This window comes from Acidovorax sp. FG42 (genome assembly GCF_057809195.1).
The window spans coordinates 1-57,013 of record NZ_JBMDJM010000006.1 but is presented as its reverse complement, the minus strand read 5'-3'; the positions used below and the strand labels follow the sequence as shown (position 1 = coordinate 57,013).

Genomic DNA, 57,013 nt, shown 5'->3' with positions numbered 1-57,013 from the left:
GCCAGGCGCGGTGTGAGGACGCCTTTTTTGTTTTTCACGCCACCAGGGATGCCCCATGACCGATCTGTTGAAAACCAGCCTCAACCGCCGCACCGTGCTGCAGGCCGCCACCGTGGGCGCTGTGGGTGTGAGCCCCGCGCTGCGCGCGCTTGTCCACGCAGCGGGCTCCGACGCCCCCGAGAAGAAGGAAGTCAAGATCGGCTTCATCCCGCTGACCGACTGCGCCAGCGTGGTCATGGCTTCGGTGCTGGGCTTCGACAAGAAATACGGCGTGACCATCGTCCCTAACAAGGAAGCCAGTTGGGCCGGCGTGCGCGACAAGCTGGTGAACGGCGAACTGGACTTTGCCCATGTGCTGTACGGCCTGGTCTACGGCGTGCATCTGGGCACCGCCGGCCCCAAGAAGGACATGGCCGTACTGATGAGCCTGAACAACAACGGACAGGCCATCACCTTGTCCAAGGCGCTGGCAGACAAGGGCGCGGTGGATGGCCCATCCCTGGCCAAGCTCATGGCCAGCGAGAAGCGCGAATACACGTTTGCGGGCACCTTCCCCACCGGCACCCACGCGATGTGGATGCACTACTGGCTGGCCGCGGCGGGCATCAACCCGCTGTCGGGCGCCAAGCTCATCACCGTGCCGCCGCCGCAGATGGTGGCCAACATGCGCGTGGGCAACATGGACGGCTTTTGTGTGGGCGAGCCCTGGAACCACCGCGCCATCATGGATGGCATCGGCATCACCGCCAACACCACGCAGGACATCTGGAAGGACCACCCCGAAAAAGTGCTGGGCACCACGGCCGAGTTCGTCAAGAAGTACCCCAACACCACGCGCGCCGTGATGATGGCCGTGCTCGAAGCCAGCCAGTGGATCGATGCCAGCCTCTCCAACAAGATGAAGATGGCCGAAACCGTGGCTGGCAAGGCATATGTGAACACCGGCGTGGACGCCATCAACCAGCGCATCCTGGGCCGCTACCAGAACGGGCTGGGCAAGACCTGGGACGACCCCAACCACATGAAGTTCTTCAACGACGGTGCGGTGAACTTCCCCTACCTGTCGGACGGCATGTGGTTCCTCACGCAGCACAAACGCTGGGGCCTGCTCAAGAGCCACCCCGACTACCTGGCCGTGGCCAAGGAAGTCAACCAGGTCGAGCTGTACAAGTCGGTGGCCAGTGCCATGAAGATCAGCGTGCCCAAGGACGTGCTGCGCACCAGCAAGCTCATCGACGGCGTGGTGTGGGATGGCAAGGACCCCGCCAAGTACGCCGACGGTTTCAAGATCAAGGCCTGACGGCAACCCTGCCCCAGCGCCCGTCCGGCCACCCCGCAAGCAAGCCCTGCACAGGAGAACACCATGGTCAGTGCCGTCTTTCATTCCCCGTTGGATGCAGCCCCCGTGGCCGCACAGAATGCTATGAATACTGTAGCTGCAAGCGCATCATCCACTAGCGCAAGAAGCCAAAAGGCTGCGATATCTGCCCCCAAGGCACCTGCAACGCCCTCCAGCGCGGCCACTGGCCGCGACTGGTCCGCCCTCTCGCGCAGCTTCTGGCTGGCCGTGCTGCCGCCGCTGTGTGGCCTGGGCCTGCTCATCGGCCTGTGGGCGGTGGTCTCCACCACCACGGGCGGCAGCATCCCCAGCCCCAAGGACACCTGGCAGCAGGCGCTGGAGGTGTTCAGCAACCCCTTCTACCGCAACGGCCCCAACGACCAGGGCGTGGGCTGGAACGTGCTGATGAGCCTGCAGCGCGTGGCCATCGGCTTTGGCATGGCGGCACTGGTGGGCATTCCGGCGGGCTTCGTGATCGGGCGCTTCAGCTTTCTGTCGCGCATGTTCAACCCGCTGATCAGCCTGCTGCGCCCTGTGTCGCCCCTGGCCTGGCTGCCGATTGGCCTCTTGGTCTTCAAGGGCGCCAACCCGGCCGCCATCTGGACCATCTTCATCTGCTCCATCTGGCCCATGATCATCAACACCGCCGTGGGCGTGCAGCGCGTGCCGCAGGACTACATGAACGTGGCGCGCGTGCTAAACCTGAGCGAATGGAAGATCGCCACCAAGATCCTCTTCCCCGCCGTGCTGCCCTACATGCTGACCGGCGTGCGCCTGGCCGTGGGCACCGCGTGGCTCGTCATCGTGGCGGCCGAGATGCTGACCGGCGGCGTGGGCATCGGCTTTTGGGTGTGGGACGAGTGGAACAACCTCAACGTCAAGAACATCATCATCGCGATCTTTGTGATCGGCATCGTCGGGCTGCTGCTGGAGTACGCACTCATCAAGCTGGCCACCGCATTTACGTTCGAAGAGGTCAAAACTTGACCCACCCCTGAGCCGCGCCTGCGGCACGTCACCCCCTAAAGGGGGCACCACCCGTGGCCCGGCAAAGCCGGTTCCACGGTGGTCCTCGAAAAAACCAGGAGTTCCCAATGCATGCCTCTCTCACCACCAAGTTCATCGAGATCCACGGCGTCGAGCAGACCTTCAAGACGGCCAAGGGCCTGTTCCCGGCGCTGCGCGACATTCACCTGACGATTGCCAAAGGCGAGTTCGTCGCGCTCATCGGCCACTCCGGCTGCGGCAAGTCCACCCTGCTCAACCTCATCGCGGGCCTGACCACGCCCACCAATGGCGCGCTGCTGTGCGCCAACAAGGAGATCAAGGGCCCGGGGCCTGAGCGCGCCGTGGTGTTCCAGAACCACTCGCTGCTGCCCTGGCTCACCTGCTTTGACAATATCTACCTCGCGGTGGAACGCGTGTTTGGCGCCAAGGAAACCAAGGCCCAGCTCAAGGCCCGCACCGATGCCGCGCTGGCTCTGGTGGGCCTGACGCACGCGGGGCAGAAGCGCCCCGGCGAAATCTCGGGCGGCATGAAGCAGCGCGTGGGCATTGCCCGGGCGCTGTCCATGGAGCCTCAGGTGCTGCTGATGGACGAGCCCTTCGGCGCGCTCGACGCCCTCACCCGCGCCAAGCTGCAGGACGAACTGCTGGAGATCGTGGCCCGCACCCAAAGCACCGTGGTCATGGTGACCCACGACGTGGACGAGGCCGTGCTGCTGTCCGACAAGATCGTGATGATGACCAACGGCCCGGCCGCCACGATTGGCGAGGTGCTGACCGTGGACTTGCCCCGCCCCCGCAAGCGCGTGGAACTGGCCGAGGACCCGCAGTACGTGCACTACCGCAAGGCGGTGATCGACTTTCTCTATACGCGGCAGGGCCACGTCGAAAAAGCTGCCTGAGCGGCCAGCTCAGACACCGCGCAGACCACCAAAAGGAAAGGGCACTGACCAGATCGGTCAGAGCCCTTTTTGTTTAGGTACCCATGCCAGGACCATAGCCCCCCCAAGGGGCGCCCCATCGCGCCGGGTGCGTCCCCCTTCCCGAACGGCACAACCCTTCAGAGAAGGGGCAGAAGGCGCATAGCGCCTCGGGGAGCTGCCCTCAATGGCTCCCGGTGATGTAGTTCTCCAACTGCTCAATGATGAATTTCTGCTCGGAGATGATGTCCTTGACCAGGTCGCCAATGGAAATCATGCCCACCAGCTTGCCGTTGTCCACCACGGGCAGGTGGCGCAGGCGGTTGTTGCTCATGAGCTGCATGCACTGCTCGCTGGTCTGGTCCGGGCGCACAAACATCACAGCGGTTGTCATCACATCCTTGACCTGGGTGACGGCCGACGTGCGCCCCATGAGGGCAATTTTGCGGGCGTAGTCCCGCTCGGTGAAGATGCCGACGATGGACGCGCCCTCGGTCACGATGAGCGCGCCAATGCCCTTGTCGGCCATGAGCTGGAGGGCATCCAGCACGGAGGCAGCAGGGCTGATGGTGTGGACGGTGGCGTCGGGTTTGGACTGAAGAATCTTGGCGACTGCGGTCATGGAAACCTCCCTCGTGAAAACGGAAACAGGCACAGAGAGATTTCAGCCCATAAGCCCCGTGGGCGCAACCCACGCAAGCCCCATGTGCGGCGCTTTTTGAGCGTGCTGTTGCGCGGCGAACGCAACGGATGTTTCCGCGCCGTTGCATAGCGCACGCCGCGAAACAAACTGAAAAGAAGCGAAACCGCGGCGAGACGACGCCCCCGGGCTGCCCCGGCACGATGGAGCCCATGTTCACCGCACCGACCACACACCTCTTTCCGGCATCTGCCGCGTGCCAGCGCCCAGCGGTTTCCATGGCAAACCGCCACGGTTCCGAAGGCCGGCAAACACGGCAGACAGCCCGAAAGATTGTTTCCAATACTGGAACAGTTAGTTCGCGACTCAGTGGTTTTTCTCTGAACAGCACCGGCGTACAGTTCATCCCATCGATGAGCCGAACCCGCAAGGCGACTCACCGAACCCGGTGCGAAGCGAGTCGTTTCTGATCTTCACCCGGTTTTTTGAGACGCTTTTTTAACTTCAAGGATTTCCATCATGAACAACACCGCACGTTTCCTGTCTATCGCCGCTGTGGCTGCTTTCGCCTCTTTTGGCGCCCAGGCTGACGAAGCCGATGCTTCGCAATTCGCCACCCAATTCCAGACCAGCCGCACCCGCGCTGAAGTGATCGCTGAAGCCACCACCGCCGTGCAAATGCGCAGCCAAGAGCCCGCTGGCTCCCGCGTGGTGACCTACAAGTCCACGGCTGACCGCGCTGCCGTGCGTGCTGAAGCTGCTGCACAAGCCATGCGCACTGGCCGCGTGGGCCCCGCTGAAGGCGGCTGATTCAACCCGTTGAATCCACCACGTCACCCCCCGCGTATTCCAGACACATCGTCCCCAATTTTTTGAATTTCACAGGAGTTTCACCATGAACAACACTGCCCGTTTCCTCTCCATCGCTGCTGTGGCTGCTTTCGCCTCTTTTGGTGCCCAGGCTGACGAAGCCGATGCTTCGCAATTCGCCACCAAGTTCGAAACCAACCGCACCCGCGCTGAAGTGCAAGCCGAAGCCGCTACCGTGGCTCAAACACGCAGCATCGAACCCGCTGGTTCGCGTGTGGTGACCTACAAGTCCACCGCTGACCGTGCTGCTGTGCGTGCCCAGGCTGCTGAAGCCGTGCGCACCGGCCAGATCTCTTCCGGCGAAATCGGCTCCCTGTAATTGGATCGGCCTGCACTCCGGTGCAGGTGGAAGATTGCAAATGCCAAAAGGCCGAGGCCCCAACAGGGGCCTCGGCCTTTTTCATGGCGCTTCGCTACACGGATGGGTCGAAGCCCGCCATCGACAGCTCAAAGGCTGCCAATGGCGTCCACCCCGACTTACTTGCCAGCGCGCGCCTGGGCCACGGCTCCCTGCACTTCCTTCCACAAACCCTCACCCACGTTGGCGGCAATGCTGGCGTTCACAGCACTGAGCTTTTCGCGCATGCGGTTGGCTTCGGCGGCGGGCAGTTCGTTGACCTGCATGCCCTTGCCCTTGAGGTCGGCCAGCGCCTTGTCGGCCTCGGCACGCGTGTCCTGGCGCTCGAAGTCGCGGCTCTTCTTGGCGGCATCGAGCAGCACCTTCTGCTCGGCTTTCGACAGGCCGTCCCAGTACTTCTTGCTGACCAGCACGATCCAGGGGCTGTAGACGTGGTTGGTCACCGTGAGGTACTTCTGCACCTCATAGAACTTGCTCGACAGGATGGTGTTGTAGGGGTTCTCCTGGCCGTCCACCGTCTTGGTTTCCAGCGCGGTGAAGAGTTCGGAGAACGGCAGCGGCACGGCATTGGCGCCCAGGGTCTTGAAGCTGTCGAGGAACACGTTGTTCTGCATCACGCGCAGCTTGATGCCGTCCATGTCTTCCAGCTTGTTGACCGGGCGCTTGCTGTTGGTGAGGTTGCGGAAGCCGTTCTCCCAGTACACAAGACCCACCAGACCCTTTTCCTGCAGCTTGTCCATCACCTTCTGGCCCACGGGGCCGTCCAGCACCACATCGGCTTCCTTGGCGTTATTGAACAGGAACGGCGTGTCCCAGATCGCCATCTCTTTGGTGATGCCCACCAGCGTGGCCGTGGAGCCCACCATCATCTCCTGCGCGCCGCCGATCAGAGCCTGCTGCATCTGCACGTCCGAGCCCAGCGCGGCGGCCCCGATGGCGCGAATCTTCATCTTGCCGCCCGAAGCCTTTTCCACTTCCTGGGCAAACAGCTTGGTGGCCCGGCCCTGGTTGGAGTCCTCATTCAGACCGTAGCCAAAACGGATGATGCGCGGCTTGAAGTCTTGGGCTGCGGCCTGGAACGAGCAGGTGATGGCAGCGACCGACAGAGCGGCCAGCAGGGTGCGACGGAAAGTTTTCATGGTTGTCTCCATTGGCAAGAAAAACGGGGAAGAGGAACAAGCAAACAGCTAACGGCTAGCGCAGCCAGACGACGGGCGCAGTCACGATCTGCGGGAAGACCACCAGCAACGCCAGGATCAGCACGTAGGTGATGAGAAACGGGTTCACGCCCTTGATGACGCTGTGCATCGAGATGCGCCCTACCCCGGCGACCACGTTGAGCACGGTGCCGACCGGCGGGGTGATGAGGCCGATGGCGCCGTTGAGCACGAACATCAGACCGAAATACACCGGATCGATCCCCGCCTTGACGGCGATGGGCAGCATCACGGGCGCAAAGATCAGGATGGTGGGCGTAAGGTCCAGCGCCGTGCCGATGAGCACCAGCACGATCATCATCACGGCCATCAGCAGGCGTGGGTTCTCCACCAGCGGGCCCAGCCAGTTGGTGAGCACGTTGGGCAAATCGGCCAGCGTGATCATGTAGCTGGCCACCTGGGCGCCAGCACACAAAAACATCACGATAGAAGTCGTCTTGGCTGCGCGCACCAGCACGCCATAGATGTCGGCCAGCTTCATCTCGCGGTGCACGAACAGCGCCACCACCAGGGCGTAGAACGCGGCCACCACGGCGGCTTCCGTGGGGGTGAACACCCCCGTCTTCATGCCGCCGATGATGATGAGCGGCATCAGCATGGCCCAGAAAGCGCGCACCGTGGAGCGCAGGCGGTCCTTGATGGGCAGGGGCTCGCCCTGGGGCAGGTCCATGCCGCGCAGCACCCAGCGCCAGGCAAAGATGAGGCCCACACCCATCATCAGCCCCGGCACGATGCCCGACACAAACAGCGCCGAGATCGAGGTGTTGGTCGTCACGCCATAGATCACGAACGGCATGGACGGCGGGATGATGGGCGCGATGATGCCGCCCGAGGCGATCAGCCCGGCAGACGTGTTCATGGGGTAGCCCTGCTGCCGCATCATGGGCAAGAGGATGGTGGCCAGGGCTGCCGTGTCGGCCAGGGCCGAGCCGCTCATGCTGGCCATGAGCACCGCAGCGCCAATGGCCACATAGCCCAACCCGCCCCGGATGTGCCCCACCCAGGCCTGCGCCATGTCGATGATGCGGCGGCTGATGCCGCCCGAGTTCATCAGCTCACCGGCCAGGATAAAGAAGGGCACGGCCAGCAGCGGAAAGCTGTCCACCCCCGCCACCAGGTTCTGGGCCAGCAACTGCGCGTCCCAGAAGTCCAGCACCCAGGCCATGCCAGCGCCCGTGAGCACCAGGGCGAGGCCCATGTTCATGCCGGTGCCCATCAGCACCAGCATGCCCAGCGAAAAGACCACAAAGGCCAAGGCTTCAGGCGTCAGTCCGAACATCACTCCACCTCCGCGCCATGGCCCAGGTCCAAGGGCTTGCGTTGAATCAATTCCATGGTCGCCATTACCCCGATGGCCACCGCACACAAAAAGGCCGGCAGTGGCAGCAAGGCCACCGGGTAGGCCATGACCACCGAGCGGCTGCCCATGCCCACCACCACCTGTTGCCAGGCCCCCCAGGCCAGCATGGCGCAGGCGGCCATCACCAGCAGCCGGATCACGGCCGTGAGCACACCAAAGGCCACCGGGCGTTGGGCCAGCAGGCCCGCCAGGCTGGTGAAGGCCATGTGCTCCCCTGCGGGGTAGGCCGCTGCGGCACCGATGAACACCATCCAGACGAACAGCAAACGCGACAGCTCTTCGCTGGCCGCCACGCCACTGCCAAAGCCGTAGCGCAGCACCACGTTGATGAACACGGCCACGGCCATCACGCCCAGGCAGCTGGCCATGAGCACCTGGGAGACCCGGGCAAAGCGGCTCTGCGGCACGGCTTGATGTGCGGGGGAACTCATGCGGTCTCCTTCGTGGCCAGCCAGGCCGAGGCTTGCTGTTGCAGCGTGGGCAGGTCCAGCAATGCATCCAGGCGCAGCACGCCCGCCTCGCCCACGGGGGATTCCAGCGTGGCGAACTGACTGTCCACCAAGGCGCTGGAGAAAAAGTGGGTGCCCGCACGGGCGGCCACGCGTTGGCCTGCGCTCGCGCGGTCGATCTCCAGAAAGACGAAACGCAGCCCGGGGCAGGCGTTCCGCAACCGGTCCCGGTAGACCTTCTTGAGCGCCGAGCAGGTCAGCACCGCGCCCTGGGGCTGGGCTTGCAGCAGTTGCCCCAAGGTGGTCAGCCAGCCTTCCCGGTCTGCATCGGTCAGTGCAATGCCCTGGCGCATCTTTTCGCGGCTGGCAGGACTGTGGTGGTCGTCCCCTTCGATCAGGGCCAGGCCCTCGGCCTGTGCCAGGGCAGAACCCAGGCTGGACTTGCCGCAGCCCGCCACGCCCATGACGACCACAAAAGCGGGTGACACTTGAAAACTCATATTGGTAGCGCTATCCAAACAATCCATAAAAAAGGCACCCGGTCTGGATGCCGCACAAACTGTGGCAACCTGAGCAACTTGATCCAAAATGGCTGGCGTTGCCTTGCCCCAGAGTTTGGACAGCGCTATCCTAACCAGATCCATTCCCAGCCCCATGAGGGTTAACCCTTGAACAAACCCGAGACAAAACCCGACGCCAAACGCCGTTCCAGCGGCCGCATCACACTGAGCGACGTGGCCAAGGCCGCCGAGGTCAGCCCCATCACCGCGTCCCGCGCCTTGCGGGGTGAACGTGGCGTGGCGCAAGAACTGGTGCAGCGCGTGAAGGCCGCGGCAGAGCAACTGGGCTATGTGCCCGACCCCGCCGCCCGCGCACTGGCATCACAGCGCAGCGTGCAGGTGCCGGTGCTGGTGCCGCTGCTGTCCAACGCGCTGTTTGTGGACGTGCTGGAAGCCGTGCACCGCACCCTGTTCCCGCACGGCTACCAGGCGCTGATCGGCGTGACGCACTACGACCCGCAAGAGGAAGAGCAACTGCTGCGCACCTACCTCGCGCACCGCCCGGCGGGCCTGCTGGTCACCGGCTTTGACCGCACCGAGGCCTCGCGCCACCTGATTGCTGCAAGCGGCGTGCCTTGCGTGCACCTGATGGAGATGACCTCGGCGCCCGGCGTGTTCTGCGTAGGCTTTTCGCAGCAGGACGCGGGCCACAGCATGACGGCCCACCTGCTGGCACGGGGCTACCAAAAGATCGCCTTTGTGGCCGCCCAGCTGGACCCGCGCACCATGCAGCGCGCCGAGGGCTACCGCCGCTGTCTGCGCGACGCAGGCCTGTACGACCCCAAGCTGGAACTGCTGAGCCCGCAGCCTTCTTCGATGCGGCTCGGTGGCGAACTGCTGGAAGAACTGCTGCGCACCCGCCCAGGTGTCGATGCCGTGTTCTTCTGCAATGACGACTTGGCCCAGGGTGGCCTGCTGGCCGCGCAGCGCCTGGGTCTTTCGGTGCCCGGTCAGGTGGCGATTGCGGGCTTCAACGACCTGGCAGGCAGCGACCAGATGCTGCCGCCGCTGACCACGGTGCGCACACCCCGCACCGCCGTGGGCGAGGCCAGCGCACGCATGCTGCTGGCGCTGATGCGCGGCGAGGTGCCCGAGCACAACTCTGTGAATCTGGGGTTTGAACTGACAGTGCGCGAGAGCACCTGATGCCTCCTGGTCCGCTGAGCGCCCGCCCCCGGCAACACGCTGACTGAGGCTTGGCGACATCCGTTGCAGGGGGGCACTGAGGCAACGTGCCGGCTCGGGGGCGGCACCGTGCGGCGCGGCTCCGCAAAAACTCAGGCCGCCGCCAGCGCCCGGCTGCTCGACGAGGCCTTCATCTCCTTGCGCAGCGCCACCGCATCGCGCGACTGGGTGGGAGCCGACGCGTCGATGCGGAACACCTGCACCGTCTCGGTCATGGTCTGCGCCTGGCCATTGAGCTGCATGGCCGATGCCGCGTTCTCTTCCACCAGCGCGGCGTTTTGCTGCGTGATGGTATCGAGCTGCGCCACGGCCGAGTTGACCTGCGAGATGCCGCTGAGCTGCTCATTCGACGCGCTGTGGATCTCGCCGATCAGCGTGTTGACCCGGCGCACCAGCTCCAGCGACTCGGCCATGGTCTTTTGCGCTGCATCGGTCTTTTCATGGCCTTCAGTGACCTTGGTGGCCGAGTCATCGATGAGCTGGCGGATCTCCTTGGCGGCCGAGAGCGTGCGGTGCGACAGGCTGCGCACCTCCGAGGCCACCACCGCAAAGCCACGCCCCTGGTCGCCAGCGCGGGCCGCCTCCACAGCTGCGTTCAGCGCGAGGATGTTGGTCTGGAAGGCAATGGAGTCGATCAGCTGCGTGATCTCGCTGATGCGGCCGGACGCGGCCTGGATCTGCTTCATGGTGTCGGCCACACCGTCCACCGCACTGCTGCTGCGCTCGGCGACCTGGGTGGCCTGCGTGGCCAGCACCGAGGCCTGGCGCGCGGATTCTGCGGTCTGCTTGACGGTGCCGGTGATCTCTTCCATCGATGCGGCCGTCTGCTGCAGGTTGCTGGCCTGCGCCTCGGTGCGCGACGACAGGTCCTGGTTGCCCTGGGCGATCTCCCGGGTGGAGACCTGCATATGCTCGCTCTCCTGCCGCGCGTCGCGCACGATGGACAGCAGGTTCACGTTGAGCTGCGCCAGCGCCTTTTGCAGCTGGCCCACGGTGTCACTGCGCGTGGCCGATATCTTCTGGGTAAGGTCACCCGCTGCCATGCGGTTGGCCCACAACAGCATTTGCGACAACGGTGCCACCGTGACCTGGTGCAGGTAGACCGCCATGCCCAGCGCCAACACCACCACCCCGAGCCACGCCGCCCCCGAGGCCAGCGACAGCGTGTGCCCGCCCAGCAAGGCGGCGCACCACGAGGCCACCACCAGCAGCAGGGTGCACGCCATCATCTTGCCCATGGGCCCCAGCGCCAGGGCCCGGCCCACGCGGCCCCAAAGCGAGTCTTTGACCAGCTGACCGGCCGACAGCCGGTGCACCAGCGTGCCGGCTTGTTTTTCGGCCTGCATCTGCTTGTATAACGCATCCGCCGCCTGGATCTGCTCGCGCGTCGCTTCGGTGCGCACGGACATGTAGCCGGTGGGCTGGTCGCCCTGCATGAGTGGAGTGACGTTGGCCATCACCCAGTAAAACGTGCCGTCCTTGCGCCGGTTCTTGACGGGGGCCGACCAGGGGATGCCCTTGGCAATGGTCTCCCACATGTCGCGGTAGGCCTCCTCGGGCATGTCGGGGTGTCGCACGATGTTGTGGGGCTGGCCCAGCAACTCTTCCTTTTCGTAACCGCTGACCTCGATGAACATCGGGTTGCAGTACAGGATGCGGCCCTTGAGGTCCGTGGTGGACACCAGGGTCTGGCCCTTAGGAAACGCATATTCGTGCTGGCTGACCGGCAGATTGACGCGCATGGGAACCTCTTCGGAAGGACTGGTTGCCCTGTTCTGGAGAGCAACGCAACAGTGGAAGATGCCGATTTCATCGTACGCGCAATCGGCGTGATTTGAAACAAGTTGTTGGTGCCGCCGCACACCATATCCAACTTGGTGCAAAACACCAACACAGCACGCGTTGCCGCGCTGTAGTGCACCAATGTGAGCACCGAATGGGTGAATCTGCTTCCATTTCGATAGCCTCCAGCGCAATAAATACCTGCACATTCGCTGGTTTTTTGCCCAAACAGCTGCTTGCACGGGCACTGGCATAGCCATTGCTTGCCGTAAGGCGCGGCCAACGCTGGCCGCGTGTCAGCCCGGTGCAATGGCGGATTGGGCGAACAGGACGTTGGCGTCTTCATGGAGTGCGTTGGGGCTGGTCAGCCCGCGTGGTCCGTGTGGACGCCTTTTTGTTTTCTGGCCGGGCCAAGGGGCGAGCCCCCCTGCCCTTTGCACTCACACCCATGCATTACTTCAGAGAGTTCCTCAAATCCGGCCACGCCCCCACGCTGTGGGCGTCGTTTCTGTACTTCGGTTTTTCGTGCGCGGTGTGGGTCATCAACGGCGCGATGGCGCCTTTCATCCGCGAGAGCTTCCAGCTGTCCCCCACGCAAATGGGGATGATGCTGTCCATCCCCATTTTTGCCGGCGCGCTGATGCGGTTTCCGATGGGCATCCTGGCGCAGTACATCGGGCGCAAGCGCGCCACGCTGGTCGAGATGGCGGGCATCTTTGTGGCCATGGGCTACGGCTACCTGTTCGTGCACACCTTCAACGACCTGCTGGCGCTGGGCATTCTGCTGGGCGTAGCGGGGGCCAGTTTTGGCGTGGCACTGTCGCTGGGCTCGGGCTCGTTCCCACCGCGCTTCAAGGGGCTGGCCATGGGCATCGTGGGCGCAGGCAATGTGGGCACGGCGGTAGCCGCACTGCTGGCGCCCGCTCTGGCCCAGAAGTTTGGCTGGCAGGCGGTGTATGGCTTTGCCGCCGTGAGCGTGGCTGTGCCCGCCGTGGTGATGGCGGTGTATGCCAAGGAGCCACCCGACCTCGCTCCCCACGCAACGTTCCGCGAGCACATTGCCTGCCTGTTCGAGAAAGACGGCTGGGCGTTCAGCCTGATCTACGCCGTGACGTTTGGCGGCTTCATCGGCCTGACGGCCTTTTTGCCCAGCTACTTCTACGACCAGTTCGGCGTGAGCAAGGTGCAGGCGGGGCAGCTGACGATGCTGGCGGCCTTTCTGGGTGCGGCACTGCGGGTGATGGGCGGCTGGCTGTCGGACCACTGGGGCGGCGTCAACACGCTCACGGGTGTGCTGGCCATCACCGCCGTGAGCATGGTGCTGTGTGGCCTGGCCGAGAACTCGCTGCCGGTGACGATGCTGCTGTTTTTGGTGTGTTTTGCCGCACTGGGCGCGGGCAACGGCGCGCTGTTCCAGCTGGTACCGCTGCGCTGGCCGCTGTCCACGGCGGTGGCGGGCTCGATGATTGGTGAGATCGGCGCGCTCGGCGGCGGCCTCATCCCCAACGGCATGGGCTTTTCACGCCAGTACACAGGCACCTATCTGTGGGGCTTCGTGGGCATTGCGGCGTGTGCCGCTGCCATGCTGGTGTTGTTGCGGGTGATGCAGATCCGCTGGACCCGCACGTGGGCAGAGAAGGGTGGACGTGCGCGCAGCGCATGACCGGCGTAGCCGTTAGGGCGCGGCAGCACCTTGCCGCATTTCAAGCCAAATAGGCGCCCAGCGCAATTTACTCATACCTTAATAGCTATATTTCTAATAGCAAATCAATCGCCTCACCTCGGCAGAAACAGCAGCCAGTACATCAGCAACAGGTTCACCAGCACGCTCACCGCCAGCGCGATCTTCCACAGCGCCGTGGCATCGCGCTGCATCAGCGGCTGCGGGCCGGGGGCAGACAAAGGGCGTGACGCACCCCGTTCCAGCGCCAGCAGCAACTCCTCGGCAGTTTCAAAGCGCTGCGTGCGCTGGCGGGCCACGGCCTTCAATGCGATCTGGTCCAGCCAGATGGGCACGCTGGGGTGGTGGCGGCTGGGCGCCACCGGGTCGCGGTGGTAGCGGCCCAGCTGGTACTGCACCACCTCGCCATAGGGCAGGCGCCCGTGGCTCAGCAGCTGGTACAGCGTGACACCCAGCGCAAACAGGTCGCTGCCCGCGTCGGGCAACTGGCCGGCCGGGTCGCCGTTCTTCTCGTAGCCGGGCCACTGCTCGGGGTTCATGTAGCTGGGGGTGCCTGCGTGCAGGCGGCGCGTGGCCTCGGGCTCGCGGCCTGACAGGGCCACGCCCAGGTCCAGCACCCGCAGCACGCCGTCGTCGCCCAGGTGCAGGTTGTCGGGCTTGATGTCGCGGTGCACCACCCCTTGCCGGTGCAGCCAGCCCAGCACCTGCGCCGCCTGCATCACCACCGACACGACCTGGGGCACACCCAGGTACTGGCGGGCACGCAGGCGCTGGCCCAGTGTCTGCCCCGCATGCCAGTCATAGAGCAGATAAAACGCACTGGCGCCAGGGCTTGCACCGCCCTGCTCTGGCGGCCAGGTGTTCAGGCGCGCAAGGTGCACCGCCGCATGGCCGGACTGCATGCGCCGGGCCACCCAGGCCTCATGCGCCAAAGTGGCGCGCTCCTGCGCATCGTGCGCGCGGGCGGGCACCAGCGTCTTGAGCGCGTACAGCCGCTGTGTGGCCGGGTCGCGCACCTGGTAGATGCGGTGCACGCCGCTGTCGGCCACCAGCGCGGTCACCACCAGGCCATCCACCGGGTCGCCCACCTTGAGCAGTGGCAGCACAGGCAACTGCAGGGCACGGCGGGACTCGTCCTGCAGGGTGGCCTCCAGCGCCCCCTGCACCCGCACCACCAGTGCGGTGACGTTGTCGGTGCTGCCCCGGCGCAGGGCTGCGCGCGTGATCTCGTCGCTCAGTGCCTGGGCGCTCGCGTCCACTCCAAGAAGCTGGCGCAGCTCGCGCTCGGGCAGGCTGCCGTGCACGCCGTCGGAGATGAGCACCAGCAGGTCGCCGCTGTGCAGTTCGCCCTGGCTGTAGTCCACCACCACATGGTCGTCCAGGCCCATGGCGCGGGTGAGCTGGTGCGCAAAGTCGCGCTGCGCCATCACGTGGTCGGTCGTCAGCAGCTGCAGCCGGCCGCCCCGCAGCAGATAGGCGCGCGTGTCACCCACATGGGCCAGCGTGTACGACTGGCCGCGCAGCACGATGGCGGTGAGCGTGGTCAGGCCCACGGCGGGCTGGCGGCGCCGGTTCATCGACGCGAGCCAGCCGTTGTGCGCGCTCAGGATGCGGTCCAGCGCCACGGTGGTGTCCCAGGTGTCGGGCGTGGCGAAGTAGTCGTTCACCAGCGTGTTCACCGTGGTCTGGGCGGCTTCGCGCCCGTTGCCTCCGGTGCTCACGCCATCGGCAATGGCAGCGATGGCGCCACGTTCGCGGTCGCGCCCCTGCCCCTGCAACAGGGCGGCAAAGTCTTCATTGACTTCATTGCGCCCGGCCTGCGAGGTGTGGCCGATGTCCAGTTCAAAACTCATGCACCAGCTCCATGCAGGTTCCATGCCCAAGCTGGTGCATGCACGCACCGCGGCGCGCAGCCCGGTCCACGGCTGCCGCCCCCAAGCGCGTGCTGCGTAAGGCGGGCCCCTGTGCTGTCACCCCAGATCAGTGCACAAACTCTGGCACGGGCATTGCTTACCCAAAGCAACGGCCCCACGGGGCCACGCAATTCAGCGGTGCAACGGCGCACCAAGGGGTTGTATGGACGAAGGCGTCCCCACATGCGGTTTCGATGGAAGGTCGGAGCTGCATCGTGTGGACGCCTTTTTTGTTTTTGGCATCGCCCAGGCGATGGAACCGACGGAGTCACGATGAAAAAGCTCAAACTGGTGATGGTGGGGAACGGCATGGCCGGTGTGCGCACGCTGGAAGAGCTGCTCAAGATTGCCCCCGATCTGTATGACATCACGGTCTTCGGGGCCGAGCCGCACCCCAACTACAACCGCATTCTGCTGTCGCCCGTGCTGGCGGGCGAGCAGACGATTGACGAGATCATCCTCAACGACTGGCAGTGGTACGCCGACAACCACATCACGCTGCACACCGGCTTCACCGTGACCGATGTGGACCGCGTACGCCGCGTGGTCACCGCCACCAGCAAAGACGGTGATGTGATCACCGCCGAGTACGACCGCCTCATCATGGCCACGGGCTCCAACCCCTTCATCCTGCCCGTGCCCGGCAAAGACCTCCAGGGCGTGCTGGCCTACCGCGACATTGCCGACACACAGGCCATGATCGACGCAGCCGCCACATACAAGCACGCCGTCGTCATCGGCGGCGGCCTGCTGGGCCTGGAGGCTGCCAACGGCCTCATGAAGCGCGGCATGACCGTGAGCGTGGTGCACGTGATGCCCTCGCTGATGGAGCGCCAGCTCGATGACGTGGCGGGCAAGATGCTGCAGAAGTCGCTGGAAGACCGTGGCATGCGCTTTTTGATGGGTGCGCAGACCCAGGAGCTGGTGGGCAATGCCGAAGGCCGGGTGGCCAGCGTCAAGTTCAAGGACGGCACCGAAGTGCCTGCCGACCTGGTGGTGATGGCCGTGGGCATCCGCCCCAACACGCAGCTCGCCGAAAAGATGCGCCTGCACGTGAACCGCGGCATTGTCGTGAGCGACACGCTGCAGACCACCACCGACGCCCGCATCTATGCCGTGGGCGAATGCGCGGCACACCGGGGCATTGCCTATGGCCTGGTGGCCCCGCTGTTCGAGCAGGGCAAAGTGCTGGCCAACCACCTGGCCGAGTTCGGCATTGGCCGCTACCAGGGCTCGCTCACCTCCACCAAGCTCAAGGTCACGGGCATCGACCTGTTCAGCGCAGGCGACTTTCAGGGTGGCGAGAACACCGAAGAGATCGTGATGAGCGACCCTTTTGGCGGCGTGTACAAAAAGCTGGTCATCAAAGACGACAAGCTGGTGGGCGCCTGCCTGTATGGCGACACCGTGGACGGCAGCTGGTACTTCAAGCTGCTGCGCGACGGCCGCAGCGTGAGCGACATCCGCGACAAGCTGATGTTTGGCGAGAGCAACATCGGCGACGTGGGCCACCAGGGCCAGAGCAAGGCATCGGCCATGGCCGACAGTGACGAGGTGTGCGGCTGCAACGGCGTGACCAAGGGCGCCATTTGCAAGGCCATCAAGGACAAGGGCCTGTTCACGCTCGATGAAGTGCGCAAGCACACCAAGGCCAGCGCATCGTGCGGCTCGTGCACGGGCTTGGTCGAGCAGATCATCATGTTCACCGCCGGTGGCGACTACAGCGCCACGCCCAAGACCAAGGCCATGTGCGGCTGCACCGACCACGGCCACCAGGCGGTGCGCGACGCGATCCGTGCCAACAAACTGCTGAGCATTGGCGACGTTTTCAAGTTCATGGAATGGAAGACGCCCAACGGCTGCGCCAGCTGCCGCCCCGCCGTCAACTACTACCTCATCAGCACCTGGCCCAAGGACGCCAAGGACGACCCGCAAAGCCGCGCCATCAACGAGCGCAGCCACGCCAACATCCAAAAGGATGGCACCTACAGCGTCATCCCTCGCATGTGGGGCGGCGAGACTACGGCCGACGAGCTGCGCCGCATTGCCGATGCGGTGGACAAGTACAACATCCCCACCGTCAAGGTCACGGGCGGCCAGCGCATCGATTTGCTGGGCGTGAAGAAAGAAGACCTGGTGAGCGTTTGGAAGGACATTGGCATGCCCAGCGGCCATGCCTACGCCAAGGCGCTTCGCACCGTGAAGACCTGCGTGGGCAGCGAGTGGTGCCGCATGGGCACCCAGGACAGCACCCAGATGGGCAAGGACTTGGAGCGCGCCATGTGGCGCATGTACGCTCCGCACAAGGTGAAGTTCGCCGTGAGCGGCTGCCCGCGCAACTGCGCCGAGGCCGGCATCAAGGACGTGGGCATCATCGGCGTGGACAGCGGCTGGGAGATGTACATCGCTGGCAACGGCGGCATCAAGACCGAGGTGGCGCATTTCTTCACCAAGCTGAAAACTGCCGAAGAAGTGCTGGAGTACACGGGCGCGTTTTGCGAGCTGTACCGCCAGGAAGGCTGGTACCTGGAGCGCACCGTGCACTACGTGAGCCGCGTGGGCCTGGACTATGTGAAAAAGCGCATTCTCGAAGACCACGAAGGCCGCAAGGCGCTGTGGGAGCAGCTGCAGTTTGCGCTGGACGGCGAGCCCGACCCCTGGTTCGAGTTCGACAAGGCCGCCGTGGACACGCGCCAGTTTGCCCCGCTGACCGCCGCCTGAAGCGCCCGGAGCCGCACACCATGCAACGCCGCACCTTGCTGACCGCCGCGGGCTACACCACGGCCTGGAGCACCCTGGGCATCATGTCGCTGGGCACCGCCCAGGCCCAGGTCACGGACCTGAACGACGCCATCAACAAGGCAGGCCGCCAGCGCATGCTGAGCCAGCGCATGGGCAAAGCCTGGCTGGCACTGGCCCACAAGTCCGACACGCCCGCAGCGCGCGCCGTGCTGGACCAGTCGCTGGCGCTGTTCGAGCGGCAGCTGGCCGAACTCAAGGCCTATGCGCCCTCGCCCACCATCCGCGACACCTACGTAAAGCTGGAATCGGCGTGGGCCGACCACAAGGCCACGCTGCTGGGCACCGCCCCGTCACGCGACGGCGCGGCCGCCCTGCTGCAGGCCGATGCCAAGGTGCTGGCGCTGGCCCACCAGGGCACTGTGCAGTACGAAGCCGCCTCGGGCAAGCCCGTGGGCAAGCTGGTCAACGTGGCAGGGCGCCAGCGCATGCTGAGCCAGCGCATGGCCAAGTTCTGCCTGTCGGCCATGCTGGGGGTGGACACCTCCACCGCCACCACCGAAATCGCCAAGGCACGCGACGAGTTCATCAGCGCCACCGAGCTGCTCCGCAACGCGCCTCAGGCCACCGATCGCATCCGGCAAGAGCTGCTGCTGGCCGATGGCCAGTGGGTGTTTTTTGACGCCGCGTTGCAACGCCTGGGCACCAGCAACAACACCTTCCGCCAGGTGTCTGAAGTGTTTGTGAGCAGCGAAAACCTGCTCGCCAGCATGGACCGCGTGACCGGCCTGTATGCAGCGCTGGGCAGCAGCTGAAGGCCTGCCCTGCAACGGCCCCCCTGCACGCCCCCGACATCCCACCGAACAACACCAAGGACGATTCCCATGACCACCAACAACCCAACCCCTGAATGGAAGCTGATCTGCCGGGTGGACGACATCCCCGTGCTGGGCTCACGCCGCGTGGCGCGCCCCCAGGGCCTGGACGTGGCCGTCTTCCGCAACGACGCCGGTGGTGTGTTTGCGCTGCTGGACCGCTGCCCGCACAAGGGCGGCCCGCTGAGCCAGGGCATCGTGTTTGGCACGCATGTGGCGTGCCCCCTGCACAACTGGACCATTGGCCTGTGCGACGGCCAGGCCTCGGCGCCCGACGAGGGCTGCACACCGAAGTTTGCCGTGAAGGTGGAAGACGGCGCGGTGTACCTGGACGCGGCCGAGCTGGCAACGGTGGCCACGGATCTGACGCGCCCCATCGCCGGGCCTGCGCGCAGGGCGGTGGGCGTGTGAGCGATGGAGAGTGTTGCGCCCCAGGCGCCGCATGCGCCCCCCGGCGAGGACACAAAGCACTATCAAAACAATAGCTGACAGCGCAATATGCACTAGCGCCTGAGGCCAAAACAGCCCAAAACACGCCATGCAAGAAACCCAATCCACCTGCCCCTACTGCGGCGTAGGCTGCGGCGTGATCATCGAATCCGAAGGCGCACAAATCACCGGCGTGCGCGGCGACCCCACCCACCCCGCCAACTTTGGCCGCCTTTGCACCAAGGGCTCGACCCTGCACCTCACCGCCACCAGCCCCGTCACCCTGCAAACCCGCCTGCTGCACCCCCTGCAACGCGCACAGCGCAACGAAGCCGCCCTGCCCGTGACCTGGGACGCCGCACTGACGCTGGCCGCAGACAAGTTTGCCCACACCATCGCCCAGCACGGCCCCGACGCCGTGGGCTTTTACGTCAGCGGCCAGTTGCTGACGGAGGACTACTACGTCTTCAACAAGCTGGCCAAGGGCCTGATCGGCACCAACAACATCGACACCAACTCGCGCCTGTGCATGAGCAGCGCCGTGGCGGGCTACAAGCAGACCCTGGGCGCTGACGCGCCGCCCGCCTGCTACGACGACGTGAAACACGCGCAGTGCCTGTTCATCGTGGGCAGCAATGCGGCCTGGGCGCACCCCATTCTGTTTCGCCGCATCGAAGACGCACGCGCCGCCAACCCGGGCATGAAGGTCATCGTGGCCGACCCGCGCCGCACCGACACGGCCGGCATGGCCGACCTGTTCTTGCCCATCCAGCCCGGCAGCGACGTGATGCTGTTCAACGGCATGCTGCACCTGATGCTGTGGGAGGGCTGGACCAACGCCGAATACATCGCCGCGCACACCACGGGCTTTGACGAACTCAAGGCCCTGGTGCGCGACTGCACGCCCGAGCGCGTGGCGCAGACCTGCGGCATCAGCGTGGCCGACCTGACCACCGCCGCGAAGTGGTTTGCCACCTCCAAAGCCACCCTCAGCCTGTACTGCCAGGGCCTGAACCAGAGCAGCAGCGGCACGGCCAAAAACGCTGCCCTCATCAACCTGCACCTGGCCACCGCGCAGATCGGCAAGCCCGGCGCCGGCCCCTTCAGCCTGACGGGCCAGCCCAACGCCATGGGCGGGCGCGAGGTGGGTGGCCTGGCCAACCTGCTCAGCGCCCACCGCGACCTGGCCAACCCCCAGCACCGTGCCGAAGTGGCCGCGCTGTGGGGCGTGGCCGATGTGCCATCCAAGCCGGGCAAGACGGCGGTGGAGATGTTCCAGGCCGCCGCCGACGGCGAGATCAAGGCCCTGTGGATTGCCTGCACCAACCCCGCGCAGAGCATGCCCGACCAGGCCACCGTGCGCCGCGCGCTGCAACGCGCCGAGTTTGTGGTGGTGCAGGAGGCCTTTGCCACGGCAGCCACCTGCGACTACGCAGACCTGCTGCTGCCCGCCACCACCTGGGGTGAAAAGACCGGCACCGTGACCAACAGTGAGCGCCGCATCTCGCGCGTGCGCACTGCCGTGCCTGCGCCCGGCCTGGCACGGCACGACTGGGCCATTGCGGTGCAGTTTGCGCACCAGCTGGAGGCGCGCCTTCGGCCCGGCGCGCCGACGTTGTTCCCCTACGCCACCGACGCTGCCGATGCAGGCGCAGAGGCTGTGTGGAATGAACACCGCGAGAGCACGCGCGGGCGCGACCTGGACATCACCGGCTTGTCGTGGGAGATGCTTGAAGCGCAAGGCCCACAACAGTGGCCGCTGCCTGAAGGCGCCCCCACCGGCAAGGCACGCCTGTACCAAGACGGCGTCTTCCCCACCGCTGATGGCCGCGCGCGTTTTGCCGCCCACGCATGGCAGCCCACCGCAGAGCCCCGCGAGTCGCGCTACCCCTTCAGCCTGACCACCGGTCGCCTGCGCGACCAATGGCACGGCATGACCCGCACCGGCACGCTGGGCCGTCTGTTTGGCCATGTGGCCGAACCCAGCCTGCAGATGCACCCGCAGGACATGGAGCGGCGCAAGCTCGCCAGCGGCGACCTGGTGCACGTGACCAGCAAGCGCGGCTCCATCGTGGTGCCCGTGTTGGCCGACACCACGCTGGGCCTGTCGCAGGTGTTCATGGCCATGCACTGGGGCAGCGAGTTTTTGAGCGGCGTGTCGTCCACCGGCGAACGGCTGGCGGGCGTGAATGCGCTCACCACCTCGGCGTTCTGCCCCACCTCCAAACAGCCCGAGCTGAAACACGCCGCCGTCAAGGTACTCAAGGCCGAACTGCCGTGGACGCTGCTGGCCATGGCATGGCTGCCCGCCGACAAAACCCAGGCCACACGCGAAGCGCTGTCTGCGCTGATGGTGCAGTTCCCGTTCGCGAGCTGCGTGCCCTTCAGCAACAACACCCCGCTGGATGAGCCCGGCCGCGAGCGCACCGGGGTACTGCTGCGCGCCGCCGCCCACGAGGCGCCGCACGACGCGTTTGTGATGCAGATAGAAGCCCTGCTGGGCATGGCAGGTGCCGACACGCTGCGCTACGCCGACAAAAAGCGCGGCCAACGCCGGGCGGCACGGCTAGCGCGCCAGGGCGACAACACCACGCTCGAAGGCATCGTGCTCGCGGGCGACACCAGTGCCGAAGGCTGGCTCAAGACCCTGCTGCAGGAAGAACTGCCCGCACAGACCTACGGCCGCCTGCTGCTGGTGCCTGGCGCCAAGGCCCCTGTGGCCGTGCAGTCGCGCGGCAAGCCGGTGTGCACCTGCTTCAACGTGACAGACGCCGCCATCACCGCCCAACTCGCCCACTGCCACGGCACTGACGATGACCGGCTGGCCCAGCTACAGGGCCAACTGCGCTGCGGTACCAACTGCGGCTCGTGTGTGCCCGAGCTCAAGCGCATGGTGCGGGCCACGGGGCCACTGGCATCCAAGCCGATCGCGCAGGCCGTCATATAACCAAAAGTTCTCTTGCTTGCAGGAAAATAGTCCTCAGACCAACAAACCCCACCAGGACTTGTGCAACAGGGCTCCAGCTAGGCGCTTTCGGCGCAGACAGTACGCCTGTACGGCAAGCCGAGATAACGACGCCAGTGTGGTGTTGCACGCTAACTGGCACATGAAAACCGATGGATTTTTGGTCAGGGCAAGGCGCAAACCACAGCGATACCCGGAGGTATCGCGAGGATTTGCAACGCAGCCCTGGCCGAAAAGACACGGTTTGCAGTGCCAGATAGCGTGCAACACCACACTAGAGCCCTGTTTCACAAGTCCCGCCACCAAGAACCATGGCCATCGCCCAGTACATCAAGGAAATCGGACGCGGCGCGCGCGGCGCCAAGCCGCTGTCGCGCGAGCAGGCTGCCGACCTGTTCGGCCAGGTGCTGGACGGTGCCGTGACCGACCTGGAGATCGGCGCCTTCTGCCTGGCCATGCGCATCAAGGGTGAGACCTCCGAAGAGATGTGCGGCTTTCTGGATGCCACGCACCAGCGCCTGGCACTGTTGCCCGCCACCGACCGCCCACTCATCGTGCTGCCCAGCTACAACGGCGCACGCAAGCTGCCGGTGCTGACGCCGCTGCTGGCACTGCTGCTGGCGCGCGAGGGTCTGCCGGTGCTGCTGCACGGCATGCGCACCGAGGCGCGGCGGGTTTTGGCATCGGATGTGCTTGATGCGCTAGAAGTGCCTGCCCTCATAGCTCCTGAAAAAATAGCAAATGGCACGGTGCGCCATATCCACACCCAGCACCTGCACGCGGGGCTGGCGCGCCTGCTGGCCGTGCGCGAGGTGGTGGGTCTGCGCAACCCGGGGCACAGCGTGGTCAAGCTGATGAGCCCTTGCGCGGGGCCGTCGGTGGTGGTCACCGCATACACCCACCCCGAATATTTCGAGATGCTGCAGACCACCTTCCGCACTCTGGGCATGAACGCCTTGCTCTCGCGCGGGCTGGAGGGAGAGGTCGCTACCGACCCACGCCGCACGCCGCGCTACGACAGTTTTGAGCGCGGTGAGCACACGCTGCTGGAGGCGCAGCAACCGGGCACGGCCAGCGAGGTGCCGGGCCTGCCCGTCGAGATCGATGTGGCCACCACGGCCACCTACACACGCCAGGTGCTGGCGGGCGAGTTGCCGATTCCACCCGCCATCAAGCGGCAGGTGGAACACATCTTGCACGTTGCTGGTCAAACTGCTTCGGAGACATCCCCATGACCCGCCCCACGCCTTCCACCACGCCGCCCACGACCCCACCGCACCTGGGCACCGGCGGCCGTTGCACGCTGGTGGGCGCAGGCCCGGGTGACCCGGAGCTGCTCACCCTCAAGGCGCTCAAGGCCATCCAGGCGGCCACGGTGCTGCTGGTGGATGACCTGGTGAGCGATGCCATCGTGGCCCATGCCTCGCCCACGGCGCGCATCGTCTATGTGGGCAAGCGCGGCGGCTGCAAGAGCACACCCCAGGCCTTCATCGAAAAGCTGATGCTGATGGCCGTGAACGAAGGCGAGAACGTGGTGCGCCTCAAGGGCGGCGACCCGTTCATCTTTGGCCGGGGCGGCGAAGAGGTGGAGCACCTGCGTGCCGCCGGCGTGCAGGTCACCGTCCTCAACGGCATCACTGCGGGCCTTGCCGGGCTGACATCGCTGGGCGCACCACTCACGCACCGCGAGCATGCGCATGGCGTGGTGTTTGTCACCGGCCACGCCAAGCCCGGCGACGCGGGCACTGACTGGCGCCAACTGGCCGCCACGGCGCGCGACGCCAAGCTCACGCTGGTTATCTACATGGGCGTGAGCGGCGCCGCCACCATCGAGCAGGAACTGCTCACGGGCCTGCCCGCCGATACGCCTGTGGCCGTCATCCAGCACGCCAGCCTGCCGCACCAGCGGCATGCCATCACCACACTGGGTTCACTGCACGCCACCATCACCCGCGAAGGGCTGGCCAGCCCTTCGGTGATCGTGGTGGGCGATGTGGTGCGCGGTGTTGCGCTGGCTGTGCAGGACGCGGGAGCAGCGCCGTTGCAGGCCCGGCGCGCGGGCTGAACGCACACAACGACCTCCACAATTCCACCGGCCCGATTGCTCGCTGCGCAGGTCGGTCATTCACTGTGCACGGGCGCAAAACAAGGCGCTCCAAGGCGTGCCTACGCGCTGCGCCGTCGCGTGTTTCATTCAGCACGGCGTCCCTTCACACAGCACCGCATTGGGTCACGCCCCTGCATGCACATTGGCCCGGGTATTGCTTGAAAGCATGCATCTGAATGCAACCCGCACAAGGAGCACCATGGCAGCCTTTCCCCTCCCTGCACGCACTTCCAGCCTGCCCACGCTGTTGTCTTCCACTCAGGCTCCCTCGCGCGACGCGGGCATGTCACTCGTCAACCTGGCGGCGCGCCAGCGCATGCTGTCTCAGCGCATGGTGCTGCAGACCGTGCTGGCCGCACGCGGCAGCGACCTGCACCTGAAGGCCGCGCGCAGCTCGCTCACCCTGTTCACCGACAGCCAGGCACGGCTGGTGGACACGCCGCGCCACCTGGATGCCACCAGTGCCGAGATCATCCGCAAGGCCTACCACGGCCCCCAGGGTGTGGGCGCCACCATCGACGCGTTTGCGCAGCAGGTCGGCACAGCGCTGGACCTGGCCGAGCGCCAGAGCCCGCGCGTGGAAGACGCACTGGCCCGCCTCGTTGAAACCACCGACGGCGTGCTCGACGCCCTCAACACCGCCACTACGGCGTTCGACCAGGTGAGCAAGGCGCAGTCCGAAACCTTGATGAAAGAGCTGGCGGGCATCGTGGCCTCGATCCAGACCGTGGCGCGCGAGGCCAAGGTGGTCAGCTTCAACGCCCAGGTGATGGCGGCGCGTGCCGGACAGCACGGGCGCGAGTTTGCAGTGGTGGCCAATGTGTTGTCGGGCATCACCAACGAGATCGATGGCCTGTCGCTGCAGGCCGTATCACTGGCCGGTCGCAGCCGCAGCGCGGCCTGAGCGGCTGAGCGTGGGGGAGAAAAGGACAAGGCCCGGAGCGATGGGCCAAGGGCCTTCAATGGCGTCCATTCAAGGCGCCCACTCAAAGCGTTATTGCCCGGCGGTTTCGCGCACCTGCTGGAACCGCTGCGCCAGCTCCTTGCGCAGCGTCTTGCGCATCAACGCAGCGTCCCAGCGGCGGCGCTCGTCGGGGGTGGAGGGCGTCAGTGGCGGCACCTGCACGGGCTTGCGCGCCTCGTCCACGGCCACCATGGTGAAGAAGCAGCTGTTGACGTGCCGCACCACCTGCGAACGGATCTCTTCGGCCACCACCTTGATGCCGACTTCCATCGACGAGCTGCCCGTGTAGTTCACGCTGGCCAGAAAGGTCACCAGCTCGCCCACATGGATGGGCTGCAAGAACATCACCTGGTCCACGCTCAGCGTCACGGTGTAGCAGCCCGAATAGCGGCTGGCGCACGAGTACGCCACCTGGTCCAGCAGCTTGAGGATGGCGCCGCCGTGCACGTTGCCCGAAAAGTTGGCCATGTCGGGCGACATGAGCACGGTCATGCTCAGTTGGTGTGAAGGGATGTTCATGCAGCGATTTTAGAAAGCCATGCGCGCTGCGTCGCGTGCAAGTTGAGCCCCTGGCACTGCGGGTGGCGGCTTCGCTACACTCGCGCAGCACCTGCAGACCGGGTGCGAGGAGGAACCGATGATCGAACTAGAAAAACTCAACGAATTCACCGAAAGCCATGGCGCATTACGCACCGGCAAGGGACTGGTGTCGGGCGTGATTGCGCTCACGCTGGCCATCCTGTGCTTTTTGGGCGTGCTGGCCTTTCACTTTCCCGAGTACCTCACCACGCCACAGCTGCGCAAGAGCTACGACGTGACGGTGATCCGCAACATCATGCTGGTAGCCATGGCGATTGCGGGCGGCATCTCGCTGGTCAACATTGTGTTCAACCGCGCCCGCTGGCTGGCCACCTTTGCGTTTGCCATCGTGGCGATCACCGCGCTGCTGGGCGGCCACAAGGTGGAGGTGGACCCCAACTTCCCCGACAACACGCCGTACATCGGCCTCGACTGGTTCATCCTCGACCTGCTGGGCAGCTCGCTGATCTTCATTTTCATCGAGAAGCTGTTCGCGCTGCGCAAGGACCAGCCCATCTTCCGCGCCGAGTGGCAGACGGACTTTCACCACTTCATCGTCAACCACATGGTGGTGGGCTTTGTGCTGTTGGCCACCAACCTCATCGTGCACAAGTTCTTTGGCTGGGCGGCCAGCGACGGCATTCGCGGCTGGGTGCAGGGCCTGAACTTCTGGGTGGCGCTGTTCCTCATCATCCTGGTGGCCGACCTGGTGCAGTACTGGACGCACCGCGCCTACCACGAGGTGCCCCTGCTGTGGCGCCTTCACGCCGTGCACCACAGCGTCAAAAGCATGGACTGGATGGCGGGCTCGCGCCAGCACATCCTGGAGCTGCTGATCACCCGCACGCTGGTGCTGGCCCCCATCTATGTGCTGGGCTTCAGCAAGGAAGTGATCGATGCGTACATCGTGGTGGTGGGCTTCCAGGCGGTGTTCAACCACGCCAATGTGAGCGTGCGCCTGGGGCCGCTGCGCTACGTGCTGGTCACGCCCAACTTCCACCACTGGCACCACAGCCAGGACCAGGAGGCGCTGGACAAGAACTACGCCGCGCACTTCGCGTTTCTGGACTACCTGTTTGGCACTGCCGTGAAAAGCACCAAGCTCTGGCCCGAGCACTACGGCGTGCTGGGCGACTACGTGCCCAACGGCTTTGTGAAGCAGTTCAAGTTTCCGTTCACCTGGAAGGGGTGAGGGCTCCTCATTGACTGAGACGCTGTCTCAGGGCATCGCCGCCAGCTCTCGCTCAAGCACCCGCAGTTGCTCGCGCAAAGCCTCAGTCCGTTCCTCACACGCGGCCTTGGCATCGGCGGCCTTTTCCGCGCCCTCCTGCACAAACTGGTTGCCTGCCGGCAGGTTGCCACGCCGCAGGGGGCCCGCCGTGGCCACGGCGCCCGGCGGGGCCGTGCATTCACGCTGGTTGCGCTCGACGGCGGCGCGGGCCTGCGGGATGCCGTGGGTCTGCAGGTAGTTCTTGCGCTGCCAGGTGGGGCCAAATACGCCCTCACCCACGGGTACTGCTGCGGGCGGCACCGGGGTGGCGCCACGGGTAGTGGGGCGCACGTCGATCTTCTCGCCATCCCCCACACAGGGTGCGTCCTGGAACGACACCTTGCCGTTGGCATCCGTGCATTTGTTGATGGCCCACGCCGGGGACAGGCAGCCCAGCGCCAGGGCACAGAGGGCGTAGCGGATCAGAGTCATGGTGTCTTCCTTGGCAGGTCCATGCCGCATGCTACCGCGATGCGAGGAGCGGCCGGCAGGCAACGCCGAGTGCAGAGGCAGGCAGCGCCGCTGGAGGTAGGCACCTGTCCCTAACATGACGCCTCCCCGGTACAAACCCGGTGCGCACGCTGCGTGCTGCCCTCCTACCATCGCCGCTCGCTGGGGCCGCTGTGGCCCGTTCTGAGCAGGAGACACCGCGTGATGACCACCCCGAATGTGAATGTTGAGCCCGCCGAGCAGCGGCAGCCCCTGGCGCGCCGCCGCAGCCTGGTCTTGGCGCTGGCGGGTGGCGCCGCCCTGGCCAGCCTTCCCGCGCGCGCACAGTCCACTGCAGGCGGCAAGGGAGACATCCTCATCGGCCGATCTACCGCGCTGTCTGGCGGCATGGCGCCGTTCCTGTCGCCCATCCACGAGGGGCAGGAGGCCGCTGTGGAGGACGCCAATGCCAAGGGCGGCATCGGCGGCCGCAAGATCCGGCTGGTGTCGCTGGACGATGGTTTTGACGCCCGCCGTGCGCTGGACAACGCCAAACAGCTGAGCGAAAAGGACGGGGTACTGGCGCTGTTTGGTGTGGCCGGAACCTCTCAGGTCATGACGCTGCTGCCCTACCTGGCGCAGGCCAAGCTGCCACTGATCTCGGTGTACACGGGCAGCCCTGCCGTGCGCGCGCAGCAGCACCCCTACCTCTTCACCACCCGCGCCAGCTATGCCGACGAGCTGGTGAAGATCGTGCGCAACCTGGTGGCCGTGCAGACCTCGCGCATCGCCGTGGCCTACGAAAACAACGACTTCGGCAAGCTGCTGCTGCCCTTGGTGGAAAAGACGATTGCCGCCGAGGGTGCTGCGCTGGCTGGCTCGCACGCACTGGCCTCTTCGGGTGAAGACGCGAACGATGCTGCCAAAGCCCTGGCCACACAAAAGCCGCAGGCCGTGCTGCTGGTGGCGGCAGGCCCATCCGTGGTGGCATATGTGCGGGCCAACCGCGCGCACCTCGGCGTGCCCATCTACACCTTGTCGCTGGGCGCAGGCAGCGCCGTGCTCAAGGCGCTGGGCGACGACGCGCGTGGCCTGGCCGTGGCGCGCACCGGCCCGTCCCCCACCAAGCCCACCATTGCGCTCACGCGCGACTTCCAGGCCTCCATGAAGCGCCACGACAAGCCGGCGGACTACGACCGCTATACCGGCTACATGGACGCACGCGTGCTCATCGAAGGCCTGCGTGCTGCGGGCCCCGGTGTCACACGCGCCAGCCTGGTCACGGCCATAGAGGGCCTGGGCAACCTGGACCTGGGCGGCTTCAGCTACCAGTTCAGCCCGCAGAACCATCATGGGTCCAACTACGTGGACATTGCGGTGGTGGGCACGGGCGGGGTGTACCGGCAGTGAGAGCCACAATTCGCTGGTGGCTTCGGCGCCAGCGGGGTCTGCAAGACATCGCACACAGCGTGGCCGTGCCGCAGTGACCACCACAGCGCCACGCAAAGGCATCACCCCTGCTACCGGGTGCAGCGGACTGCATCCCACCCGGTGCGTTGTGCCGCCAGAACAACAAAAACCCGCACCTTGGGGCCATATCTGCCACGTTTTTGCGAATAGTTCGCATTTGTATTTAAAATTTTACAAATTCCAGCCAGCCGTGCATCCCGTCGGAGGATGCGTTGCCAGCCAGCCTGCCAACGCATTTCCCCCAGGAGCCCTCTCATGCACGCACCCCGCAGACACCTTGTCTGTGCCCTCCATCCGCTGGCGGTGGCCGCCTTCCTCGCAGCCAACCTAGCGGGCACCGCCAGTGCCCAGACCACCGCCGGGTCACCCGCAGATACCACCGAGACCTCCCCTGCAGGCGCCACCAGCACCGACCAGGTGGTGGAGCCCAAGGCGCTGGACAGCGTCACCGTGTCGGGCGCGCGCGAGAGCGCGTCCACCCGCCTTCAGCTCACACCGCGTGAAACGCCGCAGTCCGTCAGCACGGTGACGCGCGCGCAGATCGAGCGCCAGTCGCTCACCAGCATCGACAGCGTGCTGCGCAACGTGAACGGCATTGCCGTGAGCTTCTACGACACGCAGCGCCCGCTGTACTACGCGCGCGGCTTCCAGATCACCGACTTCCAGACCGACGGCCTGCCCAGCTACAGCAGCAGCACCAACCAGGAGTTCGACACCGCGCTGTACGAGCGCATCGACATCGTGCGCGGTGCCAACGGCATCCAGACCGGCGTGGGCGTGCCCTCGGCCACCATCAACATGATCCGCAAGCGCCCGCAGCGCGAGTTCGCCGCGTCTGTAGCGCTCACCGCCGGGTCGTGGAACCTGTACCGGGGCGAGCTGGACATCAATGCACCGCTCAACAGCGACGGCAGCGTGCGCAGCCGCCTGGTCGTAGCCCCGCAGAAGAAAGAGAGCTTCCGCGACCGCTACTCCGAGGACAAGACCGCCCTGCTGGCTGCGGTGGAAGCCGACATCGGCCCATCCACCGTGGTGTCGGTGGGCTACCAGCGCCAGTCCAACGACCCCAAGGCGCCGATCTGGGGCACCATCCCGCGTTTTGCCACCACGGGCGTGCCCATCGACCTGCCGATCTCCACCAGCTTCTCGCCATCGTGGACACGGTGGGAGCGCACCTCCGGCACGCTGTACGCCACGCTGGACCACCAGATCAACGACGACTGGAGCCTGAAGGCCGCACTGAACCACACCAAGGGCGACACCTTCCGCCTGAGCACCTACGGCTATGGCACCACCACCAGCCAGGCCCCCTTCATCAACCCGGTGACTGGCGCAGGCACGACCCTGTATGCCTCCGTGAGCGGCGGCAGCGAAACGCAGGACACGGTGGACGCCTACCTGTCGGGCAAGTTCGAACTGGGCGGCCGCAAGCACGACCTGGTGGTGGGCATGAGCTCCACCCGCACCGCCACGCGCACCGATGGCTACACCTCGGTGGCGGGCTGGAGCTACGTGATCCCCAACATCTACACCTGGGATGGCAACGCGCCCGCGCCCACGTATTCCAAGACCGGCGCCTGGCGCACACAGATCACGCAGCAGACGGGCCTGTTCGCCTCGGCACGCTGGCGCTTGGCCGACCCGCTGTCGGTGCTCACCGGCCTGCGGCTGACCGACTGGCACCGCCACTCCGACACCTATGGCACCACGGGCGCCTATTCGGGCCGCTCAGCCATTCAGGACGAGAACCGCAAGGTCACGCCATTCATCGGCGCCGTGTACGACATCACACCCACGCTGTCGGCCTACGCCAGCTACGCGCGCATCTTCAACCCGCAGAACTACAAGGACCGCAACAACAATCCGCTGTCGCCCGTCATCGGCAGCAATGCCGAGGCCGGCCTCAAGGCCGAGCTGTTCGAGCGCCGCATCCAGGCCCACTTTGCGGTGTTCCAGACGAAGCAAGACAACTTCGGCATTCGCGACAGCGCCATCACCACGCCGCTGCCCGACGGCACCCTGCCCTACGTGGCCGTGAATGGCACGAAGTCCACCGGCTTCGAGCTGGAGTTTGCGGGCATGGCCACCCGGCAGTGGCGTGTGAGCGCGGGCCTGACCCGCGCCAAGGTCACGCGTGCCCCGACCGACCTGATCTACGCCAACATGCCCGACTACCTGCTGCAACTGGGCACGGACTACCAGCTGTCGGGCGCGCTGGCGCCGCTGTCGGTGGGCGGCAACCTGACCTGGCAAAGCGCCATCGAGGGCTTCAACATCCCGCACCCCAGCGGCACGGTGACGGTAAAACAGTCGCCCAAGGCCATCCTCAACCTGCGCGCATCCTGGCAGTTCAACCCCAAGGTCAGCGCCACGCTGGCGGTGAACAACGTGACCAACCAGAAGTACTGGGCCAACCTGGACTACGGCAACTATGCGGACCCGCGCAACCTGAGCGTGACGCTGCGCGTAGCGTTCTGACCGGCCGACTAGCAACACAAGAGGGAGAGAGGGGGCGACCGGGGCTTGCGCCGCAGCGGCATCGCGCCGTGCGGAGCAGGCCCCGGGGCAGCCGGGGGACAATCACGCCTTTGTCCCTTTTGATGCCTTCCCGTGTCCCTCCCATTTTTTGACGCCATCATCATCGGCGCCGGCGCTGCCGGCCTGTTCTGCGCGGGCCAGGCGGGCCAGCGGGGGCTGAAGGTCTTGCTCATCGACCATGCGGACAAGGTGGCCGAGAAGATCCGCATCTCGGGCGGCGGGCGCTGCAACTTCACCAACCGCGACCTGGACCCAGCCGCGCCGCACAAGCACTTTGTGGGGCAGAACCCGCAGTTCTGCCGCTCGGCGCTGTCGCGCTACACACCCGCCGACTTCATCGCGCTGGTGCAAAAGCACGGCATCCCGTTTCACGAAAAGCACAAGGGCCAGCTGTTTGCCGACCGCTCGGCCGAGGACATCATCGCCATGCTGCTGGCCGAGTGCGAGGCGGGCGGCGTGACCCGCTGGCAGCCCTGTGGCGTCAAAAAAATAGACTTTTTGGCCTCAAGCGCTAGTGAATCATGCCGTGGCAGCTATCAAATTGATACCGATCGCGGTCCGGTGTCGGCGGGTGCGCTGGTCATTGCCACGGGCGGCCTGTCCATCCCCAAGATCGGTGCCACCGACTTGGGCTACCGACTCGCCCAGCAGTTCAACATCCCGCTCGTCGAGCGCAAGCCGGGCTTGGTGCCGCTGACCTTTGACGGCGCGGGCTGGGCGCCGTATGCACAACTGGCAGGGCTGGCGCTGCCGGTGCAGATCAGCACGGGTGCCAAGAAAGCCCGCATGGCGTTTGACGAAGACCTGCTGTTCACCCACCGGGGCCTGTCGGGCCCGGCGGTGTTGCAGATCTCCAGCTACTGGCAGGAGGGCACGCCGCTGGCCATCAACCTCGCGCCCACGGTGGACCTGCCCGCCGCGCTGGCGCAGGGCAAGGCCCGCTCGCGCAAGCTGGTGGCCAACGAGCTGGCCACGCTGGTCCCAAGCCGCCTGGCCGACGCCTGGGCCAGCCGCGAGGCCGACTGGCAGCGGCCTATCAACGAGGCATCGGACAAGGCCCTGGCGCGCCTGGCCGAGCAGCTGGCGCGCTGGGAGCTGACGCCCACGGGCACCGAGGGCTACAAGAAGGCCGAGGTGACGCTGGGCGGCGTGGACACCAAGGCGCTGTCGCAGCAGACCATGGAGTGCAAGGCCCAGCTGGGGCTGTACTTCATTGGCGAGGTGGTGGATGTGACAGGCTGGCTGGGCGGCTACAACTTTCAATGGGCCTGGGCCAGCGCATATGCCTGCGCGCAGGCGCTGCCACTGCCGCAGGCAGAGCCTGCTGGCGCTGCGCATTGACGGCCCCGTAAAAGTCCATCAGGCCAGCACAGCGGCCTCCCGCACCGGCGCGCCCGAGGGCTGGTGCTGGCAGGCCCAGGCCTCCAGCTCCGGCACGGGCAGCGGCCGGCTGAAGTGGTAGCCCTGCAGCTCCTCGCAATCCAGTGCACTCAGCACCTGGGCCGTGGCCAGGTCTTCCACGCCCTCGGCCACGATGCGCAGGCCTAGTGTGTGGCCCAGCGCGATGATGGCGCGGGTGATGGCCATGTCGGCAGGGTTGGCGAGCATGTCGCGCACAAAGGATTTGTCCACCTTGAGGCGGTCGATGTCAAAGCGCTTGAGGTAGGCCAGGCTGGAATACCCGGTGCCGAAGTCGTCGATGGACAGTTGCACACCCAGCGCCTTGAGCGCCGCCAGTTGCTGCTCGGCCGCATGGGCGTTGTCCATCAGCTGGGATTCGGTGATCTCCAGCTCCAGCCGGTGCGCGGGCATGCCGGTGCGCAGCAGCAGTGCCTCGATGTCGGTGACCAGCGCGGGGTCGGACATCTGCGCGGCCGATAGGTTGACCGAGATCGACACCCGCGCCAACGGGTGAGGCGATGCGGCATCGCCCACGCCCGCATCCAGCACCAGTTGTTGCCAGCGCACCCATTGCTCGCAGGCCTGTTGCAGCACCCAGCTGCCAATGGCGCGGATCATGCCGGTCTCCTCGGCGATGGGGATGAACTCGCTGGGCGGTATGGAGCCCAGCACCGGGCTGGTCCAGCGCAGCAGTGCCTCCACGCCCAGCAGCTGGGTACCCTGGGCGCTCAGACGGGGCTGGTAGTGCAGGCTCAGCTCGTTGCGCTCCAGCGCGCGGCGCAGTTGCTGCTCCATGGTCTGGCGGGCCACCGCGCGCTGGTCGGTCTCCATCGAATAGAACAGCGCCATGTCGCGGCCGGTGGTCTTGGCCTCGTACATGGCGGCGTCGGCGCGGCGCATGAGTTCATCGATGTCGCTGCCGTCCTCGGGGTACACGGCAATGCCCACGCTGCAGGACACATTCAGCTCATGCCCCTCCACCGGGTGGCTCTGACGGATGAGCGGGATCAGCCGCCGCTCCACCAGCTGCTGCACGTCCTCGCGCCCGGCCACGTCGCGCATCACCACCACAAACTCGTCGCCGCCCAGGCGGCTCACGGTGTCGCGGCTGCGCACGGCCTGCGTGAGGCGCGCGGCCACAGAGCGCAGCAGGCCGTCGCCAATGTGGTGGCCCAGCGTGTCGTTGATGGCCTTGAAGCGGTCCAGGTCGATGAACAGCACCGCGACCTTTTCGCCGGTAATGGGGGCCTGCGCCAGCGCCATCTGCAGGCGCTGCACGCACAGTGACCGGTTGGGCAGCTCGGTGAGCACGTCGTGGTGCGCCAGGAACTGGATGCGCTCCTCATTGAGCTTGCGGTCGGTGATGTCGATGGCGATGCCGATGTGGTTGGCCACCGCACCGCCCTTGCCCTCGCGCACGGCCGACACCATGAGCCAAGCCGGGTAGGTCTCGCCCGAGCGGCGGCGAAACCGCACCTCGCCCTGCCACGACTCCTTGTCGAGCATGGTGCGCTGGATCTGTGCGGACAGCGGCTCGGTGCCCGACTCTTCCAGCAGAAAGCCCAGGTCCTCGCCAATGACCTCGTAAAAGTCGTAGTGCGTGCTGCGGCAGAACGCCTTGTTCACGCTGATGATCTGCTGCTCGGCGTTCATGATGATGATGCCCTCGGACGAGGCCTCGAACACCTTGGCCCACAGCTCCAGGCGCTGCTCCATCACCTTGAGCACGTTGATGGGCGTGAAGGCGGTGAGCACCGAGTCGCGCCCCTGGAACTGCAGGCGCCGTGCCGACAGCACGGCCCACGAGGGCTCGGGGCTGCCCTTCCAGCGCACTTCAAATTCATCGACCGAGCCCTGGTCCGCCAGGCGCTGGAAGAACCGCGCGCGCACGCCGGGCTCCAGCCCCACGGCCCAGGGGTCGGTCTTGCGGCCACCCAGCCAGTGGGCGGCGGGTGCGTTGGAGTGCAGCACCTCGTGCTCGGGGATGGACGTGACCACCATGGGGATGGGGAAGGCCTCCACCAGCTCGCGCTGCGCCTCCGCCGCGCGGGCGCTGGCGGCCAGCTCTTGCTGCAGCAGGCGGTCGCGGTCGAGCTGCGACAGCATCTCGTTGAACGCGGTGACCAGGCGGCCGATTTCGTCGCGGCTGTTCCACTGCGCGCGCAGCGAGTGGTCGCCGCTCTTGCGCACCTCGTCGGCCACACGGGCCAGTTGCTGCAGCGGCTTGGCGATCTGGCGCGCGACCAGGGTAACGAGCGAAAGGATGCAACCCAGCAGCACCAGCGCCGTGCCCAGGTGCAGCCACATGCGGGCAAACAGGCTGTCGGCGCGCTGGTTCAGCAACCGCTCCAGGTCCACAATGCCCACCGACCAGGCATCGCGCAGCGCGCCCAGCACGAGGGCCTCCTGCACACCCACTTGCGCCACCGTCAGGCGCGACTCGCCCGATGCAATGCCCTGCAGCAAGGCCTGAAAGCCCTCCTGCGCCGCCTTGAGCGCCTCACGCTGGCGCACCAGCGCGGCCCGCATCTCGGGCGAGCCCGCGATGAACGCCTGGTTGTAGTCCGACTCGATGCCCAGCATCACCGCATCCAGCCGCCCCACCAGCGTCAGCAGCTCGGACGACCACTGCGGCCCGCGCCGCGATGGCGCCGCGTTCAGGAAGCTGACGGTGTCATGCACCGCCTGCAGCAACTCGGGAAACCGCAACACCACCAGCGACATCACGTAGTAGCTGTCCAGGTCCGGGTCCAGGATGAGGTTGGACTGGTTGCCCACGGTGGTGAGCAGCTCGCGGCCCTCGCGCAGCAACTGGCTGCGCTGGCGGGTGAGCGTCTGCGGATCGACGGTGGGCGAGCCCCCCGGGGGCGGCCCCGCCAGCTGCTGCAGCGCCACGCCAAACCGCTGGGCGACATCGGCGGTGCGCAGCTGCTCGTCGTGGGCTGCGCGCACGGCCTCCAGCCGGGTGAGCACGTCGGCCACCAGCGGCGGTTGCTGCGACGCGTCCAGAAACTGCCCCATCAGCCCGTCGCGCACCACCGCTGCATAGGTCGTGCCCACCACTTCCTTGCGCGTGAAGTCGATCGCCAGGTACTTTTCGTGGATCAGGATGCTGGAGACGTAGATCACCGCCGTCAGGTCCAGCAGATAGATGAGCATGAGCTTGCGGCCCACACTGAGCCGGCCCAGCCAACCCGATACGCGGTGCATGAATGCCATGGTGTCTGCGGCGGGGCCGCCCGGGCGGATGGCCAGGGCTCCCCACCGGTGAATAGGAGTGTTACAACATGAAGCAACTTCCGCGCCATTGCGGTGCAGTCCGTCCGACAGCAGCCCGCCCAGCGCCCTGCCCACAGGCAGACGCCCACCCCTTGCGCCATGGGCGTGGATAAAGGCTATAATCTCCGGCTTTGCTGGCAATGCCCCGTCGGCCAAATACTAGTTACAGACGGGGAAACCGCTTTGTACGGACTTGAGGCCCGATCTCCCCAAGCCCCTCTGCAGGCACCATTTGGAAAACATTAGCTAATGACTACGATCCGCGTAAAAGAAAACGAACCCTTTGACGTTGCCCTGCGCCGCTTCAAGCGCACCATTGAAAAGCTCGGCCTGCTGACCGACCTGCGCGCCCGTGAGTTCTACGAAAAGCCCACCGCCGAGCGCAAGCGCAAGAAGGCTGCTGCCGTGAAGCGTCACTACAAGCGCGTTCGCAGCATGCAACTGCCCAAGAAGCTGTACTAAGTACCGCTTTGGCACCGTCCTGATACGGAGTGCCGACAAACCCGCGCTAGGGACGCCAAGCGCGGGTTTTTGTTTTTTCGGGTCTGCACAAAGCCCCTCTGGCGTCGTTGTAGCGCCTTGCCGTAGCAAGACTACTGTCTGCGGCGCTGCGCCTAGCCAGAGGAGCTTTGTGCAAACCCTCCATCCCTGTCTGAAACCAAAAAAGGAAGTCGCCATGAGCCTCAAGGACCAGATCACCGAAGACATGAAGACCGCCATGCGCGCCAAGGACAGCGAGCGCCTGGGCACCATCCGCCTGCTGCAGGCCGCGATGAAGCAAAAGGAAGTGGACGAGCGCGTTGTGCTGGACGACGCAGCCGTGGTCGCCATCGTGGACAAGCTGATCAAGCAGCGCAAGGACTCCATCACCGCCTTTGAAGGCGCTGGCCGCCAAGACCTGGCCGACAAGGAAAAGGCCGAGATGGCCGTGCTGCAGGCCTACCTGCCCGAGCGCATGTCGGCCGAAGAAACGCTGGCCGCCGTGAAGGCCATCGTGGCCGAAGTGGGTGCCTCGGGCCCCGGCGACATGGGCAAGGTGATGGGCGTGGTCAAGACCCGCCTGGCGGGCAAGGCCGACATGGGCCAGGTGTCGGCCGCGGTAAAGGCAGCGCTGGCGGGCTGATCGCCCCTGCGGTCGAGTCGACGGCACGACCAGTATCTTTTTGATAGCTGCTAGCGCTTGCATGACTTGCGCTAGCAGCTATTTTTGCTTCAAACCGGGGCGTTTTTGCCCGCTCCGGTCTCTGCGCCCCGCACCGCCCACCCGGCGCGGAAATGCGCCTGCAGAAACTCCACGCACACCCGCACCTTGGCCGAGCGCTCCAGCCGCGTGGGGTAGACGGCCCACACATTCGCCTCCTGCTGCCACTGCGGCAGCACCTGCACCAGGCGCCCCGCCTGCAGGTGCGCGCCCACGTCCCACAGCGAGCGCAGCACAATGCCCCGCCCATCCACCGCCCACTGCACGGCCATCTCGCCGTTGTTGGCTGACAGCGGGCCGCGCACCTTGACCGATTCTTCCTGTGCGCCGCTGCGCAGGCGCCACACGCCAAAGGGGTGGTCGCGCTCCTTGATCACCAGGCAGTCGTGCGCGGCCAGATCGGCCACCATGCGCGGCGCACCCTTGCGCTGCAGGTAGGCGGGCGCCGCGCACAACACGCGGTGGTTGTCGGCCAGGCGGCGGGCGATGAGGTGCGGCGCAATCTCGTCGCCCACGCGCACATCCAGGTCAAACCCTTCACCCGCCACATCCACCAGCCGGTCGAACACCTCCAGCCGTACCTGCAGACCCGGGTGCTGTTCCACCAGCCGTGACAGCGCGGGCGCCACGATCTGGCGGCCAAAGCCGAAGCTGCTGCTCACCCGCAGCAGCCCGCGCGGCTCGCTGCGCGTCACCGCCACCTCCTGCATCAGCTGCTCCATGTCATCCAGGATGCGCTGCGCCCAGTGAAAGACGCGCTCGCCCTCTTCCGTCACCGCCACGCGGCGGGTGGTTCGGTGCAGCAGCTTGACCTGCAGGTCCTGCTCCAGCAGGCGAATGCGCTTGCTGACGTAGGCGGGTGAAGTACCCAGCTCGGTGGCAGCGCCGCCAAAGCTGGCCTTGCGCACCACGGCCGTGAACACGCGCAGGTCTTCCGCTGCAGGATTTTTATGCACGAAATGTGAATGATGAAGCCACGGTTGGCAGATTGTAGTTATCGGCAGCCCTGGGAACAATGCACGCCATACCGCTGGCTGCGCCCTGCAGCCGCATCCCCGACGCCATTGCAAGGACCACTTGATGACCTCTTCCGCCCCCGCCAAAACCTACCGCATCGCCCTCATCGCCGGAGACGGCATTGGCAAGGAGGTGATGCCCGAAGGCCTGCGCGTGGTGTTGGCCGCTGCCAAACGCTTTGGCATCGCCCTCGAAACCACTACCTTCGAATGGGCCAGCTGCGACTACTACGCAACCCACGGAAAAATGATGCCCGACGACTGGAAAGCACAGCTGTCGGGCATGGACGCCATCTTCTTCGGCGCCGTCGGCTGGCCCGCCACCGTGCCCGACCATGTGTCCCTCTGGGGTTCGCTGCTCAAGTTCCGCCGCGAGTTCGACCAGTACATCAACCTGCGCCCGGTGCGCTTGTTCGAGGGCGTGCCCTGCCCGCTGGCGGGCCGAAAGCCCGGCGACATCGACTACTACGTGGTGCGCGAGAACACCGAGGGCGAATACACCTCGCTGGGTGGCGTGATGTACGAGGGCACCGACCGCGAGATCGTGATCCAGGAGTCGGTCTACTCCCGCCACGGTGCCAACCGCCTCTTGAAGTTCGCCTTCGACCTGGCCCAAAGCCGCGCCAAGAAACACGTGACCCTGGCCACCAAAAGCAACGGCATCGCCATCAGCATGCCCTGGTGGGATAAGCGTGCCGATGAGGTTGCCAAGGACTACCCCGAGATCACGCTGGACAAGCAGCACATCGACATCCTTACCGCCCGCTTTGTGCTGCAGCCCGGCCGCTTCGACGTGGTGGCTGCCACCAACCTGTTCGGCGACATCCTGAGCGACCTGGGCCCCGCCACCACCGGCACCATTGGCCTGGCCCCCTCGGCCAACCTCAACCCCGAGCGCCACTTCCCCAGCCTGTTCGAGCCCGTGCACGGCTCAGCGCCGGACATTTACGGCAAAAACATCGCCAATCCGATTGCGATGATCTGGTCGGGCGCGCTGATGCTGGACTTCCTCACCCACGGCCAGGGCGCAGGTCGGCAGGCGCACGATGCGATCGTGAGCGCCATTGAAGAGACGATCAAGAGCGGGCCACGCACGCCCGATCTGGGCGGCACGGCGAGCACGACGCAGGTGGGTGAGGCCATCGCGGCGAGAGTGAGTGCACAGACCGAATGACGCCTGGCGGCCAATCACTCCTGAATTGATAGCTACCAGCGCATGAAATACCTGCGCTATACGCTCATTTCATTCAAAAATGGCTCTCACCCTCCCCCTGGAGGTACCTTGAACTGCTCGGTGACGCGCTGCTCGGCACGCGCCGCAGCAGCCGCCAAACGGTCTCTGGCGTTGCGCGCACCCGCCATGGCTGCACGCAGGGCACGCAGAACAACGACCACGGCAACCGATCGCGCGGGTCGCTGGCGACCCACCAAGTGGGGATTAGAAATGGCTCTGACGGCGGTGGTGGAGGAATGCGGGTGTTTCATGGCCCCGCAATGCTCTCGCCGGGCTTACCATCTGTAAAGTTGAATTCAATAACGATTCACTTCACGAATCCTGATGCGTAACCTCAACCTCGACCAGCTGCAGACCCTGATCGCCATCGCCGACCTGGGTACTTTTGCCGCCGCCGCGCAGGCGCTGCACCTGGCGCCGCCCACCGTGAGCATGCACATCAAGGAACTGGAATCGCGCCTGGGCGCCGAGCTGGTGGTGCGCGGGCGGCGGCAGGCTGACCTCACCCCCGCCGGCGAGGTGTTGGTGCGCGAAGGCCGCCAGCTGCTGCTGGCCAGCGACGACCTGGTGGAGCGCGTGCGGCGCCACGCATCCGGCCGCGAAGGCATGGTGCGGGTGGGCGTGTCGGCGGGCGTCAGCACCCGGCTGCTGCCGCGCATGCTGGAGGCACTGGCGACGCGCAGCCCCGGTGTGGAAATCCGCCTGGAGGCCGTGGGCTCGGCCGAGTCGATGCAGCGCCTCAAGGCGGGCACGCTGGACATTGCCATCGTCGCCAGCCCCCAGCCCCCGCTGGCCGAAGTCAAGCAAACACCCTGGCGCAACGACCCCATGGTGGCCCTGCTGCCCGCCGCGTGGGAGGCACCCGACCGTATCGGCCCCGACTGGCTGGCCAGCCGCCGCTGGGCATCCTTTGCGCCCGCCACGCAGATGCACGGGCTGATCGCCAACTGGTTTGGCCAAGCGGGGCATCACCCGCGCCCATTTCTGGCGCTGAGCTACCCCGGCGCCCTCAAAAGCCTGGCCGTGGCCAGCCAGTGTGCCGCCTTGCTGCCCATGGAAGAGGTGGAAGACCTGCAGGGCACGCCCGGTGTGCAGATCCGCCCCCTGCAGCCGCCGCTGATGCGCCCCATGGCCGTGGCGCACCGCCACCAGCCGCCGCCCTCCCCGGCGGTGGAGGGCGTGCTGGAGTTGCTGGCGGAATTTGCGGGCCTCGCAGAGTGATGGCGGAGCACACCGCGCGCCGTCACGCGGGCGGCAAGCCCTGGGCGCCCTGGGCAGGCCGGGCAGAAGACCCGGCAGCAAGCCGCTGCAGGTAGGGCTGCACGAACAGGTACAGCCCCGTCAACAACAGCAGCGCCAGCGGCGGCAGGGGCGCATAGGTCACCCAGTCCAGCGGGTGGCCTCCCCTCTGAGCACGGACCACAAAATTGGCGATGACGGCCAGGGCGTGTCACCCTCCAATTCCCCCACGCGAAAGCCATCCAGGCCGTGCAGTGCTAGGCGCCCTGAGTGCCGTGTAGCCCCGCTACACAAGCGAAGGACAACGACGCAATGCGCGGCCTGGATGGCTTTCCCTTCGGGCTGGCTGCGCAATGCGGCGTCTGCTTTGTCAGGTGGCTTGCCAATAGCCAGCTATTGGCTGCGCCCCCCTTCGCGCATCCATCCGTATTGCGCGGCCAGCGCGCGGGGGAATTGAAGGGTGGCACGCCCTGGCGTGAACGCCATCGACACCCAGCGATGAAACCGCCGAATTCCCGCACCGGCGCTCATTGCGCACCTCCAGCCGCCAGCTGGATCATCTTCCAGCTGTTGCCCGCCGGGTCCCGAAAGCCTGCGTCCACGTTGCCGTACCGGTCCACGGGCTCCTGTGTGAACTCCACACCCAAGTCCCGCAGTCGGGCATAGTCCGCGCGGCAGTCCGCCACATGGAGCACCAGCGCAGGCATGGCACCTTTGGCCACCATCGCGCGCAAAGTTTGCGCTGTGGCTTCATCATGGATCGGTGGGCCGGGCCTGAACAGGCCGAGCTGGAAGCCCGGCTGGTCAGGGTGCTGCACCGTCAGCCAGCGGTAGGGCCCGTTGCGCACGTCCGTGTGCACGCGAAACCCGAGCTTGCCCACGTAAAACGCGAGCGCTTCGTCCTGATCGTCCACATACACGCCCACCACACCAATGCCTTGGTTCGCCGTCATCAGATCTCCTGGTTTGTTGCTGATGTCGGCTTTGTACCTGCGGCCTGGCGGCGGCGCTTCTCCGAAACTGCGGTGGTGAGGTCGGGACGTTGTGCAGCCTTCAAAACGCAGGCGGGCACCTTGTCCAGTGGCTCCACAGTGGCCTGGGCCTGCTGGCGCACCACACTAGGACTGTGCCCCGTGATGTCACGGAAGGTGCGCCCAAAAGTGCCCAGGCTCTCCCAGCCGGTGGCAAACGCGATCTCGGTGATGGGCAGGTCCGTGTCGCGCAGCAGCGTGGTGGCTTGCTCGATGCGGCGTGTCAGCAGGTAGCGGTGGGGCGGGATGCCAAAGGCCTGCCGGAAGGACCGGGCGAAGTGCGCCTCCGAGACGCCGCTCACCTCCGCCAGCCGCTGGACCGGCCAGGCCTCGTGCGACGCAGCGTCCATGTGGTCCTTGGCGCGCAACAGGCGGCGCAAAAGCGCCGGGTCCTGGGGCGCAATCGGGTGGGCGGCTTCGCCTTTGGTTGGGGGCTTCGGGGGCACGGAAGGCATGGTGGGTGCAGCATATCGCCTGTCTGGCGGCACTCCTGCACCGCCGGTACAGAGGCAGGCAAGACTGGCGAGGCACCACAGGTGAACACAAGCACCGTGAACAAAGTCACCGTCTTCGCGATGGGCCTCACCCGCTGCGGGTGCTGCCGAGGCAAGGGCATGGAATCATCGCGGCATCGCCCGTCGATGGCCGCCCGGCCGTCGGCAGTCCACATCATTCATCTCTTCGCGAACCATCGACCATGAAGCGTCTTCTCATCCTGGGAGCCACGGGCTCCCTCGGCCGCCACGTGCTGCAGCAGGCTGTGGCAGCCGGCCACCAGGTATCGGTCATCGTGCGCAACCCCGCCAAGCTGCCCCAGGACATGCGGTCACGCATCACGGTGCACCCTGTGGACCTGGGCACGGTAGCCATCGGCGCTTTGGCCGACTTGGTTCGGGGCCACGAGGCACTGATCAACTGCGCGGGGCTGGTCACAGAAGGCCGCGCATTTGTCGAGCTTGTGGACCGCGTTGTTTCCAGTGTGGAATCCCTTGCGCCTTCCGAGCGTCCGATCTGCTGGTTCATGGCGGGCGCCGCCGTGCTCGACATCGGCCAGACAGGCCGCCGGGGGGTTGAACTGCCCAAGGTGCGCGACACCTATTGGCCGCACCGGAAGAACTTTGAGCGCCTGAACAGCTCCCCCATTGACTGGCGGCTGCTGTGCCCCGGGCCGATGTTGGACCAAGCCGCGCTCGGCATCGACCGGCTGCGCATTGCAGCGGACCAGTTGCCGGTCGCTGTGCCGTCCTTTGCAGGCAAGCTCCCCAGCCCGCTGTTGCTGCTGCTGTTTGCGTCGAAGGTGCCGCAGATGATCGTGCCCTATGCCGATGCAGCGGCGCTGATGCTGGCCCATCTTGCGCCCCGGGACGCGATGTCCCGGCACCGCGTGGGCCTCGCTCTGCCCGCGGGCATGCGCGGCAAGAAAGACACCTGGGCGGCCAAGCCCCGCAGTGCCAGCTGACGCAGACCTCCATGAAAAAAGGCCCTCGCAGTCACGAGGGCCTGGGGGGCAGGAAAGCTGCCGAAACTTGCCTCACATCAGCAACTTGCAGCATCCGCCTGCGGCAGCCATAAAGATCAGCTACCCGCCACCTTCATGCGATTGACCAGGATGGAGCCCACCGTCTTGGCGCCATAGTTGTAGGCATCCGCGCCCACGGCCTCGATGCCCTTGAGCATGTCTTTCAGGTTGCCCGCGATGGTGATCTCGTGCACGGGGAAGGCGATCTTGCCGTTCTCCACCCAGAAGCCGCTCGCGCCGCGCGAGTAGTCGCCCGTCACGTAGTTCACACCCTGGCCCATCAGCTCCACCACAAACAGGCCGGTGCCCAGCTTTTGCAGCATGGCGTCGAGGTTGTCGCTGGCCTGCGTGAGGCGCGAGGTCATCACCAGGTTGTGCGAGCCACCGGCGTTGCCCGTGGTCTTCATGCCCAGCTTGCGGGCCGAGTAGCTGCTGAGGAAATAGCCCTGCACACGGCCACCCTGCACCACCTTGCGCGGCGCCACACGCACCCCTTCTTCGTCAAACGGCGAGCTGCCCTTGCCGCCCAGGATGAACGGGTCTTCGAGGATGTCGATGTGCTTGGGGAAGACCATCTTGCCCAGCGAGTCGAGCAAGAAACTGCTCTTGCGGTACAGCGAGCCGCCACTGATGGCCTGCACAAAACCGCCCAGCAGGCCTGCGGCCAGCGTCGATTCAAACAGCACAGGGCACTGCGTAGTGGGGATCTTGCGGCTGCCCAGGCGGCTCAGGGCACGCTGCGCTGCGTAGCGGCCCACGGCCTCGGGCGATGCCAGGTCGGCCGCATTGCGCATGGAGCTGTACCAGGCGTCGCGCTGCATCTCGCCGTTCTTGCCGGGCAGCGAGGCGATGGGAGCCACCGAGAAGCTGTGGCGCGAACTGGCATAGCCGCCGCGAAAGCCGCGTGTGTGGGCGCTGAAGAAATGGCTTTGCTGGGCCGACACGCCCGCGCCTTCGCTGTTGGTGATGCGGCGGTGCGTCTTGAATGCGGCGGCTTCGCAGGCCTTGGCCATCTCTGCAGCCTCTTCGCTGGTGATGGCCCAGGGGTGGAAGAGTTGCAAGTCGCGGTGCGTGTCGGCGGGCGCGATGTCGTCGGCATCGGGCAGTCCGGCTACGGGGTCTTCCGCCGTGAAGCGGGCGATGTCGTAGGCCGCCTGCACGGTCTGCTCGATCGCCTTGGTAGAAAAGTCTGACGTGCTGGCATTGCCCCGGCGGTGGCCGATGTAGACCGTCACGCCCAGCGACTTGTCGCGGTTGCGCTCCACATTCTCCAGCTCGCCCTTGCGCACGCTGACCGACAGGCCGCAGCCTTCGGACGCCTCAGCGCCCGCGTCGGTCGCGCCCAGCTTTTTGGCATGCGCCAGGGCGCGGTCCACCAGCTCTTCAAAAAACGGGCGGCTGTAGCTGAAGCCGCTGTCAGGGGTGCGAGAGGAGGCGGCTGCGGGCGCGGCGGCCAGCGCGCCAGGGGTGCGCGGGGCGCGATTCGAGGGTTTGTTCATAGCGGCAGCTATGATACTTGCCACTGTGGCGCGTTGAGAGCCTGTTAACGATCTCCCAGGGGTCGCGCAGCGGTCTTTGCGGGATGGGATGCAAAGCGCGGTGTGCAGCCAATAGCTCGGCTATTGGCAAACGCCGCAACGCAGCAGACCGCCCGCAAAGACCACTGCCCGAAGGGTTGGAGCGAAATCGGGCGATTGAACGCCCCGGCTGCTTGCATGGGCATTAGCCCACGCAGCGCACCCGAAGCTTCCACTCATCCCGATTGCGTTCCAACGCGACCCCTGCGAGATCGTGAACAGGCTCTTGGCTCCACTCGTTTTTTGCCCCCACCACCCATGTCACGCAAACCCAAAAAAGGCTACTTTGTGCGAGGCCAGTTCGTTGCCGAAGGCAGCGAACTGGACATCCAGCTCAAGGCCGAACTCAAAGGCACGCCCGATGCCAGCCGCACCGATCTCAAGCGCGAGAGCGATGAACTGCAGGACCTGGGCAAGGAGTTGCTGACCCTGCGCGCCGACCTGTTCGACGCCGTGGGCCTGCCCGACAAGCTGGTGGAGGCGCTGGCCGAGGCCAAGCGCATCACCAACTTTGAAGGCAAGCGCCGCCAGATGCAGTACGTGGGCAAGCTCATGCGCAAGCTCGAACCCGAGCTGGTGCAGGCCGCCCGCCAGGCCCTGGAAGAGCAGCACAAGGGCTCTGCCACCGAAAAGCTGCAGCTGCACCTGGCCGAACAATGGCGCGACCGCCTGATCGCCGATGACGACACGCTGGCCGCCTGGATGGCCGAGCATCCCACCACCGACACCCAGCAGCTGCGCGCGCTGATCCGCCAGGCGCGCAAGGACGCACAGCCCGCAGGCAAAGAGGCCAATGTCCAGGTCTCGCAAGGCCTGGCGCCCCGCAAGGGCCGTGCGTACCGCGAGCTGTTCCAGCTGGTGCGCGAGCACCTGGGCGGCACCGGCACGGCAGATGCCAGCGACACCAACGAGGACAACGACGATGAGTGAAGCCGTCCACGACGCCGTCAAGATCGGCATCGTCTCCATCAGCGACCGCGCCAGCACTGGCGTTTATGAAGACAAGGGCCTGCCCGCACTGCAGGACTGGCTCACGCGTGCGCTGCACAACCCCATCACCTTCGAACCGCGTCTGATCCCCGATGAACAGTCCGGCATCAGCGCCACGCTGATCGAGCTGGTGGACGCTGGCTGCAGCTTGGTGCTGACCACCGGCGGCACCGGCCCCGCGCTGCGCGACGTGACGCCCGAGGCCACGCTGGCCGTGGCGCACAAGGAGATGCCGGGCTTTGGTGAGCAGATGCGCCAGATCAGCCTGAAGTTTGTGCCCACGGCCATCCTCTCGCGCCAGGTGGCAGTGATCCGGGGAAACAGCCTCATCATCAATCTGCCCGGCCAGCCCAAGGCGATTGCCGAGACGCTGGAGGGGCTGAAGGATGCCGACGGCAAGCAGATAGTGCCCGGCATCTTTGCTGCAGTGCCCTACTGCATCGACCTGATCGGCGGGCCCTACCTGGAAACGCGCGATGAGGTGTGCAAGGCGTTCCGGCCCAAGACGGCGATTCGCGCACCGCGCACATCCAACTGATCGCCGGACAGCCCGACACTGTGGCGCTATACGCTTTCTCAGTACGCATCGGTAGCAGTGCGGACCTGCTATGAAATACCTCTGGCTTGTCCATCTGCCGCTGCTGGTGCTGCTTGGCTACCTGTACTGGCGCAATCGCAGCATGAAACAGCGGCAGGATGCGCTGGTGCAAGGCCTGAAGGGGCAGCACTACTGGCGCATCAATCTGGCACGGCCTGGTTTCTATCAGAGCTGGCTGCGCATCATGCCGTTTGAAGCTAAGGGTGTGCTGATTGACGACGGCGAGACACTGCGCATCAAAGGTTTCTGGCTGAAGGGCCACCGCCCATTCGAATCGTCTATCGACAAGGCCAGCGCCAGCGTGCAATGGCTTGGTAACCGGCACCTGCGCGCGGGCAACCTGTATTGGGCAGAGCTGAACACCCCGCGCGGGGCGCTGTTGTTTTGTGCGGATACCGGCATGTACGCGCTGCCTTCGCGCGAGGCGCTGTCAGACATCTTTCGCAGCGCCTTCCCGGACTACGCACTCGACGAGCAACAGACCACGGACTTTGCCCTGGAGAAGAACCCCCGCAGCATCAGCATGGTGGCCGCGTTCTTCGCGCTTTTCCTTTTCAGCCTGATCGACACCTTCGTCATCAGCCGCTTCGAACTGACCGATGCGCAGTTGCTGAACATGCTGGTAAGCCCCCTGCTACCACTGGGCGCAGCTGCTGGGGCCGGCTTTCTGCTGCTGTCGTGCTACCTCTTCATGAACCGCGGGGGAGTCCCCGCCCGGGAATCCATGGTGGTGGGCACCTTCGTCGCCCTCGCGGCGCTGGGCGCTGCACTGCCCGCCGCCAAGCGCATGGACCAATGGCTTGCAGACGGACCGACGCAGGCCTATACCTACCGCGTGACTTCCGCCACGCGGCTGGAACCGGTCGACCCGTCCCTGGGCCTGCCCCGCATGTACTTCCCGCGCGCACGGGAGTACTGGGATCAGTTTCCCCCAGGCAGTGACTACCAGATACCTTTTCTGCGGGGCCCTCTGGGACTATGGCAACTCGACCATGCCGCTTTTGATCCGCCGCTGATCGCCTTCTACGAGAAGCGATAGCCGCAGGTGTCGCGGCGGCCCAGCACCCAACTCGCTGCAGGCCTACTTGCCCACCAGCTCGTTGAGCTTGCCCGCCTCAAACTGTTCCTTGATCGCCGCGTCGCAAGGCACGCAGTCCTTGGCCTGCTGGTTGGCGGCCGAGAGTTTTTCGATGGCCTGCCACAAAAGCGCAATCTGATGCTCTTGCGATGAGGCGTTGTCGATCAAGCCGCGCATGGCCTGCGAGAGCGGGTCGTCTTCCTGCGTGATGCCATAGGCGGTGAACTTGCGCGCCGGCTGGGATTCGGTCACGTCGGCACTCTGCCCCTCTTTCGACGGGATGATGCGCGCCGGGATGCCCACCGCCGTGGCGCCAGCAGGCACCGGCTTGATGACCACGGCGTTGGAGCCGATCTTGGCACCATCACCCACCTCAAAGCCGCCCAACACCTTGGCGCCCGCGCTCACCACCACGTCCTTGCCCAGCGTAGGGTGGCGCTTGGTGCCCTTGTAGAGCGAGGTACCACCCAAGGTCACGCCCTGGTAGATGGTGCAGCCGTCGCCGATCTCGGCGGTCTCGCCCACCACCACGCCCATGGCATGGTCAAAGAACACGCGCTCGCCGATCTTGGCGCCGGGATGGATCTCAATACCGGTGAACCAGCGCGCAAAGTGCGAGATGAAACGCCCCAGCCATTTGAGTCCGTGGTGCCAGCACCAGTGGGCCGGGCGGTGCAGCCAGATAGCGTGCAGGCCCGGATAACAGGTGATCACCTCCCACGTGCTGCGCGCGGCAGGATCGCGGTCGAGGATGCACTGGATATCGGAGCGCAGGCGGGCGAGCATTGGTTGTTATGGTTATTTGTAAATGGGTTACACAGTCTATCGTTTCGCCTGCGCCGTCTCGATCATGGCTTTGGCGACACCTCTCAAGATGTGGATTTCCTCAGGGCTGAGCTGCGCGCGGTTGAAAAGCTGGTTAAGGCGGGGCATGAGCTTCTTGGGCGCGGCCGGGTCCAGAAAGCCGATGGAGGTGAGCGCCTGCTCCCAGTGGCTCAGCATGCCCGCCACCTGCGCCGCATCGGCCAGCGTGCGCGGCGGGGTCGCGTCCTGCACCGCAAATCCGCCCAATGCCTGGCGCCATTCATAGGCGATCACCTGGATAGCGGCCCCTAGGTTGAGCGAGCCAAAGCCGGGGTTGGTGGGAATCGACAGCGCTACATGGCAGCGGTACACGTCTTCGTTGGTCATGCCAAACCGCTCGGAGCCGAAGAGAAAGGCCACGCCGGCTTGCGGGGCCGCGCACGGGTCTGCAGGCGTGTCGCCGGATGGATTTGAAGGGTTTTGGGCCTCTTGCGATAGTGCTTCATGCCTGAGCAGCTCACTTTTTAATAGCATTTCAAAGTGGGCACGTGGCGCGGCCGTCGGCGGGCCGAAGTCGCGGGGCGTCATGGCCGTGGCGCACAAGTGGCTCACACCGTCTAGGGCCTCGTCCAGCGTGGCGACGATGCGTGCGTTGTTCAGCACATCGAGGGCGCCGCTGGCGCGCTGGATGGTTTCCTCGCGCCGCAGCACGTTGGCCCAGCGTGGAGCGACCAGCACCAGGTCGTCAAACCCCATGGTTTTCATGGCACGGGCGGCGGCGCCCACATTGCCGGCGTGGCTGGTGTTGATCAGAACAAAACGGGTCTTCATGGACGGGCGGGGCGAGAGGGAGAAAGCGGCCGGTTAGGCAAAAAAGGGCTCTGCGGGTAAAATCCCGCCCTCTATTGTCGCCGCCCGCATCGCCGGGACGGGTCGGACCTCCCCGCTCATCCTGTACGCAGACGCCCGCGCCACCCTGGCCGTGCGCTGCCAACCACCACAATTTATGTCGTCTACTCTGCACCCCATGCTCAACGTGGCCATCAAGGCTGCACGCGCCGCCGGCGCCATCATCAACCGCGCGGCCCTGGACGTGGAATCGGTGCGGATCTCGCAAAAGCAGATCAATGACTTTGTGACCGAGGTGGACCACGCCTCCGAAAAGATCATCATCGAGACGCTGCTGACGGCATACCCCGGCCACGGCATCCTGGCTGAAGAGTCGGGCAAGGAATACGGCGCCAGGGATTCGGAGTTCGTCTGGATCATCGACCCGCTGGACGGCACTACCAATTTCATCCACGGTTTCCCCGTGTACTGCATCAGCATTGCGCTGGCCGTCAAAGGCAAGATCGAGCAAGCTGTGGTGTACGACCCTACCCGCAACGACCTGTTCACCGCCACCAAGGGCCGTGGCGCCTTCCTGAACGAGCGCCGCATCCGCGTGAGCAAGCGCACCCAGCTCAAGGACTGCCTGATCTCCACCGGCTTCCCCTTCCGCCCGGGCGACAACTTCAAGAGCTACCTGAACATGATGGCCGACGTGATGCAACGCACCGCCGGCCTGCGCCGCCCCGGCGCCGCTGCGCTGGACCTGGCCTACGTGGCTGCCGGCTTCACCGACGGTTTCTTTGAAACCGGTCTGTCGATCTGGGACGTGGCAGCGGGCTCGCTGCTGGTGACCGAGGCCGGCGGCCTGGTGGGCAACTTCACGGGCGAAGCCGACTTCCTGGAACAGCGCGAGTGTCTGGCAGGCAACCCCCGCGTGTACGGCCAGCTGGTGCCCATCCTGGGCAAGTACAGCAAGTTTGCGAGCGCTGGCGACAAGGCGGCTGTGCGCCAGGCGGCGACTGCCGACGCGCCCGAAGCCAACAACACGCCAGAGGCAGAAGGCGCTGCAGATGCAGCCGAATCGGGGGCTCCCCAGGCCGACACCGCCAAGGGCGAAGACGCGCCGTTCTAAATCCACCCACCGCGCCCTGCGGCAAAGCCGACGCACGATGCCCCCTGGTGAGGTCTGGTAGCTGGACCGCGCAGTGGGCGCAACCTACACCAGCGCAGCCGCGCAAGGGCCGCCCCGCCGCGCTGGCTGCGTCCCCCTTCCCGAAGGGCGCAGCCATTCGAGAGAAGGGGGAAGGCGCGAAGCGACTCAGGGGGATGAACCCTACACCGGGTCTGGATATTTCTGCGCAATGCTGCGGAAGTCTTCCGCAATGTCCACAAACGCATCCACCATGTCAGGGTCGAAGTGGGTGCCCTTGCCCCGCACGATGGTGCTGCAGGCCTGGTCGTGCGAAAACGCGGGCTTGTACACGCGCTTGCTAATGAGCGCGTCGTACACGTCGGCCACGGCCATCAGGCGGGCCGACACCGGGATGGCATCGCCCGCCAAGCCCTGTGGATAGCCGGAGCCGTCCCACTTTTCCTGGTGGCTGTAGGCGATCTCCTTGGACACGCTCAAAAACGCCACACGCATGCCCAGGCGCCGCTCGGCTTCTTCGATCGCGTCGCGGCCCAGCGTGGTGTGGGTCTTCATCACCTCAAATTCTTCCACCGTGAGCTTGCCGGGCTTGAGCAGGATGCTGTCGGGGATGCCGATCTTGCCGATGTCGTGCAACGGGGCCGACTTGTAGAGCAGCTCGATCATGCGGTCGTTGAGCAGATGCTCAAAACGCGGGTGGTGGCGCAGGCGCTCGGCCAGCGTCTTCACATACAGCTGGGTGCGGCGGATGTGGTTGCCGGTTTCGTTGTCACGCGTCTCGGCCAGAGAGGTCATGGCCATGATGGTCACGTCCTGGATGGCCTGCACCTCCAGCGTGCGCATGGCGACCTCGCGCTCCAGATAAGCGCTTTTGTCGCGCAGGAAGTCGGCCGTGGCCTTGAGCGCCAGGTGCGTGTTGACGCGGGCCAGCAGGATGGGCGGGCTGATGGGTTTGGTGATGTAGTCCACCGCGCCCAGCGCCAGTCCCATGCGCTCGTCGTCGGTGTCGGAGCGCGCCGTGAGGAAGATCACCGGGATGTCGCGCGTGGCGGGTGCCTCCTTCAGGCGGCGGCAGACCTCGTAGCCATCCACCTCGGGCATCATGATGTCCAGCAGGATCAGGTCGGGCGGCGTGGCCGACTGGGCAATCTTGAGCGCCTTCTCGCCATGGTTCGCCACCTTGACCAGGTAGTGCTCGCGCAGCAGGCTGCCCATGAGGGTGAGGTTTTCGGGCGTGTCGTCCACCACGAGCACGGTGGCAATCGGCTTATCTACCAAGGTCGCCGGGCTGGAGGCAAAAGGCGCGTTGTCCATGCAAATGTCCTGCGTGAGTGCCGTTCAGGGGGATTCGAGGGCGGTGGATTCGGAGCCAGGCACCGCAGCCATGGCCTCCAGTGCCTGCTCGAAATCAAAGTTCAGGGTGTGCTTTTCAACAGCCTGGAAAGCGCTCCCCAGGGCCGCCTTGAGCAACACGCCATTGTGTTGGAAAAACTCGGTGGCTGCAGGGTCGTCCTGCTCCAGCAAGTGGCGCAAATGGTGTTCGGCCTCGGCGGGCGTCATGCCCGGCCCAGATACGCCTGCAGATGGCGACACACCGTGCTCCGGTGCCGCTTGCCCCTGCACCGCTTGCAGCACCCAGTCCTGTAGCCCCTGCAGCAGCGGCTGTAGCGCAGCGCGCAGCTCCGCCAGCAACGGCACGATGGCCTCGTTGCCATGGCGAAAGCGCAGCGAGTGCTCCAGCGCCTGCGCGCGGTCCGACACGGCCTGCGCGCCAATGTTGGCGGCCACCGACCGCAGCGTGTGGGCCAGGCGCTCGGCCAGCGCCACGTCATGCACCGCGAGGGCGCGCTGCAGCTCTGGCAGCACCGGGGCCTGCCCTTGCACAAAGCGGCGCAGCATCTCGGCATACAGACCCGTCTTGCCCAACGCACGCTGCAGGCCCAGGTTGGTGTCCAGGCCCGGCAGATCAGGAACATCCACCGGTAGCCAGCCAGCGGCCGTGGCACTGGCGGCCCCCGCCGCCACCGATGCCGCCACTGGCGCCGCATTGCTGCGCGCGGGTGGTACTGCAGCACCCAGCCCCTCGCGGGGGCGAATCCACCGGGCCAGCGCAGCCCACAGGGCTGCAGGCTCGATGGGCTTGGCCACATGGTCGTTCATGCCGGCCGCAAAGCAGCGCTGGCGGTCCGCCTCCATGGCGTTGGCCGTCATCGCAATGATGGGCAACTGCGCATAACGCGGGTTGCCGCGCAGCAGGCGCGTGGCGGTCTCGCCGTCCATGACGGGCATCTGCATGTCCATGAGCACGGCGTCGTAGTGCTTGCGCTCAATGTGGTCGATGGCGATCTGCCCGTTTTCTGCCACGTCCACGGCGAAGCCCGCGTCCAGCAGCAGCTCCATCGCCACCATCTGGTTGAGCTCGTTGTCCTCGACCAGCAGCACGCTGGCGCCCCGGATGTCCAGGGGCAGTTCATCGGCCGCAGGGGCGGGGGTGACCGCACGGCGTCGCTCCGAGCCCGATGCCTCCAGCGGCTGCATCAGGGTGTCGAACAGCAGCGAGGCATTGACGGGCTTGATGAGCACGGTTTCAATGCCCTGCGCACGTGCGGCCCGCATCACGTCCTCGCGCCCGTAGGCCGTCACCATCAGCATCTGCGGCACCTTGGGCATGCCCAGGCTGCGAATGTGGCCGGCCAGCTCCACGCCATCCATGCCCGGCATGTGCCAGTCCAGCAGCAAGAGGCCAAACGGCTGCTGATGGGCCATGGACTCGCGCAGCCGGTCCAGCGCCTCCAGGCCCGAATGCGCCTGTTCCACCACAAAACCCATGGCTTGCAGCATGTCGGACAGCACCGTGGCCGCCGTGTGGTTGTCGTCCACCACCAGCACCCGGGTGCCCCGCAGGTCGGGCGGTGGCAGCAGCACCCGCGCCGGCGCGCCGCGCTCCAGCGGCACCGACACCCAGAAGGTGGAACCCTTGCCAAAGCGACTTTCCACGCCCACCTCGCCGCCCATCAGCTCGGCCAGGCTCTTGCAGATCGCCAGCCCCAGGCCGGTGCCGCCGTAGCGGCGCGTGGTGGAGGTGTCCGCCTGCTGGAAGCTCTGGAACAGGCGCGCCATCTGCTCATCGGTGAGCCCGATGCCGGTGTCACGCACCTCGAAACGCAGGCGCACCTGGTTTCCCATCTCCTCCAGCAAACGCACGGCAATGCTGATTTCGCCCGACTCCGTGAACTTGATGGCGTTGTTGGCATAGTTGATGAGGATCTGGCCCAGGCGCAGCGCGTCGCCCACCAGGTTGGGGGGCACGTCGCTGGCCACATCGCAGACCAGCTCCAGCCCCTTCGCTCCGGCCTTGTAGCCCACCACGTCCGACACGCTTTCGAGCATGCGGTCCAGCAGGAACGGCTGGCGCTCCACCACCAGCTTGCCCGCCTCGATCTTGGAGAAGTCCAGGATGTCGTTGATGACGCCCAGCAGATGCTGGCCCGCCTGCTGGATCTTGCTCACATAGTCGTGCTGGCGCGGGCTCAGGCCCGACTTGAGCGCCAGATGCGACATGCCGATGATCGCATTCATCGGCGTGCGGATCTCGTGGCTCATGTTGGCCAGGAAGTTGGACTTGAGCGCGGTGGATTCCTCGGCCAGATCCTTGGCGCGCCGCAGTTCCTGTTCAGCGCGCTGGCGGTCGGTGATGTCCACAAAGGTGCCGATGGTGCCGCCCGCGGTACCATCCGGGCGCGCAAAGCCGTGCAGCCAGAACAGCGTGTGGTGCAGCTCACCGTCGGCATACGGCAAGTCAACCTCACGGTGCACCTTGCGCTCGCCTTCCATGGCCTGTACCGCGTCCTGCTCGAAGCGCGTGCGGGTCTCTTGCGGCAGGTAGTCCAGGTCCATCACCGTCTTGCCGATGAGCGCCTCACGCGTCACCCCGAAAGCCTGCTCGTAGGCACGGTTCACCCCGATATACCGCCCGTCTGCCCCTTTGTAGAACAGGGGCACCGGGATGGCATCAATCAGCGCCTGCTGGAAATCCAGCTGCCCTGCCACCTGTTCCTCCAGGAGCTTCTGATCGTGGATATCCACGTTGACCCCTACCACCCGCACGGGCTGGCCCTGGGCATTGCGGAAAATGCGTGCAGCCTCCAGGAACCAGCGCACCTCACCGTCCGGGCGCACGATGCGCCAGGAGTCGCGCAGGTAATCCTCGGTGCCAGCCAGGCAGCTGTCGAAATAGGCGCCCGCCTGGTCGCGGTCCTCGGGATGCAGGCAGTTGAGCCAGAAGTCCCGCCCGTCGGGCTGGGTGCCAGGCGGCAGGCCCATCATCTGCGCCAGCTTGTCCGACCAAACGATTTCGCCGGTGACCAGGTTCAGGTCGAACACCCCGATCTTGCCCGCCTCCTGCGCCAGCTCCAGGCGCTCCTGGGCCTGCTGAATGACTTGTTCTGCGCGTCGCTGTTCGCTGACGTCTTCAATCACCCAGATCGAGGCGGTGCCAAAGTCGTCCATCTTCAGGCTGCGGCCCGCCAGGCGCGCCTCGAACCGGGTGCCATCCAGCCGGTACAGCGTCGCGGTCTCGCGCAGCGCCTGGCCCGACGCCAATGCGGGCGTGACGCGGGCGGTGAACAGGTCGGCATGGCCCGCACCACCGAACAGCACCGACACCCCTAGGCCCAGCAGCTGGGATGCCGTGCCGCCCATGAGGTCCACAAACGCCGGGTTGAACTGGCGGAACTGCCCATCGCACACCAGCACGATGGGCGGCGCGTTGTCAAAGATGGCGGTCTGCTGCTCCAGCAGTTCGTTGAGCAGGCGCTCGCGGCGCTCCAGCTCCTTTTGCGCCTGGATGCGCTCGGACACGTCCTCGTGCAAACCCACAATTCCGATGCGCTTGCCACGCCCGTCAAACACGGGGGACAGCGTGGCCTCGTCGTGGTAGATGCTCCCGTCCTTGCGCCGGTTGACGAACTGGCCTTGCCAGGATTTGCCCGACAGCAGTGCCGACCACATCAGTTGATAGGTCTGCGCGGGCGTCTGCCCGCTGGCCACCAGCGAGGGCTTTTTGCCCCGCACCTCGTCGAGCGAATACCCAGTGTTGCGCTCGTACTGGGGGTTGACCCAGTCGATGCGGCCCTCGCCATCGGTGATCACCACCGACACGGGGCTGCTCTCCAGCGCCGTCCCCAGCACCCGGAAGCGCTCCAGCGCGCTGGCCACCCGCGCGCGGCTGCGCAGCAAATCCAGCAGCAACAGGCCCAGCAGGCAAACCAGCACAAAGGCCACAGCCCCGATGCGGGCGCGCTGTGACGACGTCATCAAGGCGCTGATGTCGTCCAGCGCCACCAGTTGCCACTCACCGGTCGGGTCGTGCCAGTCGATGGCCCGGCGCTCGACCGCATGGGGTACCCCATTGATCTGCACCTCACCCGCATCGGCTGCAAACGGCAGCGCAGACGCCACGCCGTTGTCAAAGTGGCGGCCGAACTGGCGCGTGGCCCGGATGGCGTCGATGCGCGCCTGCGTGAGCGGCGGTGCCACCGCAAACTGCCATTCGGGCCGGGTGGCTGCAAATGCCACACCCTGCGGCGACAGCAACACCATGGGCAGGCCCGCGCGCTTGAGCAGCAAGTCCACCGGCTCAAAGCCCACCTTGAACATCACCACGCCGATGATGTTGCTCGAAGGCGTGTCGCTCTCGTACAGCGGCGCCGCGTAGTACAACCCGCGCTCCTGGGTGTTGCTGCCAATGGCCGCATACACGCTGGTCGCGCCCTGGATGGCCTGCTGGAAATAGGGGCGAAACGCGAGGTTCAAGCCCGTGGACCGTTCGCCCGGCGTCTCATGGGCCACCACAGTGCCGTCTGCCGACATGACATACACGCCCTGCACCAGAAAGCGCCCCCGCGCCACGGCCAGGCGGGACAGTGCTTCGGGGTGATCGGGAGGCAAGCGGCCCAGCGCCATGTCCTTGAGCAGCGGCTCGCTCAGCCCCATCAAAGACACCGCCCCCAGCATGGAGCCACCGGTGGTCTGTGCTTGCAAGGTGTCTGCCGTCTGCTGCAGCAGACGCGAGCGTTCGTCAGACCGCTCGCCGGCACGCCAGTGTTGCGCCCCCTGCACCACCAGCACTGCACCCACCAGCGCGAGGACTACGACCAGCAGCAAGCCACGCAGGCCAGGCGCTTTGCGGTCCAGAAGCTTGTCAAACCACATGCCTACGCCCTTGCCACGCGGGCTCCCTGCCCAGTGGATCCGTTACTGTCAGCCTGCGGGGTCCAGCAATGCATCGATAGTCTCCGCCGGCCCGGGCCTTCCAAACAGATACCCCTGGAAGCCCTCGCACCCGTGCAGCCTCAGGAACGACAACTGCCCCGTCGTCTCCACCCCCTCCGCCACCACCTCCAGGTCCAGGCTCTTGGCC

48 protein-coding genes are annotated in these 57,013 nt (G+C 65.7%); 27 read left to right on the top strand and 21 right to left on the bottom strand.

Features of this window, described 5'->3' with window-relative positions; genetic code table 11:
- Positions 1 to 55 precede the first annotated feature (55 nt).
- From ACODSM_RS08420 to ACODSM_RS08410, 3 genes are all read left to right on the top strand, one after another.
- A complete protein-coding gene (locus tag ACODSM_RS08420; protein WP_209819093.1) occupies positions 56 to 1,300 on the top strand; it encodes a CmpA/NrtA family ABC transporter substrate-binding protein in 1,245 nt (414 codons plus the stop codon).
- A 63-nt stretch (positions 1,301 to 1,363) separates the two neighbouring features.
- Positions 1,364 to 2,326, top strand: a complete 963-nt coding sequence (ntrB, locus tag ACODSM_RS08415) for a nitrate ABC transporter permease (RefSeq protein WP_488804951.1) — start codon at positions 1,364 to 1,366, stop codon at positions 2,324 to 2,326.
- A gap of 107 nt (positions 2,327 to 2,433) precedes the next feature.
- Positions 2,434 to 3,246 carry an ABC transporter ATP-binding protein gene (locus tag ACODSM_RS08410; protein WP_343736148.1) on the top strand — a complete coding sequence of 271 codons (813 nt, stop codon included), beginning with the start codon at positions 2,434 to 2,436 and terminating at the stop codon, positions 3,244 to 3,246.
- A gap of 202 nt (positions 3,247 to 3,448) precedes the next feature.
- On the opposite strand, the gene ACODSM_RS08405 is transcribed toward ACODSM_RS08410, so the two are convergent.
- Positions 3,449 to 3,886: a CBS domain-containing protein gene (locus ACODSM_RS08405; protein ID WP_060985047.1), complete on the bottom strand. Its 438-nt coding sequence runs from the start codon at positions 3,884 to 3,886 to the stop codon at positions 3,449 to 3,451.
- Between the two features lie 537 nt (positions 3,887 to 4,423).
- On the opposite strand from ACODSM_RS08405, the gene ACODSM_RS08400 reads away from it, so the two are divergent.
- Positions 4,424 to 4,714, top strand: coding sequence for a DUF4148 domain-containing protein (locus ACODSM_RS08400; RefSeq protein ID WP_015015149.1), 291 nt, complete (start codon positions 4,424 to 4,426; stop codon positions 4,712 to 4,714).
- Positions 4,715 to 4,799: 85 nt separating this feature from the next.
- Complete coding sequence (locus tag ACODSM_RS08395) at positions 4,800 to 5,093, top strand: hypothetical protein (RefSeq protein WP_015015150.1); 294 nt, start codon at positions 4,800 to 4,802, stop codon at positions 5,091 to 5,093.
- 158 nt (positions 5,094 to 5,251) lie between these two features.
- Here ACODSM_RS08395 and ACODSM_RS08390 read toward each other — a convergent pair whose 3' ends face one another.
- From ACODSM_RS08390 to ACODSM_RS08375, 4 genes are read right to left on the bottom strand one after another with little or no spacing between them, the layout of a single operon-like run.
- On the bottom strand, positions 5,252 to 6,271 hold the full coding sequence (locus ACODSM_RS08390; RefSeq protein ID WP_015015151.1) for a TRAP transporter substrate-binding protein: 1,020 nt from the start codon (positions 6,269 to 6,271) through the stop codon (positions 5,252 to 5,254).
- A gap of 55 nt (positions 6,272 to 6,326) precedes the next feature.
- A complete protein-coding gene (locus ACODSM_RS08385; RefSeq protein WP_110959889.1) occupies positions 6,327 to 7,628 on the bottom strand; it encodes a TRAP transporter large permease in 1,302 nt (433 codons plus the stop codon).
- On the bottom strand, positions 7,628 to 8,140 hold the full coding sequence (locus ACODSM_RS08380) for a TRAP transporter small permease (protein ID WP_488804950.1): 513 nt from the start codon (positions 8,138 to 8,140) through the stop codon (positions 7,628 to 7,630). The genes ACODSM_RS08385 and ACODSM_RS08380 overlap by 1 nt, the downstream gene beginning before the upstream one ends.
- A complete protein-coding gene (locus tag ACODSM_RS08375; RefSeq protein ID WP_488804949.1) occupies positions 8,137 to 8,658 on the bottom strand; it encodes a gluconokinase in 522 nt (173 codons plus the stop codon). The genes ACODSM_RS08380 and ACODSM_RS08375 overlap by 4 nt, the downstream gene beginning before the upstream one ends.
- 168 nt (positions 8,659 to 8,826) lie before the next feature.
- Here ACODSM_RS08375 and gntR point away from each other — a divergent pair, with 168 nt between their 5' ends.
- Positions 8,827 to 9,864 carry an HTH-type transcriptional regulator GntR gene (gene gntR / locus ACODSM_RS08370; protein ID WP_488804948.1) on the top strand — a complete coding sequence of 346 codons (1,038 nt, stop codon included), beginning with the start codon at positions 8,827 to 8,829 and terminating at the stop codon, positions 9,862 to 9,864.
- 131 nt (positions 9,865 to 9,995) lie between these two features.
- Here gntR and ACODSM_RS08365 read toward each other — a convergent pair whose 3' ends face one another.
- Positions 9,996 to 11,645 carry a methyl-accepting chemotaxis protein gene (locus ACODSM_RS08365; protein WP_488804947.1) on the bottom strand — a complete coding sequence of 550 codons (1,650 nt, stop codon included), beginning with the start codon at positions 11,643 to 11,645 and terminating at the stop codon, positions 9,996 to 9,998.
- Between the two features lie 488 nt (positions 11,646 to 12,133).
- Between ACODSM_RS08365 and ACODSM_RS08360 the strand changes: the two genes are divergently transcribed.
- A complete protein-coding gene (locus tag ACODSM_RS08360; protein WP_488804946.1) occupies positions 12,134 to 13,348 on the top strand; it encodes an MFS transporter in 1,215 nt (404 codons plus the stop codon).
- Between the two features lie 113 nt (positions 13,349 to 13,461).
- On the opposite strand, the gene ACODSM_RS08355 is transcribed toward ACODSM_RS08360, so the two are convergent.
- Entirely contained in the window at positions 13,462 to 15,219 is a 1,758-nt protein-coding gene (locus ACODSM_RS08355) for a bifunctional protein-serine/threonine kinase/phosphatase (RefSeq protein WP_488804945.1), read from the bottom strand.
- A gap of 333 nt (positions 15,220 to 15,552) precedes the next feature.
- Between ACODSM_RS08355 and nirB the strand changes: the two genes are divergently transcribed.
- The 7 genes from nirB (at position 15,553) to ACODSM_RS08320 (ending at position 25,298) form a co-directional block, all read left to right on the top strand.
- Entirely contained in the window at positions 15,553 to 18,000 is a 2,448-nt protein-coding gene (gene nirB, locus ACODSM_RS08350) for a nitrite reductase large subunit NirB (protein WP_488804944.1), read from the top strand.
- A 20-nt stretch (positions 18,001 to 18,020) separates the two neighbouring features.
- Entirely contained in the window at positions 18,021 to 18,833 is an 813-nt protein-coding gene (locus ACODSM_RS08345; RefSeq protein WP_488804943.1) for a type IV pili methyl-accepting chemotaxis transducer N-terminal domain-containing protein, read from the top strand.
- 69 nt (positions 18,834 to 18,902) lie between these two features.
- Positions 18,903 to 19,304, top strand: a complete 402-nt coding sequence (gene nirD / locus ACODSM_RS08340; protein ID WP_476018660.1) for a nitrite reductase small subunit NirD — start codon at positions 18,903 to 18,905, stop codon at positions 19,302 to 19,304.
- 127 nt (positions 19,305 to 19,431) lie between these two features.
- The gene (locus ACODSM_RS08335) at positions 19,432 to 22,269 is read left to right on the top strand and encodes a nitrate reductase (RefSeq protein ID WP_488804942.1); all 2,838 of its coding nucleotides are present in this window, start codon (positions 19,432 to 19,434) and stop codon (positions 22,267 to 22,269) included.
- 329 nt (positions 22,270 to 22,598) lie between these two features.
- Positions 22,599 to 23,522, top strand: coding sequence for a DNA-binding protein YbiB (gene ybiB / locus ACODSM_RS08330; protein ID WP_488804941.1), 924 nt, complete (start codon positions 22,599 to 22,601; stop codon positions 23,520 to 23,522).
- A complete protein-coding gene (gene cobA / locus ACODSM_RS08325) occupies positions 23,519 to 24,352 on the top strand; it encodes a uroporphyrinogen-III C-methyltransferase (protein ID WP_488804940.1) in 834 nt (277 codons plus the stop codon). Before ybiB ends, cobA begins: the two co-directional genes overlap by 4 nt.
- A gap of 241 nt (positions 24,353 to 24,593) precedes the next feature.
- On the top strand, positions 24,594 to 25,298 hold the full coding sequence (locus ACODSM_RS08320; protein ID WP_488804939.1) for a methyl-accepting chemotaxis protein: 705 nt from the start codon (positions 24,594 to 24,596) through the stop codon (positions 25,296 to 25,298).
- A 90-nt stretch (positions 25,299 to 25,388) separates the two neighbouring features.
- Here ACODSM_RS08320 and ACODSM_RS08315 read toward each other — a convergent pair whose 3' ends face one another.
- Positions 25,389 to 25,877 (bottom strand): acyl-CoA thioesterase, encoded by a 489-nt coding sequence (locus ACODSM_RS08315; RefSeq protein WP_015015165.1) that lies wholly within the window; start codon positions 25,875 to 25,877, stop codon positions 25,389 to 25,391.
- Between the two features lie 118 nt (positions 25,878 to 25,995).
- Here ACODSM_RS08315 and ACODSM_RS08310 point away from each other — a divergent pair, with 118 nt between their 5' ends.
- Positions 25,996 to 27,129 (top strand): sterol desaturase family protein, encoded by a 1,134-nt coding sequence (locus tag ACODSM_RS08310; RefSeq protein WP_015015166.1) that lies wholly within the window; start codon positions 25,996 to 25,998, stop codon positions 27,127 to 27,129.
- 27 nt (positions 27,130 to 27,156) lie between these two features.
- Here the strand turns inward: ACODSM_RS08310 and ACODSM_RS08305 are convergent, their stop codons facing one another.
- The gene (locus tag ACODSM_RS08305) at positions 27,157 to 27,639 is read right to left on the bottom strand and encodes a DUF4124 domain-containing protein (RefSeq protein ID WP_488804938.1); all 483 of its coding nucleotides are present in this window, start codon (positions 27,637 to 27,639) and stop codon (positions 27,157 to 27,159) included.
- A gap of 222 nt (positions 27,640 to 27,861) precedes the next feature.
- Here ACODSM_RS08305 and ACODSM_RS08300 point away from each other — a divergent pair, with 222 nt between their 5' ends.
- From ACODSM_RS08300 to ACODSM_RS08290, 3 genes are all read left to right on the top strand, one after another.
- The gene (locus ACODSM_RS08300; protein WP_488804937.1) at positions 27,862 to 29,046 is read left to right on the top strand and encodes an ABC transporter substrate-binding protein; all 1,185 of its coding nucleotides are present in this window, start codon (positions 27,862 to 27,864) and stop codon (positions 29,044 to 29,046) included.
- 315 nt (positions 29,047 to 29,361) lie between these two features.
- A complete protein-coding gene (locus ACODSM_RS08295) occupies positions 29,362 to 31,584 on the top strand; it encodes a TonB-dependent siderophore receptor (protein WP_488804936.1) in 2,223 nt (740 codons plus the stop codon).
- A gap of 132 nt (positions 31,585 to 31,716) precedes the next feature.
- Complete coding sequence (locus ACODSM_RS08290) at positions 31,717 to 32,985, top strand: BaiN/RdsA family NAD(P)/FAD-dependent oxidoreductase (protein WP_488804935.1); 1,269 nt, start codon at positions 31,717 to 31,719, stop codon at positions 32,983 to 32,985.
- Between the two features lie 18 nt (positions 32,986 to 33,003).
- Here the strand turns inward: ACODSM_RS08290 and ACODSM_RS08285 are convergent, their stop codons facing one another.
- Complete coding sequence (locus tag ACODSM_RS08285) at positions 33,004 to 36,264, bottom strand: EAL domain-containing protein (protein WP_488804934.1); 3,261 nt, start codon at positions 36,262 to 36,264, stop codon at positions 33,004 to 33,006.
- A 309-nt stretch (positions 36,265 to 36,573) separates the two neighbouring features.
- Between ACODSM_RS08285 and rpsU the strand changes: the two genes are divergently transcribed.
- Positions 36,574 to 36,786 (top strand): 30S ribosomal protein S21, encoded by a 213-nt coding sequence (rpsU, locus tag ACODSM_RS08280; RefSeq protein WP_007833691.1) that lies wholly within the window; start codon positions 36,574 to 36,576, stop codon positions 36,784 to 36,786.
- 214 nt (positions 36,787 to 37,000) lie between these two features.
- Positions 37,001 to 37,447 (top strand): GatB/YqeY domain-containing protein, encoded by a 447-nt coding sequence (locus ACODSM_RS08275; RefSeq protein ID WP_056640800.1) that lies wholly within the window; start codon positions 37,001 to 37,003, stop codon positions 37,445 to 37,447.
- An 89-nt stretch (positions 37,448 to 37,536) separates the two neighbouring features.
- Here ACODSM_RS08275 and ACODSM_RS08270 read toward each other — a convergent pair whose 3' ends face one another.
- On the bottom strand, positions 37,537 to 38,481 hold the full coding sequence (locus tag ACODSM_RS08270) for a LysR substrate-binding domain-containing protein (protein WP_488804933.1): 945 nt from the start codon (positions 38,479 to 38,481) through the stop codon (positions 37,537 to 37,539).
- A 124-nt stretch (positions 38,482 to 38,605) separates the two neighbouring features.
- On the opposite strand from ACODSM_RS08270, the gene ACODSM_RS08265 reads away from it, so the two are divergent.
- Positions 38,606 to 39,715 carry a tartrate dehydrogenase gene (locus ACODSM_RS08265; RefSeq protein WP_488804932.1) on the top strand — a complete coding sequence of 370 codons (1,110 nt, stop codon included), beginning with the start codon at positions 38,606 to 38,608 and terminating at the stop codon, positions 39,713 to 39,715.
- Between the two features lie 86 nt (positions 39,716 to 39,801).
- On the opposite strand, the gene ACODSM_RS08260 is transcribed toward ACODSM_RS08265, so the two are convergent.
- Positions 39,802 to 40,026 carry a hypothetical protein gene (locus ACODSM_RS08260; protein WP_488804931.1) on the bottom strand — a complete coding sequence of 75 codons (225 nt, stop codon included), beginning with the start codon at positions 40,024 to 40,026 and terminating at the stop codon, positions 39,802 to 39,804.
- Between the two features lie 73 nt (positions 40,027 to 40,099).
- Between ACODSM_RS08260 and ACODSM_RS08255 the strand changes: the two genes are divergently transcribed.
- Positions 40,100 to 40,996, top strand: a complete 897-nt coding sequence (locus ACODSM_RS08255) for a LysR family transcriptional regulator (RefSeq protein ID WP_488804930.1) — start codon at positions 40,100 to 40,102, stop codon at positions 40,994 to 40,996.
- A 22-nt stretch (positions 40,997 to 41,018) separates the two neighbouring features.
- Here the strand turns inward: ACODSM_RS08255 and ACODSM_RS08250 are convergent, their stop codons facing one another.
- The 3 genes from ACODSM_RS08250 to ACODSM_RS08240 all read right to left on the bottom strand — a co-directional run bounded on the left by ACODSM_RS08250 (position 41,019) and on the right by ACODSM_RS08240 (position 42,500).
- Positions 41,019 to 41,159 carry a hypothetical protein gene (locus ACODSM_RS08250; protein WP_488804929.1) on the bottom strand — a complete coding sequence of 47 codons (141 nt, stop codon included), beginning with the start codon at positions 41,157 to 41,159 and terminating at the stop codon, positions 41,019 to 41,021.
- A gap of 382 nt (positions 41,160 to 41,541) precedes the next feature.
- A complete protein-coding gene (locus tag ACODSM_RS08245; RefSeq protein ID WP_488804928.1) occupies positions 41,542 to 41,967 on the bottom strand; it encodes a VOC family protein in 426 nt (141 codons plus the stop codon).
- Positions 41,967 to 42,500 carry a helix-turn-helix domain-containing protein gene (locus ACODSM_RS08240; protein WP_488804927.1) on the bottom strand — a complete coding sequence of 178 codons (534 nt, stop codon included), beginning with the start codon at positions 42,498 to 42,500 and terminating at the stop codon, positions 41,967 to 41,969. The genes ACODSM_RS08245 and ACODSM_RS08240 overlap by 1 nt, the downstream gene beginning before the upstream one ends.
- Positions 42,501 to 42,742: 242 nt before the next feature.
- Here ACODSM_RS08240 and ACODSM_RS08235 point away from each other — a divergent pair, with 242 nt between their 5' ends.
- The gene (locus tag ACODSM_RS08235) at positions 42,743 to 43,504 is read left to right on the top strand and encodes an NAD(P)-dependent oxidoreductase (protein ID WP_488804926.1); all 762 of its coding nucleotides are present in this window, start codon (positions 42,743 to 42,745) and stop codon (positions 43,502 to 43,504) included.
- A 116-nt stretch (positions 43,505 to 43,620) separates the two neighbouring features.
- Here ACODSM_RS08235 and pmbA read toward each other — a convergent pair whose 3' ends face one another.
- A complete protein-coding gene (pmbA, locus tag ACODSM_RS08230) occupies positions 43,621 to 45,063 on the bottom strand; it encodes a metalloprotease PmbA (RefSeq protein WP_295944013.1) in 1,443 nt (480 codons plus the stop codon).
- A gap of 336 nt (positions 45,064 to 45,399) precedes the next feature.
- Between pmbA and yjgA the strand changes: the two genes are divergently transcribed.
- From yjgA to ACODSM_RS08215, 3 genes are all read left to right on the top strand, one after another.
- Positions 45,400 to 46,071: a ribosome biogenesis factor YjgA gene (gene yjgA, locus ACODSM_RS08225; RefSeq protein ID WP_488804925.1), complete on the top strand. Its 672-nt coding sequence runs from the start codon at positions 45,400 to 45,402 to the stop codon at positions 46,069 to 46,071.
- On the top strand, positions 46,064 to 46,669 hold the full coding sequence (gene mog, locus ACODSM_RS08220; RefSeq protein WP_488804924.1) for a molybdopterin adenylyltransferase: 606 nt from the start codon (positions 46,064 to 46,066) through the stop codon (positions 46,667 to 46,669). Before yjgA ends, mog begins: the two co-directional genes overlap by 8 nt.
- A 70-nt stretch (positions 46,670 to 46,739) precedes the next feature.
- A complete protein-coding gene (locus ACODSM_RS08215; protein ID WP_488804923.1) occupies positions 46,740 to 47,768 on the top strand; it encodes a hypothetical protein in 1,029 nt (342 codons plus the stop codon).
- 42 nt (positions 47,769 to 47,810) lie between these two features.
- On the opposite strand, the gene cysE is transcribed toward ACODSM_RS08215, so the two are convergent.
- Together cysE and ACODSM_RS08205 are read right to left on the bottom strand one after the other, a co-directional pair.
- Positions 47,811 to 48,593 carry a serine O-acetyltransferase gene (gene cysE, locus ACODSM_RS08210; protein WP_015015184.1) on the bottom strand — a complete coding sequence of 261 codons (783 nt, stop codon included), beginning with the start codon at positions 48,591 to 48,593 and terminating at the stop codon, positions 47,811 to 47,813.
- A gap of 36 nt (positions 48,594 to 48,629) precedes the next feature.
- Positions 48,630 to 49,442 carry an RNA methyltransferase gene (locus tag ACODSM_RS08205; RefSeq protein WP_209819014.1) on the bottom strand — a complete coding sequence of 271 codons (813 nt, stop codon included), beginning with the start codon at positions 49,440 to 49,442 and terminating at the stop codon, positions 48,630 to 48,632.
- 175 nt (positions 49,443 to 49,617) lie between these two features.
- Between ACODSM_RS08205 and ACODSM_RS08200 the strand changes: the two genes are divergently transcribed.
- Positions 49,618 to 50,574, top strand: a complete 957-nt coding sequence (locus ACODSM_RS08200; RefSeq protein WP_488804922.1) for an inositol monophosphatase family protein — start codon at positions 49,618 to 49,620, stop codon at positions 50,572 to 50,574.
- 201 nt (positions 50,575 to 50,775) lie between these two features.
- Here ACODSM_RS08200 and ACODSM_RS08195 read toward each other — a convergent pair whose 3' ends face one another.
- The 3 genes from ACODSM_RS08195 to ACODSM_RS08185 all read right to left on the bottom strand — a co-directional run.
- On the bottom strand, positions 50,776 to 51,906 hold the full coding sequence (locus ACODSM_RS08195; protein WP_209819010.1) for a response regulator: 1,131 nt from the start codon (positions 51,904 to 51,906) through the stop codon (positions 50,776 to 50,778).
- A gap of 24 nt (positions 51,907 to 51,930) precedes the next feature.
- Positions 51,931 to 56,805: a PAS domain S-box protein gene (locus ACODSM_RS08190; protein ID WP_488804921.1), complete on the bottom strand. Its 4,875-nt coding sequence runs from the start codon at positions 56,803 to 56,805 to the stop codon at positions 51,931 to 51,933.
- A gap of 48 nt (positions 56,806 to 56,853) precedes the next feature.
- A partial coding sequence (locus tag ACODSM_RS08185) for an EAL domain-containing protein (RefSeq protein ID WP_488805048.1) occupies positions 56,854 to 57,013 on the bottom strand: 160 nt, incomplete at its 5' end.

Coding starts and splice junctions, on each gene's coding strand:
- ACODSM_RS08420 (WP_209819093.1), top strand. CDS start 56: ATGACCGATCTGTTGAAAACCAGCCTCAACCGCCGCACCGTGCTGCAG.
- ntrB (WP_488804951.1), top strand. CDS start 1,364: ATGGTCAGTGCCGTCTTTCATTCCCCGTTGGATGCAGCCCCCGTGGCC.
- ACODSM_RS08410 (WP_343736148.1), top strand. CDS start 2,434: ATGCATGCCTCTCTCACCACCAAGTTCATCGAGATCCACGGCGTCGAG.
- ACODSM_RS08405 (WP_060985047.1), bottom strand. CDS start 3,886: ATGACCGCAGTCGCCAAGATTCTTCAGTCCAAACCCGACGCCACCGTC.
- ACODSM_RS08400 (WP_015015149.1), top strand. CDS start 4,424: ATGAACAACACCGCACGTTTCCTGTCTATCGCCGCTGTGGCTGCTTTC.
- ACODSM_RS08395 (WP_015015150.1), top strand. CDS start 4,800: ATGAACAACACTGCCCGTTTCCTCTCCATCGCTGCTGTGGCTGCTTTC.
- ACODSM_RS08390 (WP_015015151.1), bottom strand. CDS start 6,271: ATGAAAACTTTCCGTCGCACCCTGCTGGCCGCTCTGTCGGTCGCTGCC.
- ACODSM_RS08385 (WP_110959889.1), bottom strand. CDS start 7,628: ATGTTCGGACTGACGCCTGAAGCCTTGGCCTTTGTGGTCTTTTCGCTG.
- ACODSM_RS08380 (WP_488804950.1), bottom strand. CDS start 8,140: ATGAGTTCCCCCGCACATCAAGCCGTGCCGCAGAGCCGCTTTGCCCGG.
- ACODSM_RS08375 (WP_488804949.1), bottom strand. CDS start 8,658: ATGAGTTTTCAAGTGTCACCCGCTTTTGTGGTCGTCATGGGCGTGGCG.
- ACODSM_RS08365 (WP_488804947.1), bottom strand. CDS start 11,645: ATGCGCGTCAATCTGCCGGTCAGCCAGCACGAATATGCGTTTCCTAAG.
- ACODSM_RS08360 (WP_488804946.1), top strand. CDS start 12,134: ATGCATTACTTCAGAGAGTTCCTCAAATCCGGCCACGCCCCCACGCTG.
- ACODSM_RS08355 (WP_488804945.1), bottom strand. CDS start 15,219: ATGAGTTTTGAACTGGACATCGGCCACACCTCGCAGGCCGGGCGCAAT.
- nirB (WP_488804944.1), top strand. CDS start 15,553: ATGAAAAAGCTCAAACTGGTGATGGTGGGGAACGGCATGGCCGGTGTG.
- ACODSM_RS08345 (WP_488804943.1), top strand. CDS start 18,021: ATGCAACGCCGCACCTTGCTGACCGCCGCGGGCTACACCACGGCCTGG.
- nirD (WP_476018660.1), top strand. CDS start 18,903: ATGACCACCAACAACCCAACCCCTGAATGGAAGCTGATCTGCCGGGTG.
- ACODSM_RS08335 (WP_488804942.1), top strand. CDS start 19,432: ATGCAAGAAACCCAATCCACCTGCCCCTACTGCGGCGTAGGCTGCGGC.
- ybiB (WP_488804941.1), top strand. CDS start 22,599: ATGGCCATCGCCCAGTACATCAAGGAAATCGGACGCGGCGCGCGCGGC.
- cobA (WP_488804940.1), top strand. CDS start 23,519: ATGACCCGCCCCACGCCTTCCACCACGCCGCCCACGACCCCACCGCAC.
- ACODSM_RS08320 (WP_488804939.1), top strand. CDS start 24,594: ATGGCAGCCTTTCCCCTCCCTGCACGCACTTCCAGCCTGCCCACGCTG.
- ACODSM_RS08315 (WP_015015165.1), bottom strand. CDS start 25,877: ATGAACATCCCTTCACACCAACTGAGCATGACCGTGCTCATGTCGCCC.
- ACODSM_RS08310 (WP_015015166.1), top strand. CDS start 25,996: ATGATCGAACTAGAAAAACTCAACGAATTCACCGAAAGCCATGGCGCA.
- ACODSM_RS08305 (WP_488804938.1), bottom strand. CDS start 27,639: ATGACTCTGATCCGCTACGCCCTCTGTGCCCTGGCGCTGGGCTGCCTG.
- ACODSM_RS08300 (WP_488804937.1), top strand. CDS start 27,862: ATGACCACCCCGAATGTGAATGTTGAGCCCGCCGAGCAGCGGCAGCCC.
- ACODSM_RS08295 (WP_488804936.1), top strand. CDS start 29,362: ATGCACGCACCCCGCAGACACCTTGTCTGTGCCCTCCATCCGCTGGCG.
- ACODSM_RS08285 (WP_488804934.1), bottom strand. CDS start 36,264: ATGGCATTCATGCACCGCGTATCGGGTTGGCTGGGCCGGCTCAGTGTG.
- rpsU (WP_007833691.1), top strand. CDS start 36,574: ATGACTACGATCCGCGTAAAAGAAAACGAACCCTTTGACGTTGCCCTG.
- ACODSM_RS08275 (WP_056640800.1), top strand. CDS start 37,001: ATGAGCCTCAAGGACCAGATCACCGAAGACATGAAGACCGCCATGCGC.
- ACODSM_RS08265 (WP_488804932.1), top strand. CDS start 38,606: ATGACCTCTTCCGCCCCCGCCAAAACCTACCGCATCGCCCTCATCGCC.
- ACODSM_RS08260 (WP_488804931.1), bottom strand. CDS start 40,026: ATGAAACACCCGCATTCCTCCACCACCGCCGTCAGAGCCATTTCTAAT.
- ACODSM_RS08255 (WP_488804930.1), top strand. CDS start 40,100: ATGCGTAACCTCAACCTCGACCAGCTGCAGACCCTGATCGCCATCGCC.
- ACODSM_RS08245 (WP_488804928.1), bottom strand. CDS start 41,967: ATGACGGCGAACCAAGGCATTGGTGTGGTGGGCGTGTATGTGGACGAT.
- ACODSM_RS08240 (WP_488804927.1), bottom strand. CDS start 42,500: ATGCCTTCCGTGCCCCCGAAGCCCCCAACCAAAGGCGAAGCCGCCCAC.
- ACODSM_RS08235 (WP_488804926.1), top strand. CDS start 42,743: ATGAAGCGTCTTCTCATCCTGGGAGCCACGGGCTCCCTCGGCCGCCAC.
- pmbA (WP_295944013.1), bottom strand. CDS start 45,063: ATGAACAAACCCTCGAATCGCGCCCCGCGCACCCCTGGCGCGCTGGCC.
- yjgA (WP_488804925.1), top strand. CDS start 45,400: ATGTCACGCAAACCCAAAAAAGGCTACTTTGTGCGAGGCCAGTTCGTT.
- mog (WP_488804924.1), top strand. CDS start 46,064: ATGAGTGAAGCCGTCCACGACGCCGTCAAGATCGGCATCGTCTCCATC.
- ACODSM_RS08215 (WP_488804923.1), top strand. CDS start 46,740: ATGAAATACCTCTGGCTTGTCCATCTGCCGCTGCTGGTGCTGCTTGGC.
- cysE (WP_015015184.1), bottom strand. CDS start 48,593: ATGCTCGCCCGCCTGCGCTCCGATATCCAGTGCATCCTCGACCGCGAT.
- ACODSM_RS08205 (WP_209819014.1), bottom strand. CDS start 49,442: ATGAAGACCCGTTTTGTTCTGATCAACACCAGCCACGCCGGCAATGTG.
- ACODSM_RS08200 (WP_488804922.1), top strand. CDS start 49,618: ATGTCGTCTACTCTGCACCCCATGCTCAACGTGGCCATCAAGGCTGCA.
- ACODSM_RS08195 (WP_209819010.1), bottom strand. CDS start 51,906: ATGGACAACGCGCCTTTTGCCTCCAGCCCGGCGACCTTGGTAGATAAG.
- ACODSM_RS08190 (WP_488804921.1), bottom strand. CDS start 56,805: ATGTGGTTTGACAAGCTTCTGGACCGCAAAGCGCCTGGCCTGCGTGGC.